Here is a 57,671-nt window from a genome sequence, read left to right on the forward strand (position 1 = left end):
CCTGCGACGGCGAGGTGCTGCGCATCGAGGTCTCCGACCGGGGTGCGGGGCAGCCCGCGCCGCGCACGCCGCACCGCGCGGGACGGCCCGGCGGGCACGGCATGTTCATCGTCCAGCGGCTCTGTCTGGACTGGGGGGTCGTCCGCACCCCCGGGGGCACGGGCAAGACGGTCTGGGCGGAGCTGGGCGCGCCGCCCGCCTAGCGCGGGCCCCGGCTGTCACCTGCGGTTCGCACACGCGCCGGATCACCACGATCCGGCGCGTCTTTTGTCTTCCCTCGGCAAGGTCCCGGGCGTACCTTGAGCGCCCAATCTGATGTGCCGTCAGTAATTCAACGTTACTCCGCACCGCGGCACGCCACGACGACCGGCATGAGGGGATCACGAGGTGTCGTACAAGAAATCGGCCGCGCTCGCGCTTGCCACCGCCCTGGCCGGCGGCTCAGCGGTGCTGATGGCCGCCCCTGCCGCGCAGGCCACCGTCCAGGACGTCGACTACCAGTGCAAGACGCCGATCGGGAACAAGAGCGCCGTCTCGCCGATCGACATCAAGAGCGTCAAGAGCGGCAGCGGCTACAAGCTCACGATGTCCTTCCAGAAAGGCGTCTCGTCCAGCCCCGTGGAGCTCGGCAAGGGCGCGATGAAGCCAAGCGCGGTGATCAAGCTGGGCGGCGCGGAGAGCGGCACCGTGCCCGTCTCCGGTGCGACGAACGCCGAGGCGGTCCCCGCCAACACTCCCATCAAGATCAGTGACTTGTCGGGCACGTACACGCCCAAGAAGAGCGGCAAGGTCACCTTCACCGCCGGGGTCCTCACGATCAAGGCGCTCGGTACGACGACCACGTGCACACCGTCCAACAACCCGAAGCCGTCGCTCGAACTGGACGTCAAGGGCTCCGGCGGCTCCGATTCAGGTTCCGGTTCCGGTTCGGGATCCGGTTCCGATTCGGGCTCGGACTCCGGGTCTGACGGTACGTCGGGCAGCACGTCCGGCGGCGAAGAACTCCCGCAGACCGGTCCCGCGGACTCCGCGATCGCGCTCGGCACCCTCGGCGGCACCGTGCTGCTCACGGGCGCGGCCGGCGCGCTCTGGCTGACCCGCAGGAACCAGGCGGCGCGCTCGCGGTAGCCCCGCCCGACAGCCCGGCCCACCGAACGAAGAGCCAGGAGCCGCCGATGCCGCCGAAGCCGTCCTCAGCGCGAGCCGCCACAGCACGCGCCGCCGCGCTGTGCGCCGCCGCCCTGCTGCTGGCGGCACCGGCACCCGCGTACGCGGACGGCGCCGACTCCGGCTCTGGCTCTGGCTCCACGGCCTGGTCCGTCACGCCCTCCGCCGGGGAAGGCACGCGCCCCGCGAAGGACGGGCGGCCCTACTTCTACGCCGAGGGCGCCCCCGGCACGGTGCTCCACGACACGGTGTCGGTCACCAACCCCGGACCGAAGCCCCGCATGGTGTCGCTGCGCGGCGCGGACGCGGACAACACCGGTTCCGGCGCCTTCTCGGTCACCCCGGCCAAGGGAAAGCCGAAGGACACGGGGGCGTGGATCAGCTTCGCGGAACGGCGGGTGAAGGTGCCGCCGATGACGCGCGCCGAGGTGCCGTTCACCGTGACGGTCCCCGCGGGCGCGGTCCCCGGCGACCACCCCGGGGCGATCGTCGCGAGCGGTGGCGGACGCACGGTGGGCGTGCGGCTGCACCTGCGGGTCGGCGGCCCGACGCTCTCGGCGCTCACCGTCGAGCGCGTCAAGGTCGACGCGGACGGCAAGCGCATTACGTACGACCTGGTCAACCGCGGCAACACCGTGCTGACCCCGAAGCTCGCCGTCCACGCCGACGGCGTCTTCGGCACCCTCGTCGACCGCCCCGCCCGCACGCTGGCCGTCGAACTCCTGCCCGGTCGCCGGGTCTCCCTGACCGAGCCGTGGCCGGAGATGCCCGCCCTCGACGCGGCGGACGTACGGCTGACGGCGACGGCCTCGGGCGGCGCGCGCGACACCGCCACGGTGTCGGCACGTTTCGTGCCGTGGAGGGTGGTGGGGGGCGGGGGCGCGGTGCTGCTCGCCGTCGCGGGCGGCGGCTTTCACTTCGTACGCAGACGTAGAGGTGACTCCGGGGTGTCGGAACCGGGGCGGGAGCTGGAGCCGTGCCGGGCAAGGGAGTTGGCCGGAGCGGGGCCGGGGCCGGGGTCAGGGACGGGGACGGGAGAGGAACTGTGAACGGCAAGTGGAACAGGCCCGGCCTGTGGGCCTGCGTAATCCTCGCGCTGCTCGGCTTCGTGCTGCTGCCGCAGGGGGTGTCACACGGCCTGTCGCAGGCGTCCGCGTCGGCGGCGGACAAGCCGACCGTGAAACTCTCCAAGTCCCAGGCGGGGAAGGGCGGTTCCATCACCGTCAAAGGTGAGGGGTGGCGGCCCGACGCCCTGCTCATGATGCTCATCTGCGGCCAGTCCGAACCCGGCAAGGGCGTGCTCGGCGGCACCAACTCCTGCGCCAACTCCGAGGGCCGCGCCGTCACCACCGACAAGGACGGCGCCTTCAGCAAGAAGCTCCCCGTCGCCGAGCCGCCCGAGCCCTGCCCCTGCGTCGTACACGTCGCCACGGTGACGGGCGAGAAGGCGCGGGCCGACACGGCGTTCAAGGTCGCGGGCCACCCCGTGAAGCCGCTGCCCGAGCAGGCCGGCGGCGGCAAGCTCTCCGTCCTCACCGACACCGGTCTGGAGGGCTCCAGCGGGCTCCTGACCTGGTTCGGCGCACCGCCGCAGCGCACCTTCGTCTTCACGGTGGGCAACGTCGGCCCGGCGCCCGTCAAGGACCCCGTCTTCCAGGTCGGAACCTCCCACGGCGTGTTCGCGCCGCAGTGGGAGGAGCAGCAGTGGCGCGGCACCATCGCGCCCGGCAAGAAGGCGCGGATCGAGTTGCCGGTGGAGCTGTCGGCGGGCGCGCACGGCGACTATCTGGTCTCGCTGAAGTTCGGCGGGAAGGTCCTCGCCGAGCAGCCGTGGGGCGTGGGCCGCCCCTGGGGCGTCACCGTCTTCTGGCTCATGCTCTGCCTCGTGGTGCCCGCCGCGGTCTTCCGCGTCGGCATGGTCGTCGTCGACCGCCTCCGCCCGAACCGGCGCGGTGCCTCCCGTGCTTCCCGTGCTTCCCGTGCCTCCCGTACCGGACGCCATCGCACCGGGCGGCTCACCACGGGACTCGCTGAGCGGCTGCCGAAGTTGAGGCTGCCGCAGGGGGCGGTCGCGGCCGACGAGAAGGCCCGCGAGGCGCATCGCGTACCGCGTACGAAACGGACGGGGGGACCCGGCGAGCACGGTCCTGGCGCGCACGGATCGGGCACGCACGGATCCGGCACGCACGGATCCGGTGCGCACGGCCGTGGCGCGCACGGCCGTGGCACGGCGGAGTCGGCGACCGGCCTTCCGTGGTTCACCCCCGACACAGACCCCGGCGCACCCGCAGGCCGGCTCTCCGCACCGTCCGACAACAGTCCGACGAAGGGAAACACGTGATCACGCATCGACGGAGAGCGGGCGCGGCCTCGGTCGCGCTCCTGCTCGGCGGAGCGGGCGTCATGCTCACCGCGGGCCCGGCGAGGGCCGCCGAAGTCGCGTACAAGACGGAGTGCGTTCCTCCGTCGATCTCCGGTCTGCCGCCCGTGCAGGGCACCACCAAGGTGGAGATCACGGCGCCGGCGACGGCGAAGGTGGGCGACGAGGTCGACGTCGTATGGAAGACGACGCAGGCCGCGTCCAAGAACCCGGACATCCTCGACCTCGACGAGAACACCGTGAAGCCGACCGGCACGGTCAAGCTGGCCGGGGGCCAGAGCGGGGACCTGAAGGTGGAGGGCGAGCGCAAGAACCCGCCCATCAAGAAGAACAGCCCGATGGTCCTGTCCGACATGAAGGGCAAGCTGAAGCTGACGGCGGCGGGTGAGGTGACGCTGACGCCGGACGCGTACGACATCAATGTCAGCAAGCCGATGTCCACCGACACCAAGTGCAAGCCCGAGGAGCCGGTGAAGGCGGGCGCGACGATCAAGGTGACGGAGGGGGGCGGCGGTACTTCGGGCGGCGGCACCTCGGTTGGGGGCACGGCCGGTGGCGGTAACTCCGGTGGCGGTACCTCCGGCGGGGGCGGCGGGGAGACCGACTTCCCCGGCAAGGAAGTCCAGACGCCCTACAAGTGCAAGACGCCGATCGGCGACAAGGAAGCGACCTCGCCGGTCCAGATCAACGCCAAGAAGGCCGCGGGCGGCTACGGCCTGACCGTGCAGTTCAAGAAGTCCGTGATGGACAGCCCGGCCGACATCCCCGCGGACTCCGTGAAGCCGTCCATGGAGGTGAAGCTCGGCGGCGCCGACAAGGGCACGGTGCATGTCGAGGGCGCGACCAACAAGGAGCCCATCAAATCCGGGTCGCCCATCAGCGTCCCTGACCTGACCGGCACCTACAAACCCGGAGCGGACGGCAAATCGACGCTCTCGCCGGGCGTCCTGACCGTCAAGGCACTGGGTACGACGACGACGTGTACGCCCGCCAAGAGCGAGGTCTCTCTGGAACTCGACACGGAGGCCCAGCCGGGCGGGGCGTCCGGAGGGGCGTCCAGCGGGGGCTCCACGGGCGGTTCCGCGGGGGGCTCCGACTCCGGGGGCGGCGACCTCGCGGAGACCGGCGCGGAGGGCGACGGGTCGCTGCGCGCGCTGGGGCTGGTCGCCGGGACGGTGATCCTCCTGGGCGGCGCGGTCTTCACGTTCTTGCCGAAGCGGAGGCGCGTCCCGTAACGCGTCTGCGGAGCTCGGACCGTTGGCCCCTGCGGCCCATCCGTGGCTGGCCGCGCCGTTCCCCGCGCCCCTTGCGGGGCGCTGTCCTGAGGGGCGTCAGGTGTGGGCCCCTCAGGGGCGCGGGGAACGGCGCGAGCAACCGCAGACGGCCTGCACTCGCCGTCCGACCGCCGTGGGCAGACGCGTCTGCGGGGTTTGGGCCGTTTGGCTGCCGCCGGGCCGTCGACGGCTGGTCGCGCCGTTCCCCGCGCCCCTTGCGGGGCGCTGTTCTGAGGGGCGTTAGGTGTGGTGCCCTCAGGGGCGCGGGGAACTGCGCGAGCGACCGCAGACGGCGGCCTGCACTCGCCGTCGGAGCGCCGTGGGCAGACGCGTCTGCGGGGTTTGGGCCGGTTGGCTGCCGCCGGGCCGTCGACGGCTGGTCGCGCCGTTCCCCGCGCCCCTTACGGGGGCGTGCCCCTGAGCGGCGTTAGGTGTGGTGCCCCTAGGGGCACGGGGAACTGCGCGAGCGACCCAAGAACGACCCGCACCGCCATAGAGGGCCCCGGCAGGCGGACGAGGGTGCTAAGCGTGGGCCCGTAGCCAGCGGAGTACCGAGTGGGGGGTGCCCGGGGTTTTGAGGAGGCGGCCCCCGTGCGCGGAGCCGGAGAGCGTCCGGACCGTTACGTCCGCCAGACCGAACCCCCGCTCCTCCGCCGCCAGCTCCGTCGAATGCGCAGGCGGCACGAAGTCACCGGCGGAGTGGAGAAGAAGCAGCGGCGCGTCATCCGCACCGGAGGCATGCGTCTTGGCGGCCAGGTCGTCCCACCGCTCCCAGCACCGCATCCCGCCGAGATCCGGCGCGCACCCCGCGAGCCGCTCGGCGGCCCTTCGCAGCGACCGCCGCTCGGCGCGGGCACCGGGCGCCCCACCGTCCGCCCACGCGCGGTACGGCGAGGCCACGGGGGACAGGGCCACGACACCCCGCACCCGTGAGCGCCCCGCCCCATAGGCACCCGCCTGCACGGCCAGGTGCCCGCCCGCCGACGAGCCGAGCACCAGCGGCCGCTCCCTGCCCTCCCGCTGCCGGACCCACCGCACCGCGGCGAGGACGTCGTCGCGCTGGGCGGGCCAGGCCGCGTCCGACGTCAGCCGGTAGTCCGTGTCGTACACGGTGAAGCCCCGCGCCGCGAACCACCGCGCCCAGCCGCTCCAGTCGGTGTCCCTGGCCCAGGAGCCCCCGTGCACGATCATCAGGGCGGGTCGGTGCGCGGACCGGCTCCCGTACACGGTGATGTTCTGGCGCGCGTGGGGTCCATAGGAGAAGACCCGCTCGGACGGCGGGCGGGGAGCCGCCTCGGCTGCGGCACTGGACGACAGCAGTGCCCCGCAGAGGACCAGGGCCGGAAAGGTACGGCGCATCATGGAGCAGATGTTCCACGCAGAGGCCGCCCGCCACGCCTGAAAACGCCGAGGGCCACCGCACCGGGTGGTGCGGCGGCCCTCAGTTCGGTTCGGACGAGGCCCGACCGGGCGGATCAGCGGTCACTGGTCACTGATCCCTGTTCACAGGTCACAGTGGCCGACAGTGGTGTGGTCAGTTCACCGAGCCCATCAAGCCCTTGACCTTCTTGCGGGACGTCCAAATTCCGAAGCCCGCGATGACCGCGATGACCGCCTCGATGGCGACCGCGCCCGAATTGTTCAGGTCGATGCCGAGCTGCGGGGACGTCAGGAGGCCCGTCACGGAGTCGCCCGCGGTGACCGCGAGGAACCAGACACCCATCATCTGGGCGCTGTACTTCTCCGGGGCCATCTTCGTGGTGAGCGACAGGCCGACCGGGGAGAGGCAGAGCTCGCCGACGGTCTGGATGAAGTAGATCGCCACGAGCCACATCGGGCTGACGCGGCCACCGTTGTTGGCGGTGTCGATCAGCGGGATCAGGAAGACGGCGAAGGAGATGCCGATCAGCGTGAGGCTGGACGCGAACTTGACGGCCGTACTCGGCTCCTTGCCCCGCTTGTTCAGCCACAGCCACGCCGAGGCGACCACGGGGGCGAGCGCCATGATGAAGATCGGGTTCAGCGACTGGTACCAGGACGTCGGGAAGTCGAAGCCGAGGAGGTTGTTCGTCGTCGCGGTCTTGCCGAAGATCGAGAGGGTCGAGCCGTTCTGGTCGTAGATCATCCAGAAGACGGCGGCGACCACGAAGAACCAGATGTAACCCGACAGCTTGGACTGCTCGAGGGCGCTGAGCTCCTTGTCGCGCTTCATGCGGCCCAGGACGACGATCGGGATGACCAGGCCGGCGATGATGAGGGGCATCAGGGCCCAGTCGGCGAAGTTCCCGGTCACGCCCATCAGCGTGTAGAGCGCGGCGGCGACGATCAGCCAGATCAGGCCGGTGCGCAGGGCGGAGGAGCGCTGCTCGGCCGTCGCGGGCTGGGAGATCACGCTGCTCTGCGCGCTCAGGTGGCGTGAGCCGAGCATGAACTGGGCGAGGCCGAGCGCCATGCCGGCCGCGGCGAGCGCGAAGCCGAGGTGCCAGTTGACGCTCTCGCCGACCGTGCCGATGGAGAGCGGGGCGAGGAAGGCGCCGAGGTTGATGCCGATGTAGAAGAGCGTGAAGCCACCGTCGCGACGCGGGTCCTTCGGACCGTCGTAGAGGTGGCCGACCATCACGGAGATGTTCGCCTTCAGCAGGCCGGAGCCGAGCGCGACGAGCGCGAGGCCGGCGAAGAAGGACGCCGAGTTCGGCAGCGCGAGGGTGATGTGGCCGAGGATGACGACGCAGGCACCGATGACGACCGTCTTGCGCGGACCCCAGAAGCGGTCCGCCATCCAGCCGCCGGGCAGGGCGAGCAGATAGACCATCGACATGTAGACGGAGTAGATCGCCGTCGCCGTGGTGGCACTCATGCTCATGCCGCCGGGGGCGATCAGATAAAGCGGGAGAAGTGCCTTCATGCCGTAGAAGCTGTAGCGCTCCCACATCTCGGTCATGAAGAGTGTGGCCAGTCCGCGGGGGTGGCCGAAGAAGGTCTTCTCGGAGCCAGGGGTACTGGCGGAGTCCTTCGTCAGGCTGGACGCCATGGGTCGATCCTCGTGGGTTCGGGACGCGCGGCAGGAGCGTGAGCGCGCCCGGTGGGGGGCGGTCGGCACCGGTGCCGCACCGTCCAACCCCACGCCCAGGGGAGATTCACCCCGGTCAAGGGGTGAGGGACGGCGACTCCGGGATCCACACCCTGGCGCATCCTCGCGCGCAGGGCCCGACCACAGGTCATTCCTTTCAAGGCTGGCCGAAGCCGGCCCGCACATAAAAGAGACCTAAGGCGCGCACAGCGGGCCAAAGGTCCTTGAGTAGTGCATCAGGCGTTGGGTCACCATACGACACCACAGGGATGCATATGGAAGGACTTGAGATATGGATCACAGGTTTCGCTGCAACCAACAGCGCACATTCAAAGGTGTTTCCCAGAATCGCATCCCATAGCCGCAGGGGCTGACCTTCACTGTGCGATCAACGCACGACGCTTGTCCACTGCGGACTACCATCACCCCATGACCCGTGTACTGCTCGCCGAGGACGACGCGTCCATCTCGGAGCCGCTGGCCCGCGCCCTGCGCAGGGAGGGTTACGAGGTCGAAGTGCGTGAGGACGGCCCGACCGCCCTCGACGCAGGACTGCAGGGCGGTGGCGTCGATCTTGTCGTGCTGGACCTGGGGCTGCCCGGCATGGACGGCTTGGAGGTCGCCCGCCGGCTGCGCGCCGACGGGCTCACGGTGCCGATCCTCATCCTGACCGCGCGCGCCGACGAGGTGGACACCGTCGTCGGCCTGGACGCGGGCGCCGACGACTACGTGACCAAGCCCTTCCGCCTCGCCGAGCTGCTCGCCCGGGTCAGGGCCCTGCTTCGGCGGGGCGCCACCGAGCACAAGGAGGCGCCCGCGACGCACGGCGTACGGATCGACGTCGAGTCGCACCGGGCCTGGATGGGCGACGACGAACTCCAGCTCACCGCCAAGGAGTTCGACCTGCTCCGCGTCCTGGTGCGCGACGCGGGCCGGGTCGTCACGCGCGACCAGCTGATGCGGGAGGTCTGGGACACGACGTGGTGGTCGTCCACCAAGACGCTGGACATGCACATCTCCTGGCTGCGCAAGAAGCTGGGCGACGACGCGGCGAATCCTCGGTACATCGCGACGGTGCGGGGCGTGGGTTTCCGCTTCGAGAAGAGCTGAGGAGCGCCCCGCCAGGGGCGCGGGGAACGGCGCGAGCAACCACGACGACTGCCGCACTCGCCGTCGCACTCGCCGTCGAACGCGCCGTAGGCGGACGCGCGTCTGCGGGGCTCGGACCGTTTGGCTGCCGCCGGGCCGTCGACGGCTGGCCGCGCAGTTCCCCGCGCCCCTGACGGGGCGCTGCCCTGAGGGGCGTCAGGGGTGACGTCCTCAGGGGCGCGGGGAACGGCGCGAGCAACCCAGGACGGCCCGCACCCACATCCGCGACACTGAGTAAATGCGCCGCCGACTGATCAGCTCCACCCTCGCCGTCGTCCTCGTCGTGATCGCCGTGTTCGGGGTGAGCCTCGTCATCGTCGAGACGAGGACCATCAGCAGCAGCGCCCAGGAGCGCGTGGAATCCGAGGCGTTGCGTCTCGCCAGCATCGTCGACAGCCGGCTCATCAGCGATGAGCGGATCAGCGGCGGCATCCTGCGCGACCAGGTCGCCACCGACCGGTACGCGCGCATCGAGATCCCGGGGCGCAAGCCCATCGAGATCGGCAAGCGCCCCTCCGGTGACGTGATCAGCGCCACCCGCCCCGGCGAGCAGGGCGAGGAGGTCACCGTCCAGGAGCCCCGCGCCGCGGTCACCCGGGAGGTCGGCCGCACGCTGATGATCATCGCCGCCGTGGCACTGCTCGCGATCGTCGCGGCGGTGCTGCTCGCGGTGCGCCAGGCCAACCGCCTCGCGTCGCCGCTCACCGACCTCGCCGAGACCGCGGAGCGCCTCGGCTCGGGCGACTCCCGGCCCCGCCACAAGCGGTACGGCGTGCCGGAGCTGGACCGCGTCGCCGACGTCCTGGACGCGTCGGCCGAGCGCATCGGCCGCATGCTGACCGCCGAACGGCGCCTCGCCGCCGACGCCTCCCACCAGCTGCGCACACCGTTGACCGCGCTGTCGATGCGCCTGGAGGAGATCACCGTCACCGATGAGCTGGACACGGTGAAGGAGGAGGCGACGATCGCGCTGGCGCAGGTGGAGCGGCTGACCGACGTCGTGGAGCGGCTGCTCACCAACTCCCGCGACCCCCGCACCGGCTCCGCCGTCACCTTCGACCTGGAGGAGGTCATCAAGCAGCAGCTGGAGGAGTGGCGCCCCGCCTACCGCAGCGTGGGCCGCGCCATCGTCAGCTCGGGCAAGCGGCACCTGGAGGCGGTCGGCACGCCGGGCGCGGTGGCGCAGGTCCTCGCCGCGCTGATCGAGAACTCCCTGATGCACGGTGGCGGCACGGTCGCCCTGCGTACCCGCGTCACCGGCAACCAGGCGGTCATCGAGGTCACCGACGAGGGCCCCGGCGTGCCGCCGGACCTCGGGGCGCGGATCTTCGAGCGGACCATCAGCGGCCGCAACTCGACGGGAATCGGCCTCGCGGTGGCCCGGGATCTGGCCGAGGCCGACGGTGGCCGCCTGGAGATGCTGCAGACGAAGCCGCCGATCTTCGGCCTCTTCCTGTCGCGTACGCCGGTGTCCAGGACGGACGCCGAGACCGAGACGGTCAGGTGACGGTCAGGAGACGGTCAGGCAAGGCGGCCGCCCCAGGACGAATGGACCCGCGTCAGCTCGCGCGCCGCGCCACCGGCCGCCCGCCCGCCCCCTCCGGGTCCGACCCCTCCGCACCCGGCTTCTCCGCACCCGGCTTCTCCAGGAACGATTCCGCATGCGCGACGGCCTCCCGCACGGGCAGCGCCTTGAACACCCACGTGCGGTACGACCAGAAGCGGAAGAGCGTGGCGATGCCCATGCCGAGGAACTTGAAGAAGTTGGCCTGCAGCCTGCCGTCCCAGCCGAACCAGTACGTCGCCGCGTAGAGCACGCCGTTCTCGATCACCAGGCCCACCGCGCTGAACAGCAGGAAGAGGCTGAGCTCCTTGGTGCGCCCGCCCTTGTCACGGTCCTTGTACGTGAAGTAGCGGAACCCCACGTAGTTGAAGACGATGGCGACGACCGTGGCGATCACACTCGCGCGCACCACGTGCAGATCCGTGACATGTCGTACGAGGTTGAAGACCCCGAAGTTGACCAGGGTCCCGACCGCCCCCACGGCCCCGAATTTGGCGACCTCACGCGCCAGCTGGTCCAGTCGCACCCGTAGTGCGCCCCGTTCCGTCATGGTGTCGCCCCAGCCCCCGTCGATTCGTACCGGTCGAGCGTTTCGTACCGGTCATGTACGTGTCGACGGATTGGTGTTTCGGTCGTGTCGACCCAGCCATGCTAACCAGCGGGCATCCCCGGCGCGCGGGGGCGCCCGGACACCGTGCCGCCGCTGTGACGGCAGGGGCCGGGAGACAGCAAGAACCGGCCGTTCCCGGGTGGCCGGGACCGGCCGATACCCTGGGGGCGTGACGTTCCCGGTAGTCGGCATGGTCGGCGGCGGTCAGCTCGCCCGCATGACCCACGAGGCGGGCATCCCCCTCGGCCTCAAGTTCAAGCTCCTCAGTGACACCCCGCAGGATTCCGCCGCGCAGGTCGTGAGCGAAGTCGTCATCGGCGACTATCGCGACCTCGACACGCTGCGTGACTTCGCGCGGGGCTGCGACGTGATCACCTTCGATCACGAACACGTACCCACCGAGCACCTCAGGGCCCTGGAGGCGGACGGCATCCCCGTGCGCCCGGGGCCCGACGCGTTGGTGCACGCCCAGGACAAGGGCGTGATGCGCGAGAGGCTCATGGAGATCGGCGTGCCGTGCCCGCGCCACCGGATCGTGAGGGACCCGGCCGACGTGGCCGCCTTCGCGGCCGAGGGCGCGACGGACGGCGGCGACGGCTTCCCCGTGATCCTCAAGACGGTGCGGGGCGGCTATGACGGGAAGGGGGTGTGGTTCGTGCGCCGCGTCGAGGACGCCGAAGAGCCCTTCCGGGCCGGCGTCCCGGTGCTCGCCGAGGAGAAGGTCGACTTCGTACGCGAACTGGCGGCGAACGTCGTCCGCTCGCCGCACGGCCAGGCCGTCGCCTACCCCGTCGTGGAGTCCCAGCAGGTCGACGGCGTCTGCGACACGGTGATCGCCCCGGCACCCGGCCTCTCCCAGGACCTCGCGGGCCGGGCGCAGGAGCTGGCGCTGCGCGTCGCCAAGGAGCTGGGCGTGGTCGGCCACCTCGCGGTCGAACTCTTCGAGACGACAGGACCCGACGGGAAGCCCGGCATCCTCGTCAACGAACTGGCGATGCGCCCGCACAACTCCGGCCACTGGACGCAGGACGGCGCGATCACCTCCCAGTTCGCCAACCACGTCCGCGCGGTGCTCGACCTGCCGCTCGGCGACCCCCGCCCGCGCGCCACGTGGACCGTGATGGCCAATGTGCTCGGCGGTGACTACCCCGACATGTACGCCGCGTATCTGCACTGCATGGCCCGCGATCCGCAGCTCAAGATCCACATGTACGGCAAGGACGTGAAGCCCGGCCGCAAGGTGGGCCACGTCAACACCTACGGCGACGATCTGGACGAGGTCCTCGACCGCGCCCGCCACGCAGCCGGCTACCTCAGAGGAACGATCACCGAATGAGCTCCCCCCTGATCGGCATCGCCATGGGTTCCGACTCCGACTGGACCGTCATGGAGGGCGCCGCCAAGGCTCTCGACGAGTTCGAGATCCCCTACGAGGTCGACGTCCTCTCCGCACACCGCATGCCGCACGAGATGATCGCGTACGGCGAGCAGGCGGCGGACCGCGGTCTGAAGGCGCTCATCGCGGGCGCGGGCGGCGCCGCCCACCTGCCCGGCATGCTCGCCTCGGTGACCCCGCTGCCGGTGATCGGCGTGCCGGTCCCGCTGAAGTACCTGGACGGCATGGACAGCCTCCTGTCCATCGTGCAGATGCCGGCGGGCGTCCCGGTGGCGACGGTCTCCGTCGGCGGCGCGCGCAACGCGGGCCTGCTCGCGGCCCGCATGCTGGCGGCGCACGACGCCGACATCCTCTCCCGCATGCGGGAGTTCCAGCAGGAGCTGAACGACCAGGCGACGGAGAAGGGCAAGCGGCTGCGGGCGAAGGTCGAGGGGGCGGGTTCCGGATTCGGCTTCGGTTCGGGAAAGTGATCGCATGACACCCCCCGATGAAGTACGTGCCCTCGCCCTCGACGAAGCCCGCGCCCTCCTCGCCGACTTCCCCGTCGTCGACGGCCACAACGACCTGCCGTGGGCCCTGCGCGAGAAGGCGGGCTACGACCTCGACCGCCTGGACATCGCGGCGGACCAGACGGGCAGTCTGCACACGGACATCGCCCGGCTGCGCGCCGGCGGTGTCGGCGCGCAGTTCTGGTCGGTGTACGTCCGTACGGACCTGACCGGCGACGCGGCGGTCAGCGCCACGCTCGAACAGGTCGACTGCGTCGAGCAGTTGCTGGCCCGCCACCCGGCGGACCTGGCCCGCGCGCGCACGGCGGCGGACATGGAGAAGGCCCGCGCCGAGGGCCGCGTCGCGTCCCTCATGGGTGCCGAGGGCGGCCACTCCATCAACAACTCCCTCGCCACGCTGCGGGCGCTGCACACACTCGGCGTCCGCTACATGACGCTCACGCACAACGACAACGTCGCGTGGGCGGACTCGGCGACGGACGAGCCCCGGGTCGGCGGCCTGTCGCCGTTCGGCCACGAGGTGGTCCGCGAGATGAACCGCGTCGGCATGCTGGTCGACCTCTCCCACGTGGCGGCGGAGACGATGCGGGCGGCCCTGGACACCACGGTGGCCCCGGTGATCTTCTCGCACTCCTCGGCACGGGCCGTCTGCGACCACCCGCGCAACATCCCCGACGACGTCCTGGAGCGGCTGCCCGCCAACGGCGGCGTGGCGATGGTGACCTTCGTACCGAAGTTCGTGCTCCAGGCGGCGGTCGACTGGACCCTGGCCGCCGACGAGAACATGCGCGCCCACGGCTTCCACCACCTCGACACGACACCGGAGGCCATGCGGGTCCACGCGGCGTTCGAGGAGTCGACGCCCCGCCCCGTCGCGACGACGGCCACGGTCGCCGACCACCTCGACCACATGCGCGAGGTGGCGGGCATCGACCACATCGGCATCGGCGGCGACTACGACGGCACGGCGTTCACCCCCGACGGCCTGGACGACGTGGCGGGCTACCCGAACCTCATCGCGGAACTGATCACCCGAGGCTGGTCGAAGCCCGACCTGTCCAAGCTGACGTGGCAGAACGCGGTGCGGGTCCTTGGAGCGGCGGAGGACGTGGCCCGCGACGAGCAGATGCGCAGGGGCCCGTCCATCGCGACGCTGGAACAGCTGGACGGCTGACCGTCCCCGGACACGTCGATGGGGTGCCACCCGGCCGGGCGGCACCCCATCGACGTATCCGGACTCCGTAGGACTACGGCAGGTTCCGCGCCATCACGATGCGCTGAACCTGATTCGTACCCTCATAAATCTGCGTGATCTTCGCGTCGCGCATCATCCGCTCGACGGGGTAGTCACGGGTGTAGCCGTAGCCGCCGAGGAGCTGGACGGCGTCCGTGGTGACCTCCATCGCGACGTCCGAGGCGAAGCACTTGGCGGCGGCGCCCTGGAAGGTGAGGTCCCTCTCTCCACCTCCGGCGGCGACGCGCTCCGACTTGGCCGCGGCCGCGTACGTGAGCTGGCGCGCGGCCTCGATCTTCATCGCCATGTCGGCGAGCATGAACTGGACGCCCTGGAAGTCGGCGATCGGCTTGCCGAACTGCTTGCGCTCCTGGACATAGCCCTTGGCGTAGTCGAGGGCGCCCTGCGCGATGCCGAGGGCCTGCGCCGCGATGGTGATGCGGGTGTGGTCCAGGGTCTTCATGGCCGTCGCGAAGCCCGTGCCCTCCTCGCCGATCATGCGGTCGGCGGGGATGCGGACGTTGTCGAGGTAGACCTCGCGGGTGGGGGAGCCCTTGATGCCGAGCTTCCGCTCCGGGGCGCCGAAGGAGACGCCCTCGTCCGACTTCTCGACGACGAACGCGGAGATGCCCTTCGAGCGCTTGGTCGGGTCGGTGACGGCCATGACCGTGTAGTACTCGGAGACGCCGGCGTTGGTGATCCAGCGCTTCACGCCGTTGAGGACGTACGAGTCGCCGTCGCGGACCGCCTTCGTCTTCATCCCGGCGGCGTCCGAACCCGCGTCGGGCTCGGACAGGCAGTACGAGAACATGCCCTCGCCCTTGGCGAGCGGCGTCATGTACTTCTTCTTCAGCTCCTCGGAGCCGGAGAGGAGGACGGGCAGCGAGCCGAGCTTGTTCACGGCGGGGATGAGGGAGGACGAGGCGCAGACGCGCGCCACCTCCTCGATGACGATGACGGTCGCCAGGGCGTCGGCGCCCGAGCCGCCGAAGCTCTCCGGCACGTGCACGGCGTGCAGGTCGCCCGCGACCAGCGCGTCGAGGGCCTCCTGCGGGAAGCGGGCCTCCTCGTCCACCGCGGCGGCGAACGGCGCGATCTTCGCCTCGGCCAGCGAGCGGATCGCGTCCCGGAGCATGTCGTGCTCCTCGGACGGGCGGTACAGGTCGAAATCAGCCGATCCGGCCAAGGTCTCTCACGCTCCAAGGATGCTAATTACCGTTAAGTAACCCAAATTTTAGTGCTGCCACCCGTACGACGGATACGTGAGCTTGGCGACAGCGGCAAACGTGCCCGGTGAGCGGCTCGAATACGCCCGACTATGCTCGGCAGCGCACCGCAGCCGTAAGCCCCGCAGACCCTCTGGAGCACCGCATGGCCCTCAAGATCACCGTGATCGGCACCGGCTATCTCGGCGCCACGCACGCCGCGGCCATGGCCGAACTCGGCTTCGAGGTCCTCGGTCTCGACGTCGTGCCCGAGAAGGTCGACATGCTCCAGCGGGGCGAGGTCCCCATGTACGAGCCCGGCCTCGAGGAGCTGCTGCGCAAGCACGTCGCGGGCATCGAGGGCTCCAGTGGGCGGCTGCGCTTCACCATGGACTGGGCGGAGGTCGCCGACTTCGGCGACGTCCACTTCATCTGCGTGAACACCCCGCAGAAGCACGGTGAGTACGCGTGCGACATGTCGTACGTCGATTCGGCGGTGGAGTCGCTGGCCAAGCACCTGCACAAGGCGGCTCTCGTCGTCGGCAAGTCCACCGTCCCGGTCGGCAGCGCGGACCGCCTCGCGGCCCGCATCCTGGAGCTCGCCCCCGCGGGCGGCGAGGTCGAGCTGGCGTGGAACCCGGAGTTCCTGCGGGAGGGCTTCGCCGTCCAGGACACGCTGCGCCCCGACCGGATCGTGGTCGGCGTACGCAGCGAGCGCGCCGAGAAGCTGCTGCGCGAGGTGTACGCGACGCCGGTCGGGGAGGGCTCGCCCTTCGTCGTCACCGACTTCCCGACGGCCGAACTGGTGAAGACCTCCGCCAACTCCTTCCTCGCCACGAAGATCTCCTTCATCAACGCCATGGCGGAGGTCTGCGAGGCCGCGGGCGGCGACGTCGTGAAGCTCGCGGAGGCGCTCGGGCACGACGACCGGATCGGCAAGAAGTTCCTGCGGGCCGGGATCGGCTTCGGCGGGGGCTGCCTGCCCAAGGACATCCGCGCGTTCATGGCGCGCGCCGGTGAACTCGGCGCGGACCAGGCCCTGACCTTCCTCCGCGAGATCGACTCCATCAACATGCGGCGGCGCGGCCAGATGGTCGAGATGGCGCGCGAGGCGCTGGGCGGCGGCTCCTTCCTCGGCAAGCGGGTCGCGGTGCTCGGCGCCACGTTCAAGCCGGACTCCGACGACGTCCGGGACTCCCCGGCGCTCAATGTCGCCGGGCAGATCCACCTCCAGGGCGGGCAGGTCACGGTCTACGACCCCAAGGGCATGGTGAACGCCCGTCGCCTCTTCCCCACCCTCGGGTACGCGGACACGGCGGTGGACGCGGTCCGCGGCGCGGACGTCGTCCTGCACCTCACGGAGTGGCGCGAGTTCCGCGAGCTGGATCCGGCGGCGCTCGCCTCCGTGACGGAGACCCCGGTCATCCTGGACGGCCGCAACGCGCTCGACCCCGAGGTCTGGCGGGCGGCGGGCTGGACCTACCGGGCGATGGGCAGGCCGTCGGCCTGACGGGGCCCTGTCCCGGCGCTTCGCGCCGGATCTCCGGTCATCGCAGGGTCAGCGGGGTGCGCGTCGCGACGCGCGCCAGCTTCTCCGGGTTGCGGACGTAGTAGAGGCCGGTGATGCGCTCGTCCTCGACGCGGACCGCCATGACGCCGTCCAGCTCGCCGTCGAGGCGTGCGAGGAGTGCCGGGCCGCCGTTGACCACGGTGGCCTCGCAGCTGACCGTGACCCCGGCCCGCGCGGAGCCGCCGAGGTGGAAGCGGGCCACCTTCTCGGCGCCGATGACCGGCCGCAGCGCGGCCCGCTTGACGCCGCCGCCGTCGCTCACGAGGACGACCTCCGGTGCGAGCACGCCGAGGAGATCCTGGAAGTCCCTGGTTTCGAGCGCGCGCTGGAACGCCTCAAGGGCCACCCGCCCCCTGCTCGGGGACACCGCCTGGCGCGGACGGCGGGCGTCCACGTGCCGGCGGGCGCGGTGGGCGATCTGGCGGACGGCTGCGGGGCTCTTGTCGACGGCGGCCGCGATCTCCTCGTACTCCACGTCGAAGACCTCGCGCGGCACGAAGACGGCGCGCTCGGTCGGCGACAGCGTTTCGAGGAGGCGAACTCGGCCGCGCCGGGCACGCGCGGATCGGCGCTGCCGCTGCCCACCGCGTAGATCAGACAGTCGTAGCCGACCGTGCCGCCGCCCGCCGGCGTCACGCCGCGGTCCGCCGCGTCGATCCGTGCGACGGTGTCGACCACCAGCCGGACGCCCTCGCCCAGGACCTCGGCGTAGTCGACGACCGCGTCGTCGGACCCGCCCACCATCTGGTGCAGGCGGATGCGGTGGACGAAGCTCGGGTGCGGGTTGATCAGCGTCACCGGCACGTCGCCGTGCCGGGTCAGACGGTTGGCCGCCATCACTCCGGCGTAACCGCCGCCGACCACGACCACATCGGTGTTCTCGCTCATGGTGTCTCCTCCGCTTCGAGGGGTTCGGCCACAAGACACCGGAGGATCGACCACTGTGACAGCTTGTGAGGCAGGCCACTTCGCGCCAGGCGCGATGAGGTCAGTTCGGCGGAGACGCCGCGGACATACGCGCGCGGTACGCCCGCATCTTGGCGCGCGCCCCGCACACCCCCATGTCGCACCACCGGCTCCGCCCGGCCGGGCTGCGGTCGTAATAGGCCCAGTGGCAGGTCGCCGCCTCGCACGCCTTGAGGCGGAGCCAGGTGCCGGACGTGAGCGCCTCGGCAATCGCCGAGGCCACCCGCGCGGTGAGCGCCGACGCGTCGGCGGGGGCGAGCGACGCCGCACCGGACGCGCCGTCCACCCGTACCAACAACGGCCCGGCCGCGAGGAGTTCGCTCAGATCCCGCACCGGCGCATGCGCCGGATGCCCGGCGTGGGCGAGGCACGCCGCCCGCAGGGACTCGCGGAGTTCACGCGCCGCGGCCACGTCCTTCGGGGCGAGCCCGAATACGTCCCGCCCCGCCTCGGTGTCCAGGCGGTCCGCGCCCGTCGCCAGATCGAGGGTGTTCACCAGCTCCTGGACCAGCGTGAGCCCTCCCGGCGCGGGCGCTCTGTCATTCATGGTTGCGACGTTACCCCTTCTACGGGAGTATGCAGTAACCGTTACTGGATGGGGCCGACCATCCGGTAATCAGCGTTGGAGGAACCATGGCTCTCGCCGAGCTCCGTGCCGTCGCCCTCGACTGCCGGGACCCGTTCGCCCTCGCGGAGTTCTACGCCGCGGTCATCGGCGGCACCCCCGTCCAGAGCGAGGACGACTGGGTCGTCCTCGAAGGCGACGCCGGCACGCCCCTGGCCTTCCAGAGGGCTCCCGGTCACGTACCGCCGAAGTGGCCCTCGTCCGACGGGTCGCAGCAGCTCCACCTGGACCTCACGGTGGAGGACATGGACGCCGTCGAGAAGGAGATCCTCGCGCTCGGCGCCACGGTCCTCGACGCCGCCGACCGCGACCGCAGCTGGCGGGTTTACGCCGATCCGGCCGGGCACCCGTTCTGCCTGTGTGTCGACTGAGCCCCGAGAAGGAGGAGTCATGACCGACCAGCACGACGCCGCCCCCATCGCCCGCCTGCACAACGTCGTCCTCGACTGCCCGCAACCCCGCGAACTCGCCGAGTTCTACGCCCGGATCATCGGCGGCACCATCGAGGACGACGGCGACTGGGTGGACCTCGTGGCCCCCGGCCGCGTCAAGGTCTCCTTCCAGCGGGTGACCGGACTGCGCCCGCCGGAGTGGCCGCGCTCGGACGTCAACGCCCAGCAGATCCACCTGGACCTCGACGCGGGCAGCACCGACGAGGAGATGGACGCCGCCCAGGCGAAGGTGCTCGCCCTCGGGGCGCGCCCCCTCGACCTGGACGACGACGGCGGCAAGCGCGACTTCCGTGTGTACGCCGATCCCGCCGGGCACCCGTTCTGCCTCTGCAAGATCCCCTGACGGAGCTCAGCCGTCCAGACGCTCTATCGTCGCCGTGGAAGGCGTCCTGCGCTCCCGCGCCGCCCGGGCCGTGAAGTCCGCGAGGCGCAGGATGCGCTGGACGTTGCCCCAGGTCAGCGCCGCCACATCGGCTTCCGGCCAGTCGCGTTCGAGGAGTTCGGTGATCAGCCGGGGATAGCTCGACGTGTCGGCGAGGCCCTCCGGGTGCGCCTCCGGAGTGTCGTACGTCCCCGAGAGGGCGACGCACTCCGGCCCCGCGACGCGGCGCACGTGCTCTAGGTGGTCCGCCACATCGCGGACGGAAGAACCGCTCCGCTCGGCGGTCAGCGGCACCATGCACAGGCCCTTGGCGGCGCCCACTTCGGCGAGCAGGTCGTCCGGGAGGTTGTCGGGGTGGTCGTGCGCGGCGAGGGCCCCGGAGCGCGTGAACACGACGGGCGCCTTGGAGATGGAGAGCACCCGCCGCACCGTCGCCTCGGACGCGCCGGACAGGTCCGCGATGACCCCGAGCCGGTTCATCTCCCGCACGACCTCCTCACCGAACGAGGTCAGCCCGCCGGGGCCCGCCCACGTCGTACCGCAGAGGGAGACCGCGCACAGGCCCAGGCTGCGCAGCGCGCGCAACGTGGCCAGGGAGTCGCCGAGCGCGGCGCCGCGGGCGGGGCCGATCAGCGTGGCGATGCGGCCGCAGTTGCGGGCGTCGGTGACCTCCGAGGCGTCGCGGGCGAGCCGCAGCGCCTGGGGGTGGGCGCCGACGACGTGCTTCACCAGGTCGATCTGTTCCAGCGTCGCCCGCATGATCCGGTCGGCGCTCAGCCACTCGGGCACGTACACCGACCAGAACTGCGCCCCGACCCCTCCGGCGCGCAGCCGCGGCAGGTCGCTCTCCAGGCCGCTGTCGCCCGTCTCGAAGTCGTACCAGGGCAGATCTTGCAGCGCTTCCGGCAGACCGCTGTACCCGTCGGCGACGGGATGCTCGGTGAGCATGGCGCGGGCCCGGGCGAAGGGGTCCTCGGCCCACGGGGGGCCGGTATCGGAGCCGGGCGCGGGACGCGGCTCGGCATGGGGGTCGTCCGGGCCGGGTGACTGGTCGAGCTTCCCGGCCTCGGCGGTCGTGTTGATCTCGTCCTGCAGGTCTGCCATGGCAGGGCCTCCGGACATCGGGGGTGGCAGCAGTTCGGACCACCGTGACATGCCGGAGCCGGAGGGTCGCGACGAGCGGGCCGTTCGGGGTACGAGGAGGACGTACGACGGACCGCTCGGGGCAGTGTCAGTTGCCGGAGACCGTGACCTTCTCGTCGTTGTTCAGCTCATTGACCAGCTGCTTGACCTTGGTCTTGTCCCAGAGGAGGTTGCTGCCCGTCGTACCGGCGAGCGGCATGTTCATGGACTTGCCGTCGCCGCCGGTGACGCCCTTCATCGCCCAGAACATGGACGCCACGTCCATCAGGCCCATGTCCTTGTCGACGATCAGCGTGTCCAGGCCGGCGCCCATCGTGGGGTAGAGCTTGAACGGATTCATGACCGTGCCGGGCGTCGCCGCCTGGTTGGCGAGGGCCGCGAGGAACTTCTGCTGGTTCTTCGTACGGTCCAGGTCGCTGCCCGGCAGCGCGTACCGCGTACGGACGAAGGCGAGCGCCTGTTCGCCGTTCAGGGTCTGCTTGCCCTCCTCGAAGTCGGCGCCGGACTTCTTGTCCTTGAAGCCCTTGGGGATGTCCATCTCCACGCCGCCGACCGCGTCCACGATCTCGGCGAAGCCGCCGAAGCCGATCTCGGCGTAGTGGTCGATGCGCAGGCCGGTGTTGTACTCGACGGTCCGTACGAGAAGCTCGGGGCCGTCCTCCGCGTACGCGGCGTTCAGCTTCACCTGGCGGCCCTGGTTCGGGTAGAGCTTGCCGGACTCCGCGCCCTTGAAGGAGGGGATCGTGACGTTCGAGTCGCGGGGCAGCGAGATCATCGTGTTCCCGCCGTCGTCCGCGACGTGCAGGATCATCATCGAGTCCGTGCGCTTGCCGTCGGCCGAGCCCGTGTGGAGCTTCTTCTTCTCCTCGTCGGACATGCCCTCGCGGCTGTCGGAGCCCACGATCAGGTAGTTCGTGCCCGCGCCGCCCTCGGGCCGCTCGATGACCTTGGAGAGGTCGACCTCGCGCTTGAGCTTGCCGTCCGCCCAGAAGTACGTCGCCACGGACGTCACGAGCAGCACGGATACGAGGGTGATCGAGCCGATCTTGATGCGGCGCCGCCAGTTCGGCGCGGGGCGCGCGGCGCGCGGCGGCTGTCCGTCGCCGCCCCGGCCGGCGTCGCCGCCGGCGGCCGCGGGCTGGCCGTAGACCTGGCCGGTGTTGTAGCCGCTGTCGTAGCCCTGCCCGTACGCGGCCTGGCGCGGGGTGCGCGGCTCGAAGACCTGGTCGCGGGCGTCGCCGTACGGCTGCCCGTCGCCGTACTGGTCGTCGTAACCGTCGCCGTACGCGGGCTGCTGCGGGACACCGCCCGGCGGCGGTCCCGCGGGGGCGCCGCGCTGGACGTGGCGCATCACGCGGGCGCCGTCGGGCTGGGGGTTCCCGCTGCCGCCGCCGTAACCACGGCCGCCCGCCTGATCGTCTCGCCAATCGCTCATGTGGCCCAGTGTGCAGTGCCGGACGGCGCCGCATACAGGGAGGTCGAGAATTCGGGCCAGGGCTGTTGCAGAGCTGATGCAAAGCGGCCGGGGAAGGCTCGCTCATACGTCCGGCATAGGGTGGAGGGCATGACAGATCAGGCCCCCAGTTCCGAATCGGAGATTCGGGGCAAGCCGACCTCGGCGTCCCGCACCACGCTCAGCCACATCATGACCCACAACGACACCAACCTCCTCGGCACGGTGCACGGCGGCGTGATCATGAAACTGGTCGACGACGCGGCGGGGGCGGTCGCCGGGCGCCACTCGGGCGGGCCCGCGGTCACCGCGTCCATGGACGAGATGGTCTTCCTGGAGCCGGTCCGCGTCGGAGACCTCGTACATGTGAAGGCCCAGGTGAACTGGACCGGCCGCAGCTCCATGGAGGTCGGCGTCCGCGTCCTTGCCGAGCGCTGGAACGAGTCGACGCCCGCACAGCAGGTCGGCTCCGCCTACCTCGTCTTCGCCGCGGTGGACGCGGACGGCAAGCCCCGCACGGTCCCGCCGGTCCTCCCGGAGACGGACCGCGACCGCCGCCGCCACCAGGAGGCGCAGATCCGCCGCACACACCGGCTCGCCCGCCGCCGGGCGATCAAGGAGCTGCGCGAGGCGCGGGCGGCAGAGGGCTTCGACGACTGAAGCCCCTCAAGACGGGCCCACGGAGGCTACGCGGCTACGGACACACCACCTGGTCCCCCGTCACCGCTCCGAACTCCCCTTGGAGCTCGTCCTCCGCCCGCACCGTCCGCACCCCCTTGAAGTCCGTCCCCGCGATCACCTTCAGCGTCGCCCCCTGCCCGTTGACCATGCGCAGCTCGCAGCCCGGCAGAGCCGTCGCGAGGGTCCTCGCGGAGCGGTCCCAGCGGGGGTCGTAGGTGACGACGGTCCGCTTGGCGGGCGCCGTCAGCGAGTTCGGCGCGTTCCCCGGCACCCCCGTCGTGTTGAACCCGGTGGCCCGCAGCTCCGTGTCGACGCGCTTCCCGAGCCCCGGCACCCCCGTCCCGTTGTCCACCTGCACCTGGATCTGCTGGGGCGAGACGTCGACCAGCGCGGCCTTGGACTTGCCCTTGTGCGAGGCGAGGGGCCGGTCCTCGCGCAGCGTCTTGAACAGCTTCACCGACTTCGTCGGATGCCACTTCAGCGTCGAGCCGATGCCCGGCAGGTTCTGCGCCTCGGTGCTCAGCGGCACGGTCGTGAACTCCGACGACGACGGTGAGAAGCCCCGCATCGCCTGCCCGAGGCCCAGCATGTCGCTCGTACCGAAGCCGTTGTCCGCCCGGACCGAGCCGAGCAGCGTGTGCGTCACGTCACGGAACTTGACCGGGTTCAGCAGGACGCCGGTGCTGGTCGCCTTCGCGATGAGCGCCGCGAGGAACCGCTGCTGGCGCTGCATGCGGCCGAGGTCGGAGGCCCCGTCGACGTACCGCGAACGCACGTACTGGAGCGCCTCGCCGCCGTTCATCGCGTGTGTGCCGATCGCCAGGTTCAGGCCGGTGTGCGAGTCCATCAGGGGCCTGGCCGTGCAGATCTCCACTCCGCCGACCACGTCCACGGTCTTGATGAAGCTGGTGAAGTCGACCTCCAGATAGTGGTCGATCTTGACCTTCGTCATGTGCTCGACGGTCCGCACCGTGAGGTTCGGCCCGCCCTCCGCGTACGCCGCGTTGATCTTGTTGGGGTGCGCGCTGTGCTTCTCGCCGGTGGCCTGGTCGGTGTGCGCGGGCAGCACCGCGTACGAGTCGCGGGGCAGGCTCACGACGCTGGCGCGGTCCCTCGCCTCCGAGATGTGCACGATCATGATCGTGTCGGTGCAGTGGCAGGGCGCGCCGCCGAGGCGGTACTTCTGCTTCTCCTCGGGGGTGATCTTGTCGCGGCCGTCGGTGCCGACGAGCAGGACGTTCATGCCGTTGCCCGAAGCGGGCCGGTTCTTCATGTCCTTGAAGGCGTCGACCCGCCTGATCTCGGTGTCGAGGCTGGTGACCACGGAGTGCCCGATGCCGGCCGCGGCGAGCACCGCGACGGAGCACGCGATCGCGGCCCGCATGGCCCAGCCCGTCCGCCGCTCGCCCTGCTCGCCCGGCGTGGGTGCGGGCGGTCTCTGACCCTGCGGAGGCGGCGGGGGGAGCGGCGGGGGAGTGGGGAGGCGGGGCGGTGTGGGCACGTGGGGGACACCTCCGCGGAGACGGACGTTGGCTGTGGGCGGGCGCGGGCGTGGGGGCTTCCGAGAAACGTAAGCCCATACGAAATGCGGCCCGGGGTAGCGACCCGGACGGCGCGCGCCCGTGTCCCCCATTCGCGGTAACGTGACGCGTGATGAACGCGAAGTCTGAGGTGCACCCTCCCGCCGTGTCCGTGATCATGCCCGTCCTCAACGAGGAACGGCATCTGCGTGAGGCCGTCCACGCGATCCTGCGCCAGGAGTACGCGGGTGAGATGGAGGTCGTCGTCGCGCTCGGCCCCTCCACCGACCGCACGGACGAGATCGCCGCGGAGCTGGTCAGGGAAGACCCCAGGGTGCGCACGGTCCCCAACCCCACGGGGCGTACGCCGGCGGCGCTGAACGCCGCGATCAAGGCGTCCCGTCACCCGATCGTGGTACGCGTGGACGGCCACGCCGCGCTCTCGCCGGGCTACATCACGACCGCCGTCCGCCTCCTGGAGGAGACCGGCGCGATGAACGTCGGCGGCATCATGCACGCCGAGGGCCAGAACGACTGGGAGTACGCGGTCGCCGCCGCCATGACGTCGAAGATCGGCGTGGGCAACGCCGCCTTCCACACCGGCGGCGACGCCCAGCAGGCCGAGACGGTCTACCTCGGCGTCTTCCGGCGCGAGGCCCTGGAGCAACAGGGCGGCTACAACGAAGAGTTCATCCGCGCCCAGGACTGGGAGCTGAACTTCCGCATCCGCGAGGCCGGCGGCATGATCTGGTTCTCGCCCGAGCTGAAGGTCTCCTACCGCCCGCGGCCCAGCGTGAAGGCGCTCGCCAAGCAGTACAAGGACTACGGCCGCTGGCGCCACGTCGTCGCCCGCTACCACGAGGGCTCCATCAACCTCCGCTACCTCGCGCCGCCGACCGCGGTCTGCGCGATAGCGGCGGGCATCGTGGTCGGCGCGGTGCTCACACCGTGGGGCTTCGTGATCCCCGGCGGCTACCTCGCGGCGATCGTCGCGGGCTCCCTGCCCGCGGGCAGGGGCCTGCCGCTGAAGGCACGGCTCCGGATCCCGGTGGCGCTCGCGACCATGCACATGTCGTGGGGCTGGGGCTTCCTCACCAGCCCGCGCTCGCTGGCCAGGAAGGTCATCGCCTCGCGCCGCCCGGCCGTCCTGGGGGAGACCCAGGAGGCCTGACGGCCCGCGAGGCGGCTACCAGGAGAAGTCAGGGTCCACCTTCATGCACGCCTTCTTGTCGGACCCGCTGAGCGCGTCCGCCGAATCCGGCGTCCTGTCGTCCTTCTTCTTCGCCTTGGGCGGGGCGGCGCCCTCGCGCCAGTCGGCGCCGACGACCAGGGTGACCCCGGAGACGTCCGTCGACTTCTTCGCCGAACTCAGCGGAAGGCCCAGCGACTTGGCGACCCGCTGGGCATCGCCCTCCAGTTCGACGCTGGGATAGCGGATGACCGTCTTCCCCTCGGTAAGGACCGTCGTCGTGTCCGGCGTCGCCTTCTTGAAGCCCTTGCCCGCGAGGAGTTGCGCCACCGTGTTCGCCCGGCCGGAGATCGGGGGCTCCGTGGCGGTCCGGGTGCCGTTCTGGACCTGGATCGCGATCTGGTCGTCAGCGGCCGCCGGATCGTCCGAAGGCTTCTCCTTGGCGGGCTTCTTCTTGCCCTTTCCGTCCAGCGCGATGTCGTCGCGTACGAGGCGGAAGAGCTGCTCGGCGTCGCCGGGCTTGGGGATGACGCGGGCGCCGACGTACTCGAAGGGCATGGTCGTCATCGTCGTACGGGACGGGGAGACCTTCTTCAGCTCGTTGCCGAGGTCGTACAGCTTCTTGATGCTGCCGAGGCCGTCGTCGACCTTCAGCGCGCTCGTGGCCTCCTCGGCGAGCTTGCGCAGCTGGTTGGGGCTGGTCAGGCCGGTGTTCTCGCGGAGCTTGCGGACCAGCGCGTTCATGTACATGTGCTGGGCCTTGGCGCGGCTGATGTCGGTGCCGCCCTCGAAGCCGTAGCGGGTGCGCAGCCACTGCAGGGCCTGCTCGCCCTTGACCTCCGTGGTGCCCTTCTTCAGCTTCAGGCCGGAGCCGTGGCCCTGGCTGTCGCGCGAGTGGATGTTCTTGTCCACGCAGACCGGTACGCCGCCGATGGCGTCGGCCATGGAGACCACACCCGCGAAGTCGACCATCATGAAGTGGTCGATGTGGATGTTGGTGAGCTTCTCCCAGGTCGCGACCGTGCAGCCGGGGCCGCCGCGGCCGAGGGACTCGTTCGTCATGTTCCGCGGGCCGGTCTCCTCGTAGACCTTGCCGTCGTCCGGGTCCGTGCACTTGGGGATCTGGAGAAGGGTGTCGCGCGGCATGCTGACCACCGACATGTTGGTGCGGTCGGCCGAGAGGTGCAGCAGCATCTGGACGTCCGCGAGCGGCGGGGAGCCGAAGGTGTCCTTGGCGCCGCCGAGCTTCTGGTTCGCCTTGGAGTCCCGCGCGTCCGAGCCGATGAGCAGGATGTTCAGCGGGGTCTGTCCGGCGGCGTTGGGCGTGGGCTCGGGGGCCCGGTGCTCGCCGAGGTTCAGGTCGTCCGTCTCGAGGTTGCCGTTGAGGTGCTGGTAGTAGAGGTAACCGGCGCCGGCCGTGCCGAGTATCAGTACGGACAGGAGCGTCGCCGACCAGCGCAGGACGCGGCGCTTGCGGCGCGGCGGGCGCCCGCCGCGGCCCGAGCCCGGCCGGCGCCGGTGGCCGGGGGGCCGTCCGCTGCCTCTGGAGGGCGCGGCGGTGCCTGCCGACGGCTTCCCGGGGCGCGCCTCGTCCTGGTGCGGGCCGTCGTCCCAGCCGTGATCACTGGCGTGCGGAGCGCGTTGTCGCGCCCCCTCCTTACGCACGCTGTTCTGCCTCATCCCCAGCCCCTCCCCGCCCCGTTCCCGAACTGCGGCCGCTCCGCGACGCCTTGGTGCACTCCTCGGCGCATGTCCTCGGCGCATGTCCTTGGCGCATTGTTAGACGCGAAACGACCGCTTCAGGTCACTTGGCACACACAGTCTTGTCGGCTTCGACTTTCTGGATCCCGTCCGGCGCCTTCGACGGCGGGGCGATGGGCACCCCCGCGCCCTCGAAGTCGCCGCCGAGCGTCAGCTTCATGGTCGGGAGCCCCTGTGCGTTCTTCGCGCTCTTGCCCGGCTTCAGGGCGGAGGCGGGCAGACCCATGATGTCGGCGAGCCGACGGGCCTGGTCCGCCTGGCTCGGGCCGTACTCCAGCGACGTCTTCTTGATGCCGCCGGGCGCGTTCCCCAGTTGGCTGGACTTGAGTACGCCCTCAGTGTTCTGCAGCCAGGTGAGAGTTTTCTGAGCGGCGCCGGTCTTGCCGCTGCCGTTGTAGATGTCGACCCGTACGTCGGAGGGGTCGGCCTTGGGGCCCTTGAGGCGGGCGGCCACCGCGGCCTTCTCCTTCTTCGCCTTCTTCTTCACCTCGGTCAGCGACTTGTCGGCCCGCAACATCGCGAAGAGCGGGTCGGCCTTGGCCGGGTCGGGCACGACCGTGATGGGGACCTTCTCGGCGGGGTTGTCCTTGACCGGCAGCGTGGCGAAGGTCAGGTTCTTCATGTCGAGCTTGCCGAGCTCCATGCCGAGGTCACGGAGCCTCATGATGTCCGCGATGTTGGAGTCGACGGTGAGGGCCTTGGTGCCGGCCTCCGCCAGGTCGATCATCTTCTTCGGGTTGGTGAGCGTGTCGTTCGACTTCAGCTTGCGCATCAGCGCGCTGAGGAACTGCTGCTGGAGCTCGATGCGGCTCAGGTCGCCGCCGTTGCCCACGGCATGGCGCGTACGCACGTAAGCGAGCGCCTTCTCGCCCTCGATCGTGTGCTTGCCCTTGGACAGCTTCAGATGCGACTTGGGGTCGTCGATGTCCTTGGCGAGACAGACGTCCACGCCGCCGACCGCGCTGGAGAGCGTCTTGACCGCGTTGAAGTCGGCCACCATGAAGTGGTCGGGCGTGATCCCGGTGATCGCCTTGACCGTACGCATCGTGCAGCTCGGCGTGCGGTCGCTCTGGCCGAGGCTCTCGTTGAAGCGGACGTTCTCCGTTCCCGGGATGTTCTTCTTGCTGCCGTCCTCCATCGTGGTGGGGCAGTCCGGGATGTCCGTGATCATGTCGCGCGGGATGCTCAGCGCGGTCGCGTTCGTACGGTCCTTGGAGACGTGCAGCAGGATCGTGGTGTCCGCGTGGCCGAGGCTGCCCTCGTCACCGTAGCCCTTGTTGCCGTCGCCGCTGCGCTTGTCGGTGCCGACCACCAGGATGTTGATGGCCCGGTCCTTGCTGAAGCCGCCGGTGCCCGCGCCGTCGTCGTCGATCGACGTGATGTTGTCGTTGAGGTGCTGGTAGTAGAGATAACCGCCGACACAGCCCGTGACCAGCAGGAACGCCAGCGTGCCGCCGGTCCACACCAGGACCTTCTTGCCCGCCGACTTCTTCGGCTTCTGCTTGCGCCTGCCGCCTGTCGCCGCCTCCGGCTCCTTGCCCCGGCGCCTGCGCTGCCCCGGCACCTCGCGGCGCTCGTCGCGCTCACCCTGGCGCGGGCGGTCGCGGTCGCCCTGACGGGGGCGCTCACGGTCGCGGCCCGGCGCGGAACGGCCGCGGCCCGACTGGCGTCCCGCGCCTCTACGCGGTCCGGGAACCGTCGACGGTCCTTGCCCTGCGGAAGGGCTCAGTCGCAGTTCGTAGTCGCCGGTGTCCGGGTTGAGCACCCACTGGTCCGCGGGGTCAATGTTCTCCGCCCGCCCGTCTCCCGCCACCGCCCTTTCAGAGAAGTCGCTTCGCTCTCCCCTGTTGGGCCCACGGCCTTGCGCGTCCACGGTTGTCTGCGTCCTCCGTCGGGGCCACGCGGCGCCTTACCCCCTCAAGAAGGCGCTCGGTCAGTCGTTCCAACGGTGCGTGGCCGAAAGGGCCCGGCGCACCGGATCGCTCACACTATCCGCCCAGTTCAGCGCCGGACGACGCCGGTGACAAATTCCACTCCCCTACAACTGGGCAATCCGCCCCATTTCTTAGTCGAAGGCGGTCTTCCCTTGGGGATCGTTTTACTCGCAGGCGGTCTCCGCGGCGGTGTTGCCCCGGAATGTCGGCGCGGGTGACGGCGTATGTGAAGGATCATCCGGCTTCCCGTCACTGCCGTACTCGCCCGACTCGCCCGACTCGCCAGATTCCTCCCCGACCTTTTCCCCGGCCTCCTCCCCGGCCTCCTCCCCGGGCTTCTCCGGGATGACCGCGACCGGGCTGTCGGCGCGCAGGTGCGTGAAGAGCTGCTCCGCCGCCGGTTCGACCAGTTCGTCGCGGTTCGTGTCGTAGACGTACGACTGTCGGGGAACCGTGAGGAACTGCACGCGTTCCGTGGGGATATTGCGCATGCCGCGCACCAGTTCGTACAGACCGCGCAGACTGGCAAGCGCGGGGTCGGTCGTCAGCGAGGAAGTCGCCGCGTCCAGCACGGGGTAGAGCTTCGCCGGATTGAGCAGGACGTCATTGCTCTGCACCTTGTTGACGAGCGCGCCGAGAAACTCCTGCTGGCGGTCCATCCGCTCGGTGTCGCTGCCATTGCCGAGGCTCTTGCGGGCGCGTACGTAACCCAGTGCCTGTTCGCCGTCCAGAGTCCGCACACCGGGGGCGAGCCGCACATGGGCGTCGTCGTCGTCGATCGGGGCCTTGAGACAGACCTGTACGCCGTCGACCGCGTCGACCATGTCCCTGAACCCCGCGAAGTCCACGACCATGTGGTGGTCGACGCGGATTCCGGTGAGCTTCTCGACGGTACGAATCGTGCAGGCCGTCCCGCCGACTTCGTACGCCCAATTGAACTGGGCGAATTGTGCCCGCGTGCGCGACCCGTCCGGTCTGCGGCACCCGGGAATGTCCACCATCAGATCGCGCGGGATGGACACGGCGGTCGCGCTCTGCCGGTCGGCGGCCAGATGCAGCAGGATGGTGGTGTCGGAGCGCTGGGTCCCAGGATCTCGGCCGTACTTCCTGTTCTCCGGGCCGGCACGGGTGTCGGAGCCGATGAGCAGAATATTCTGGGCATCGTGCACCAGCGGGGTCGGCCGCTCCTCCTCATAGCGCTCAAGCTCGGCGGCGGCGCCGGTGTCCTTGGTGATGTTGCCGTTGAGCTTCTGGTACGCCGCCCATCCCACGCCGCCCGCGGCGAGCACCACCACGGCGACCGTGAGGGCGATGCCACGCAGCCACCGGTGCCTGCGCCGCACGGCGCCCACCCCGGTGGGGCTGGCTCCCGTCCCGGGCCCGTACGCCCCCTTCAGCCCGGACGCGCCCCCTTCAGCCCCCGTCGTCTCATCCGCCCCGAAAGGCGCACCCGCGGTGTCGGTCACGTGTACGTCCACCCCTCACGGCTGCGTCGGTGCATGGCGTCATCCCTTACGACCATGGACCGCCCCGCCGCCGGGGGCCTCTGGACCAGCTCCCCGCATAGCCCAAACGGGCGACACCCGACAGCGGCACCGATGCCTCGGACGAGACACCCACTGGCGATGCGGGGAGAGCCTGTGGGGGTGCGGGGACACTCAGTGGGCGGTGCGGGGGGCTCCGCTGGGGGCGCGGGGAACGGCGCGATCAGCCACGATGGTCCCGCGGGGGAAGGGCCGGGACGGCACTCCCCGGGCGGTGCGGAGGTGCCGGTAGGGGCGCGGGGAACTGCGCGACCAGCCACGATGGTCCCGCGGGGGAAGACCGGGGACGGCACTCCGGTGGGGCACTGACTGGGCGGTGCGGGAGGTTCCGTCAGGGGCGCGGGGAACGGCGCGATCAGCCACGATGGTCCCGCGGGGGAAGACCGGGGACGGCACTCCGGTGGGGCACTGACTGGGCGGTGCGGGAGGCTCCGCTGGGGGCGCGGGGAACTGCGCGATCAGCCACGACGGACCCGCGGGGGAAGAGCCGGGACGGCACTCCGGTGGGGCACTGACTGGGCGGTGCGGGAGGCTCCACTGGGGGCGCGGGGAACTGCGCGACCAGCCACGACGGACCCGCAGGGAAAGAGCCGGGACGGCACTCCGGTGAGGGGACACTGGGCGGCGCGGGAAAGCACCGCCAGGCCCGCGGGGAACGGCAGACCAGCCCCACCGCCCCCCGCCCAAGGACACAGGCAGCGCCCCCGCCCCCTCACCGCACCGTGACAGACACCCGCTCATCCTCGACCCGCTTCTCCAAACCACCCTCCGCAAGCCGCCGGCAAAGCACCACAGAGCCTCCCACCGCGAGCGCCGCGTACAGCCCGGCACTCAGCCCCTCCCAGGTGCCGTACGAAAGCCCGGACAGAACCCGCGACCCGGCCCCGACCCCGAGCCGCGCGGCGTCGGCACGGGCCCGCTCCACGATCCCGGCACCCGTCAGCTCCTCGCCACCGACCACAAGGGCGGGCTCGTCCGGGTCCACCGGCGCATACGGGGCGAACTGGTCCCCCTGGCCAGGAACCTCAACCGCGTAATCCGCAAAGCCGCCCGGCGGCTGAGGGAAGCGCCCACCAAGCGGCCGCAACGCGAGCGCGACCCGCTCCCCGGAGCAGGCGCGCGCCGCGTCCAGCGAGTCCGGCCCGCTGACGACGAGGTCGGCCGACGCCGGGTCACCGCCCACGTCCGCGACCACGCCCACCGACGAACAGGCGAGCAGCCACACAGCCGTCTGCCAGTGCGCGGGGAGTAGCAGCACGGCCCGGTCACCGGGTTCGGCGGCGAGGTCGCCCTGGAGCAGATTGGCGGTCTTGGCCACCCAATTGGCGAAGGTGGCGACGGACAATTCCACGCGCTCGCCCGTGGCGTCGTCGTAGAAAGTGACCAGGGGGCGTCCGGGATCCGCGGCGAGCGCGGATCGCAGCAGGTCGGCGGGGGTGCGGTCGTTGGCGTTCACGGGCGCAAGGGTACGCGGGCAGCGGCGAGCCGCCCGGCGTGGCGGGGGAGCGCGGGCCACCGGATCTACCACTCTGGGCCGACGGTCCGTCAATTCCCCAATGGACAGATAGGTTCAGGTATGCCGACGATCAGACGTATGCGTGGATTTCTTGCTTCCTCGATCGGCGTCACCTGCGCAGCCGCCCTGGCGCTGCCCCTCACCCTGCCGTCGTCCGACGCCCGGGCCGCGACCCCCGGCGCACCACCACCCGCCGGACCCGCCACCGAGGCGACCGCCGCCGAGACGGTGCCCGGCACTCGGACGACATCCGACACTCAGACGGGCTTCGCCGCTCGGACGGCCTCCGGCACCCAGACGGCCCCCGCCGCTCGGACGCCCACCGGCACCCAGACGCCCCCCGCCGCCCGGACACCCCCCGCCGCCGAGGCGATCCCCGGCAGCACCCAGTCCCTGCCGCTGGGCCCACTCGACTCCGACCGCTCGGCCGCCCCCGCGGAGCGCGAACAGGGCCTGACCCGGCGCGACGTCCGCCTCTTCTCCCTGGTGGGCGTCGTCTGGGACGACCCGGCCGACGAACTGCACGGCACCGTCCAGGTCCGCACCCGCGCCAGCGCCACCGCCACCTGGTCCGGCTGGCAGGGCGTCGAGACGCACAACAGCGAACACGGGGCCGACCCGGACACCGTGGAGCGCGCCACCGGCAGGGTCCGCGGCTCCACGGCCCCCCTCTGGGTCGGCGACTCCGACGGCGTGGAGATCCGCGTACGGGCGGAGCCCGACCGGCACGTGGACCGCGCCCCCACCGACGCCCTGCTCCCCAAGGGCCTGCGCCTCGAACTGGTCGACCCCGGCGACGAGCCCCCACCACGCGGCGGCCAGGTCGACGTGCCGCGCGCCCCCGCCATGACGGCCGAGGCCGCCGCGGCTGCGGCCGTCAACGCGGACCTCGCCCCCTTCGGCGCCACCGCGATCCCGGAGCTGACCAAGCAGCAGACGGAGGACGACCTGATCGCCGCCTACGGCGGCACTGAAGCGGCCAGCACTGAAGCGGCCAGCACTGAAGCGGCCAGCACTGAAGCGGCCAGCAAGGCGCGCCCCTACATCGGCCCGCGCCCGCGCATCATCACGCGCAAGGGCTGGGGCGCGGACGAGCGCATCCGCGAGCGGGGCTTCGCGTATTCAAAGACCGTCAAGGCCGCCTTCGTGCACCACAGCGCGTCCGGCAACAACTACCGCTGCTCACAGGCGGCATCCGTGCTGCGCAGCATCTACCGCTACCACGTCAAGAGCAGCGGCTGGCGTGACCTCGGCTACAACTTCGCGATCGACAAGTGCGGAAACATTTACGAAGGACGTGCCGGAGGTGTGGCCAAGCCGGTCCTCGGGGCCCACACTCGCGGTTTCAACGTGAACAGCACGGGCATCGCCGTCCTCGGCTCGTACAGCAGCGCCAACCCACCGAAGGCGGCCGTGGACGCCATCGCCCGGCTGACCGCGTGGAAGCTCGGCCTGTACGGCGCCGACCCGAGCGGTACCACCCATCTGACATCCGGCGGTGGAAACCTGTACAAGAAAGGGACGAACGTCAGACTCCAGGTGATCTCGGGGCACCGTGACGGATTCGCCACCGACTGCCCCGGCAGTCGCCTGTACGGCAAGCTCGACACGATCCGGACCGCCTCGGCCCGCTTGCAGGGCCGCTGAGGCCGGTCGCACCGTACGAGTCGCACCGTACGAGTCGCCGTACGAGTCGCACTGCACTGTACGAACTGCACGATCTGCAAACCCGTCTGCATACACTGGCCGGCCGAAACCCTAAGTTCGGCCGGCCCCAGCAGGAAGCAGAGACGACAGGTGACAGAAGCGATCCTCCTGGTCGGCGGCAAAGGAACCCGGCTGCGACCGCTCACGGTCCACACCCCCAAGCCGATGGTCCCGGCGGCAGGCGTCCCGTTCCTCACCCATCAGCTCGCGCGGGCCCGCGCCGCGGGCGTGGAACACATCGTCCTCGCCACCTCCTACCTCGCCGAGGTCTTCGAGCCGCACTTCGGCGACGGCTCGGCGCTCGGCCTCCACATCGAGTACGTCACGGAGACCGAGCCCCTGGGCACGGGCGGCGCCATCCGCAATGTGGCGTCGCACCTGCGTTCGGGCCCCGACGACCCCGTCCTCATCTTCAACGGCGACATCCTCACGGGCCTGGACATCCGCGCCCTCGTGGATACGCACGAGATGTCCGGCGCCGACGTCTCCCTGCATCTGACCCGGGTCGAGGACCCGAGGGCGTACGGCCTGGTCCCCACGGACGCGACCGGCCGGGTCACGGCCTTCCTGGAGAAGCCGCAGACCCCCGAGGAGATCGTCACCGACCAGATCAACGCGGGCGCCTACGTCTTCCGCCGCTCGGTCATCGACACGATCCCCGAGGGCCGCCCGGTCTCCGTCGAACGAGAGACGTTCCCCGGCCTCCTCTCCTCCGGCGCCCACCTCCAGGGCATGGTCGACTCGACGTACTGGCTGGACCTGGGCACGCCCCAGGCCTTCGTACGCGGCTCCGCGGACCTCGTCCTCGGCCGCGCCCCCTCCCCGGCGGTCCCGGGCCGCCGCGGCGACAGCCTGGTCCTGCCCACCGCCTCCGTCGCCCCCGGCGCGAAGCTCACCGGCGGCACGGTCATCGGCGAGAACGCCCGTATCGGGGAGGGCGCGCGGATCTGTGGCAGCGCGGTCCTGGCCGGCGCCGTCGTCGAACCGGGCGCGGTGATCACGGACTCCCTCATCGGCGCGGACGCCCGCGTCGGGGCGCGCGCGGCGCTCACGGGGGCGGTGATCGGCGACGGAGCGGATGTCGGCGCCGACAACGAGCTGCGCCAAGGCGTACGTGTCTGGTGCGGGGCCACGCTTCCGCCGGGCGCCGTCCGCTTCTCCTCCGACCAGTAGCCTCCGGCGAGGGCGGGCGTCGCCTACCCTCGTACAGATGTCGTCCCGTTTCGCCCCGCGCCCCCCTCGCACCCCGGTGCGCGGCGGCGAAACAGCCGTACCGGTGGGCGTCCCCCGCCAGATCGCGGCCCCGCGGACCCGCACCTGGAAGCCGCCCTTCCCTCTCGACCTCGGCCCGACCCTCGGCCCGCTGCGGCGCGGCCCCGCGGACCCCGCCTTCCGGATGACCCCCGACGGCTCGGCCTGGCGCGCCAGCCGTACGCCCGAGGGCCCCGGCACGCTCCGTGTGGCGCTGCGCTCCGGCACGGTGGAAGCGGAGGCCTGGGGTCCGGGAGCCCTGTGGCTGCTGGACGGCCTCCCCACCCTCCTGGGTGAATCGGACGACCCCTCGGCCTTCGAACCCCGCCACCGCCTGGTCGCCGCGACGGCACGGCGCCGCCCGGGGCTGCGGCTGGTGCGCACGGGCCTGGTCCTGGAGTCCCTGATCCCGTCGATCCTGGAACAGAAGGTCACGGCGGACGAGGCCTACCGCGCCTGGCGCCTCCTGCTCCGCGCCCACGGCGAGCCGGCGCCGGGCCCCACCCCCCGCCACATGTACGTGATGCCGGACCCCCGCACCTGGGCCCTGATCCCGTCCTGGGAGTGGCACAAGGCGGGCGTCGACAACAAGCGGGCCTCGACGATCCTGCGCGCGGTGCGGGCGGCCCGCCGCCTGGAAGAAGCGGCGACGATGCCCCCGCTCCAGGCCCAGGCCCGCCTGGAACTGATCCCCGGCATCGGCCCCTGGACCTCGACGGAGACCATCCAGCGCAGCAACGGCGCCCCCGACGCGGTGACGGTCGGCGACCTCCACCTCCCCGGCATCATCGGCCACGCCCTGGCGAACAACCGCGAAGCGGACGACGAGACAATGCTGACCCTCCTCACCCCCTACACAGGCCAACGCCACCGAGCGACCCGCCTGATCCTCCTAAGCGGCCACACCCCACCCCGCAGAGCCCCCCGCATGAGAAAAACGGACATCGCCCTACTCTGACCAGGGACCGCAGCCGAGCCTCAAAAGGAACGACACAAGCACCACCGGCGAAGGGGCGCGGGGAACGGCGCGAGCAACCCCACCAAACCCGCAGCGAGCAACGGCGCGAGACTGCCCAGGGGCGCGGGGAACTGCGCGCCCAGCCACAGCGAACCCGCAGCAAGGAACGACGAGCAGCCCCCACCAAGGGGCGCGGGGAACTGCGCAACCAACCCCCACGCACCCGCAGCGAAGCACGACGCGAAGGCCGCTCAAGGGGCGCGGGGAACTGCGCGCCCAGCCCCCACACACCCGCACCAGAAGCCGCCCCCCAACCCCCAGAGGGCCACCTCACCTACCGAACAGCGACAAATCCCCCCACATCCCGCGGACCCCGAGCCGGAGGCTCCCCCGCCGGGCGCCCCACAGCCACCGCCCCCATGGGATCCCAGGACTCCGGCAACCCAAGAACCCCCCGCACGACATCCCGACAGAACATCGTCGAGGAAACCCACGCGGAACCAAGCCGCTCCCCGGCCAGGGCGACAAGGAAGTTCTGCACACCGGCCCCCGCCGAGACCACGAACATCTCCCGCTCGGCCCCATCCCGCCGCGCGTCCCCATACGTATGGGAGCCGTCCATCACCAGACAAGGCACCACCAGATAGGGCGCGTTACGCAGCACGTCCCCTCGCCGCACCCGCCTGGCGACCGCCTCCTCCGACTTCCCGTCCCGCCGCAGATCCGCGATCCACGCGTCCCGCATCGCGTCCAGCAGCTCGACCCGCGCGGCAGCGGACTCCACCAGGACGAACCGCCACGGAGTGGTGTGATGCGGCGCCGGCGCGGTGAGCGCCGCGGCGACGGCGCGCCGCACGGCCCCGGGATCGACCTCGTCGTCGGTGAACTCCCGCACGGTCCGCCGCAGCGTCACCGCTTCCCGCACCGCTTCGGACGTCCCGAGCCGGAACATGTCATCACCCGCACTACGCACCAAAGCCCGGGCCCCCACATCCACGAAGCCCTCAGAGCCATCAGAAGAACCCTCAGAACCCTCAGAACCCTCGGAACCCTCAGAGCCCACAAAGCCCTCAGAGCCCCCCAAACCCTGCCCAGCCCCCCCACCCACCACAACATGGCGAAGCCCCCGCACCACCGCCACAGGCAACCCCGCAGCCTTCCCCTTGACGAGATCCCCCGCGGCAGCCAACTCATCGGCGGTCGCGACGACAGTCGCACTCAGCGGATTGCCGTACGCGTCAAACCCGCCCCGCAAATCGTCGAGCACCCGCACGCCCGCCGCCCCGATGGCGACATCGGTGAGCCCGGACCGCCAGGGCCGCCCGAACGTGTCGGTGACGACGACACCCACCTCGACCCCCAGCACCTCCCGCACCCCGTCCCGCACGGCGCGAGCCGAGGCATCGGGGTCGGAAGGCAGCAACAGCACCGTCCCCGCAGGGGTGTTCGACGCGTCGACCCCGGCCGCGGCCATCACGAGCCCCTGCCGGTTCTCGACGATCCGCAGCGTCCCGCGCCGCGCGACGACCCGTACGGTCTCCGCGTCGATGGCCGCCTCACGGTCGCTCGCCTCGACGATCCGCCCCTCGGCCTTGCTGACGATCTTCGACGTGACGATCAGGACGTCCCCGTCGGTGAGCCCCGGCTCGGCGGCCGCGATCAGCTTGGCGAGGTCGTCGCCCTCCCGCACCTCGGGCAGCCCGGGCACGGCCCACACCCGGTACGCGGGCCCGGCGCCGGAGCCGGAGGCGGCGCTCACGCCCGTACCTCCGAGGCGAGCACGAGAGCCTGGCGGGCCATCTCCGCCGCCGTGTCGACGTCGGTCATCATCAGCGGAATGGCCCGGCACCGGATCCCGGCGCTCTCCACCCGCTCCACCACGCCCGCGTCGACACTGTCGACGAGCCATCCGTCGAGCAGCCCGCTGCCGTAGTGCTCGGCGACGGCGGCGGCACTGGTCTCCACGCCGACGGCGGCGAGCACCTTGTCGGCCATGCCCCGCACGGGCGAGTCGCCGACGATGGGGGAGAGGCCGATCACGGGCACGCCCGCCTCGGCGATGGCCTCGCGAATGCCGGGCACGGCGAGGATGGTCCCGACGCTGACCACGGGGTTGGACGGCGGGAAGAGGACGATGTCGGCCTCGGCGATGGCTTCGAGGACGCCGGGCGCGGGCTTGGCCTGCTCGGCTCCGACGGGCACGACGGCGTGCGCGTCCACGGAGGCGCGCAGCCGCACCCAGTACTCCTGGAAGTGCACGGCCTTCTGCTCGCCGTCGATGGTGACGGCCACGTGCGTCTCGACGCGGTCGTCGGACATGGGGATGAGCCGCACCCCGGGCCGCCACCGCTCGCAGAGCGCCTGTGTGACGGCGCTGAGTGGATATCCGGCGCCCAGCATCTGCGTCCGCACGATGTGCGTGGCGAAGTCCCGGTCGCCGAGCCCGAACCACTCGGGCCCGACGCCGTAGGACGCGAGCTCTTCCTTGACCTTGAACGTCTCGTCCGTACGCCCCCAGCCCTGCTCCTCGTTGATGCCACCGCCGAGCGTGTACATCACGGTGTCCAGGTCGGGGCAGACCTTCAGCCCGAACAGGTGGATGTCGTCACCGGTGTTGCCGATGACCGTGATGTCCGCGTCGGGCGCGGCCTTCTTGAGCCCGCGGAGGAAGCGGGCGCCGCCGATACCGCCGGCCAGAACCACAATGCGCATGTGCTCCAGCATGTCAGGCGGGTACGACAGTTGGTCAGGCGGTTACGACATCCTCCGCGACGCCGCCCGCCACTGAGGCGGCGCACTGGGCGGCGTGCATCGGCATCTCGGTCAGGCCGGGGTAGTAGACGTGCAGGCTGACGGCCGGTTCGAGGGAGTCGTTGACGACCTCGTGGACATACCCCGGCGCGAAGACGCGCTGCGCGCCCGCCCCGAGCGTCCGCGCGCCCCGCTGGGTGCGCTCGGTCAACTCACCCTCCAGGAGGGTGAGTACGCCGGATGAGCGCCCGTGGTCATGCAGCCCGCTGCCCTGTCCGGGCACCCAGGAGAGCAGCCAGACCTCGTAGCCGGGGCCTGTGCGCAGGCGGTGGTACCAGCGGCTGGTGGCGTCGTACTGGACGAGGGGCTCCCACTGGGAGCGGTCGGCCGCGATGGTCCGCGCGAGGCCGACGAACTCGGCCACGGTCGCGGGATGCTCGCGGGCGGGCTGCAGCAGGTGCGGGACTTCGAGGATGTCGCCGGCGATCTGGAGGTCACTGTCGCTGTTCATCGTGCGGTGGTTCCTCAACGTAAGAGTGCTGGGGTGTCGCGAAGGATGGGTGGAGCGCGGGGAAGGCAGAGAAGCGGGGAAGGCAGAAAGGATGGTGCGGAGAAGCGGCTCGACAGCTGGATGGACTCAACAGCTGGAGCAGGAACAGCAACAGCGCGCGTGGGCAGCACCGATGGACCCGCTGGTGCGGGTCATCGAAAGAGCCAGGTTCGCGAGCATGCCCACCAGGACACCTGCTCACACCTTCTACTGTCAACTCATTGTCCGCTATGTGGGATATGTTTCACCTCATCCGGTTGTTCGGTCAGGTGAAAGGTTTGTGCACCGGGCACACGGGACACATGGCGCACAGCAACCGGCACTCAAACATTGACGTCCACCCCTGTAGGACCTCCCCCCGAGGTCCTCGTGGAGGGCGGTTTTGGGGGCCGCCGACGGGCTTCGTGGTTTATGCCGATTTGAACACTTTCTGCATAGCCTTGGTTCCGCAGAGTGAATAAGGGGCCCAATAGCAGATCTCGGCTTGACTGGCCCTGATCGGCGCACTTGTAATTTCACTCGTGTCGTTCAGCCGGAACCGGTAACGGCAGCACCACGGGGACGCACAGACAGACGAGGGGCGCACATGACCGAGCTGGTTCAGGAACTGCTGGTCGAGGACGCGGACGAGGAACTCGGCTGGCAGGAGCGCGCGCTGTGCGCCCAGACCGACCCCGAGTCCTTCTTCCCCGAGAAGGGCGGCTCCACGCGCGAGGCCAAGAAGGTCTGTCTCGCCTGCGAGGTCCGCTCCGAATGCCTCGAATACGCACTCGCGAACGACGAACGCTTCGGCATCTGGGGCGGCCTGTCGGAGCGTGAACGCCGCCGACTGAAAAAGGCAGCGGTGTGATCGGAAGAGCATCCGCGCAGATGCCGCCCCGTCAATTCGGCATACATCTCCCAATCAGCGCGCAACGAAGCGCAACGAACGGCCCGTCGCCCCTGGGTTATCCACAGGCGGCGGGCCGTCCTGGTGTCAGCCGTTAGTGTGGGGCCCCGTCCGAGACGCCCCGGCGCCCCCGCAGGGCGCAGGCGTCCACCGCAGTCCATCGAACCGGGGCCCGTACCTCGATGTCCGTGCACAGCCATTCGGCAGCCCATCACGACGCTGCCGCCCCTGAGTTCCCGCGGCACGTCGTGACCGCCGTCCTCGTCTCCCACGACGGCGCCCGCTGGCTGCCCGACGCCCTGGCAGGGCTGCTCGGCCAGGAGCGGCCCGTGCAGGACGCCGTGGCCGCGGACACCGGCAGCGCGGACGACTCCGCCCGCCTCGTCACCGAGGCCCTCGGCCCCGACCGCGTGCTGCACCTCGCCCGCCGCTCCGGCTTCGGCACCGCCGTCGACGAGGCGGTCCGCGGCGCCGGGGTGCTCACCCCCGAAGAACTGCCGTATCTGAAGCGCCCCAGCGGCTGGGACCCGGTGAGCCGCTCCTGGCGCGACGACACGTACGACCTGCCGGACCTGCCGCACGGCGAACCCGTGCAGTGGCTCTGGCTGCTCCACGACGACTGCGCGCCCGAGCCCGACGCCCTCGCCGAACTGCTGCGCGCCGTCGAGAACGAACACGAGCTGGGCAAGGACGTCGCCGTCGTCGGCCCCAAGCTCCGCGGCTGGTACGACCGCAGGCAGCTCCTGGAGGTCGGCGTCTCCATCGCCAACAGCGGCCGCCGCTGGACCGGCCTGGACCGGCGCGAGCAGGACCAGGGCCAGCACGACCACGTACGGCCCGTGCTCTCCGTGTCCACCGCGGGCATGCTCATCCGCCGCGACGTGTATGAACAGCTCGGCGGCTTCGACCGCCGTCTGCCGCTGATGCGCGACGACGTCGACCTGTGCTGGCGCGCGCACGCCGCGGGGCACCGCGTCCTCGTCGCCCCCGAAGCCGTCGTCCGGCACGCCGAGGCGTCCTCGCGCGAGCGCCGCACCGTCGACTGCGTCGGCCGTACGGCGACGTCACCACACCGCGTGGACAAGGCGGGCGCCGCCTACACCCTGCTCGTCAACGCCCGCTCGGCCGTGCTGCCCTGGGTGCTCTTCCGGCTCGTCTTCGGCACGCTCCTGCGCACCGTCACCTACCTCGTCGGCAAGGCGCCCGGACAGGCCCTCGACGAAATCGCCGGCCTCCTGGTGACGCTGCTGCGGCCCGGGAGGATCCTCGGCGCCCGCAAGCAGCGCGGCAAGCCGGTGCTCGACGCGGGGGAGATGCGGGCCCTGTTCCCGCCGCCGGGCGCCACCGTGCGGGCCACCGTCGAACAGGCCGCGGGCGGCCTCGTCGGAGGCTCCGACCCCGAGGCCCCCGGGGGAGCGGGACGGCACGGCGCCGTCGAGTCCGGGCCCGGCGGCGACGACGCCGACTTCCTGGAGGTCGAGCAGTTCGCCCGCCTCAAGCGCATCGCCCGCAAGCCGGGACCGGTGCTCTTCGTAGTACTCCTCTTCGTCTCGCTCATCGCCTGCCGCGCCCTGCTCGGCAGCGGGGCGCTCGCGGGCGGCGCGCTGCTGCCCGCGCCCGCCGACTCCTCGGGCCTGTGGGCGCGCTACCTGGACGGCTGGCACGCGGTCGGCACGGGCGGCACCCAGGCCGCCCCGCCGTATCTCGCGCTCGTCGCGGGCCTGTCCACGCTGCTGTTCGGCTCCACCGGGCTCGCGGTCACCGTGCTGCTCGTCGGCTCCGTGCCGCTGGCCGGCTTCGCCGCGTACTTCGCCTCGCGCCCGCTCGTCACCTCGCGCCTGCTGCGCGCCTGGGCCTCCGTCGCGTACGCCTTCCTGCCCGCCGCCACCGGCGCGCTCGCGGGCGGCCGCATCGGCACCGCCGTCCTCGCGGTCCTGCTGCCGCTCATCGCGCGCGCGGGCATCGCGGCCGCCGGTCTGACGGCCTCCGGGGGCGCCCGCGGCACCTGGCGCGCCACCTGGGCGTACGCGCTGCTGCTGACCCTCGCCACGGCCTTCACGCCGATCGTCTGGCCGATCGCCCTGGTGCTCGGCCTCGCCCTCCTCGTGCTGCGGGTGCGTGACATCGCGGCCTACGGCCTGCGCTTCCTCGCCGCACTCGGCACACCGCTGCTCATCCTTGCCCCCTGGTCGCTCACGCTGCTGCCCTTCGGCTTCTTCAAGGAAGCGGGCCTGGAGTTCGGCAGCGGCTCCGCGACGGCCCTCGATCTGCTCGGCATCAGTCCCGGCGGTCCCGGCACCGTGGACGGGCTGATGCTCGCCGGCATCGTGCTCGCCGCCCTCGGCGCCCTGCTGCGCGCCGAACGGCAGCTGGCGGTCCGCACCGCCTGGACGGCCGCCCTGGTCTCGCTGGTCTTCGCCGTCCTGTCGAACGGCTCGGCGTGGGCCGGACCCGCCACTCTCGGCTACGGCATCGCGCTCCTCGCCGCCGCCGCGCTCGGCGCCGACGGTGCACGCGCGCGTGTCGCCGAGCAGAGCTTCGGCTGGCGCCAGCCGGTCGCCGCGCTCATCGCGTTCGCCGCGGCGGCCGGGCCGCTGCTCGTCGCCGCCGGGTGGATGATCCGGGGCGCCGACGGCCCCCTGGAGCGGCGCGACCCGGTGCAGGTGCCCGCGTTCGTCGCGGAGGAGAGCGGCACGCAGGACCAGGCCCGCACCCTCGTCCTCGACAGCGAGTCGGCGGCCGAGGTCACCTACACGCTCGTACGGGGATCGGGCGCCCGGCTCGGCGACGCCGAACTCGTCGCGGCCGCCGGCCCCGACGCCCGACTCGACAAGATCGTCGCCCGGCTGGTCGCGGGCTCCGGCGCCGACCAGGCCGACCACCTCGGCGGCTACGCGGTCCGCTACGTCCTCGTACGCCAGGGCGCTCCCCGCCAGATGAGCCGCACCCTGGACGCGACCCCCGGCCTGACCCGGCTCAGCCAGGAGGACGGCAGCGCCCTGTGGCGCGTGGACCGGCAGGTCTCCCGCGCCGCCATCGTCCCGAGGACCGGCGACCCGGAGCCCGTCGCCGCGGGCCCCGTCGAGCTGCACACGAAGATCACCTCGGGCGACGAGGGCCGCGTGCTGCGGCTCGCCGACTCCGCCGCCCCCGGCTGGACGGCGACCCTCGACGGCCGCCCCCTGCCCCGTACCACGCTGGACGGCTGGGCGCAGGGCTTCGAACTGCCCACCTCGGGCGGCCGCCTGGACGTCACCTACGACGCGCCGGTGAGCCACACCGCCTGGCTGTGGGCGCAGGGCGCGCTCGCCGTCGTCCTCGTGGTGCTCGCGCTGCCCGGCAGGCGCCGCGACGTCGACGACGACCTCCCCGAAGAGCCGGTCATCCCGGCCCAGGCCGTCGAGGGCGAGGGACGCAAGGCGCGCCGACTGCGGGCCCAGAGCGAACAGACCGCGCAGGAGGCGGGCCAGGGGGCGGGCCAGGACGTACCGCCTCCTCCTTCGGAGGAGGCCCTTGCCGCCGTTCCGCAGCAGCAGTCGTACGGCGAATGGGAGACGCCCGCCCCGTCCTACCAGGCACAGGACTACGGGGCGCAGGACTACCAAGTGCAGGACTACCAAGCGCAGGACTACCGGGCACAGGACTACCAGGAGCAGCCCTACCAGAGCGGCCAGTACGACCCGTACGCCTCCTACGGCGGGGCGGGCGGTGCCTACGGAGGCGACCAGCAGTACGGCCAGTCCTACGGAGACGCCCCGTACGACCAGCGGCCCCCGATGTCACCGCCGCCCCCGCGGCCGCCGCACGGCACCGACAGTGAGCGCCCCGACGGGAGCCAGCAGTGAACCGCACCACCCAGTCCCTGATCGCCGTGGTCGTCGCCCTCGGCGCCGTCACCGGGTACGCCGCGTTCAGCGGCCCCGACGGCACGGGCGACGACAAGGCGAAGGTCGCCGCGCGGCGGCTGCCCGTCGAGCGCACCAGCCTGCTCTGCCCGGTCCCCAGCGCCTCCGACCTCGCCGAGACCTCGTACACCGCGTTCACCCCGAAGTCGAGCGGCACCGAGGGCACGGGCAAGGCGGAACTGCTCCCTGTCACCAAGCAGTTGACGGACGCTCCGCAAGAGGGCGCCAAGGGCAAGCGGGCCAAGCCCTTCCTGACCCAGAAGAAGCCGGGCGAGGCGGTCGGCGGCGAGGAGTCGGGCGCCGAGGCACCGGCGCTCATCGGCACCGCCGACGGCGCGCTCGCCCCCGGCTGGACCGTGCAGCAGACCACGACCTACTCCGCGGGCAGCGGCCGCGGCGCGCAGGGCACCAACTGCACCGCGCCCGACACGGACTTCTGGTTCCCCGGCGCGAGCACCGCCAAGGGCCGCAGCGACTACATCCACCTGACGAACCCGGACGACTCCGCGGCCGTCGTCGACGTGGAGCTGTTCGGCCCGGGCGGCGAGGTGACCTCCCCGGTGGGCGAGGCGATCCAGGTCCAGCCGCACTCCAGCGTCCCGGTGCTGCTGTCCACGCTCGCCGACAAGCAGTACGCCGACCTCACGATGCACGTGACCGTCCGCAGCGGCCGGGTCGCGGCCGCCGTGCAGTCCTCCGACGACAAGCTCGGCGGCGACTGGCTGCCCCCCTCCGCCGCCCCCGCGGCCGACGCCGTCCTGCCCGGCATCCCCAAGGACGCCACCTCGGTGCGCCTGGTCGCCTACGCACCCGGCTCCGACGACGCGGACGTCAAGATCCAGCTGGCCTCGCCGACCGGCACGATCACCCCGGCCGGAAACGAGAACCTCCACGTGAAGGCGGGCATGACGGCCGCCGTCGACCTCGGCGCCCTCACCAAGGGGGAGGCCGGTTCGCTGCTCCTGTCGCCGGCCGACAAGCCGGTGCCCGTCGTGGCGGCGCTGCGCGTCACCCGCGGCAAGGGCAGCGACCAGGAGACGGCGTTCATCCCGGCGACGAACGCGGTGGGCACGCGCGCGACGGTCGCCGACAACCGCGCCAAGGGCTCCACGCTCTCCCTGGTGGCCCCGGGCAAGTCGGCGAAGGTGAAGGTCACGGCGTCACCCGGCACCGAGGGCGGCTCACCGGCCACGAAGACGTACACGGTCAAGGGCGGCACGACCCTGCTGATCGACCAGCCGCCGGTGCCGGACGGCCTCAAGGGCTCGTACGCCCTCACGGTGGAGCCGGTGTCCGGCGGCGAGGTCCACGGCTCGCGGATGCTGGCACTGCCCGAGGACGGCATCCCCATGTTCACCGTCCAGACGCTGCCGGACGACCAGGGGACGGTCCTGGTGCCGGAGGCGGAGCGGGATCTGAGAGTGCTGCAGAAGTAGGGGGTGCTGCGGAAGTGGGGAAGTGGACCGGAAGTAAGCGGGCCGGTCCGGCCGGTCCGGTTCCGACTCCGTCAGTCCTCGTCGCCGTAGCGCGGATCGACCGACTCCGGAGACAGCCCGAGCAGGTCGGCCACCTGCTCGACGACCACTTCGTGCACCAGGGCGGCGCGCTCGTCGCGCCCCTTGGTGCGGATCTCCACCGGGCGGCGGTAGATGATCACGCGCGCGGGCCGCCCCTCGGACGCCGCGATGGAACCGCCCAGCGGCACCACCTCGTCGGGCCACTCCCCGTCCGAATCACCGGAACCACCCAGCGGCGGCACCTCGAGGACCAGGAACTCGACCTCGGTGAGCTGCGGCCAGCGCCGCTCAAGACGTTCCACGGAGTCCTGCACGAGGTCCGTGAAGGCCTCGGCGCGGCTCGCGGAGAGCGGCACCTGGGGCGGCGCCACGGGACCGCGCATGCCCCTGCCGTGGCGATCGCGGCGACGGGGCCTCGGGTCTACGGAGCGGGGCTGTACGGGGTCGTCCATCACTGATGAAGCGTAGTCCTCGAGATCGCCCTTTCCTCGCGGTGCGTGGCATGTCGCTTCCTGACCGTTCCGGTCGGGCTTGGACTCGATTCCGTATCTCTCAAGACCATCGATGTCGCGCCAAGTGACGTGATTCGCACCATGTGGTGACCGGATCCAACACCACACGCCTCTGCGGTCACTGACGTCTGCGCAGGTCAACGCGGTGCGCGCGCGGGGCGCCCGATCCGGGACCACGGCACGACACGGTGGGGTGACCTCATGGAGAGTCGTCGCGGCCCGCTCAAGAGTGCGGTACCGTCCAACATCGTGAGCCCTGTACGTCGCTGTTCGCGCACCGCTTGCGGCCGTCCCGCCGTCGCGACGCTGACGTACGTCTACGCCGACTCGACCGCGGTCCTCGGCCCCCTCGCCACTTACGCCGAACCCCACTGCTACGACCTGTGCGCCGAGCACTCCGAGCGCCTGACCGCGCCCCGCGGCTGGGACGTCGTCCGGCTCGCCGACGCCTCGGGCCCGGCCCGCCCCTCGGGCGACGACCTCGAAGCGCTCGCCAACGCCGTGCGCGAGGCGGCCCGCCCGCAGGAGCGCGCGGCCGAGGCGGGCGGCGGCGCCCGCAGGGCGGACCCGATGGAGGTCGCGCGGCGCGGCCACCTCCGGGTGCTGCGATCGCCCGAGTCCTGAAAGAGCCGGTTCCCGCAGGCGACTGACGGCACGTTTCCGCGGACGACTGACGGCCCGTTTCCGCGAGCGACTCTCGGCCCTTCACTGGATCTTCTCCGTCCCGCACGTTGACGCCCGTTCTCCGAGGCCACGACGATTTCGCCACCCCACAGCCCGGGAGGCGTTCCGTGTTCGTGCAGCAACTGGAGCCCGTGGCCGACTCGCTCGGCCTGTCCGCACTCGTCGCGACCCTGCCCCTCCTGACCGTCCTCGTCCTCCTCGGCGCCGTCCGCATGAAGGCCCACAGGGCGGGGCTGATCGGCCTCGCGGTCGCCGTGCTGGTCGCCTGGCTCGCGTACGGCATGCCACTCGGCCAGACCGCCGCCGGCGCCGCGCAAGGAGCCCTCTTCGGGCTCTTCCCCATCCTGTGGATCGTCGTCAACGCCCTGTGGGTGTACCGCATGACGGTCCGCACCCGGCACTTCGACATCCTGCGCCGCTCCTTCGGGCGGCTCTCCGACGATCCCCGCATCCAGGCGCTCGTCGTGGCCTTCTGCTTCGGGGCGCTCCTGGAGGCGCTCGCCGGCTTCGGGGCGCCCGTCGCGATCTGCTCGGTGATGCTCGTCGCCCTCGGTTTCGACCCGGTGCGCGCCGCGGTCGTCGCCCTCGTCGCCAACACCGCACCCGTCGCCTTCGGGGCCATGGGCACACCCGTGGTGACGCTGGCCCAGGTGACGGGCCTTCCGCTGGACACCGTCGCCACGGTCGTCGGCCGCCAGACCCCGCTGCTCGCCCTCGTCGTGCCGCTGCTCCTGGTGGGCCTGGTCGACGGGCGGCGCGGGCTGCGCGAGACGTGGGTGCCCGCCATGGCGTGCGGATTCGCCTTCGCCGCCGCCCAGTTCGCGGCCTCCAACTACGTCTCCGCGCAGCTCGCCGACATCGGGGCGGCCCTGGCGGGCGCGGCCGCGCTGGTGGCGGTGCCGCACGCGCGCAGACCGGCCGCCGAGCCCGTCCGCGCCGCGGTCCTCACCGGCGTACGCAGCGAGGACCTCGCCCACGACGACCCGCGCCCCGAGGTGCTGCGCGCCTACGCCCCCTACGCCCTCATCGTCGCCGTCTTCTCCCTCGCCCAGATCCCGGCCGTCAAGGACGCCCTCGCGAAGGCGACGCGCACCTTCGACTGGCCCTTCCTGAACGTCGGCGACCCTTCCGGGGACCCGGTCGGCGGCAACGTCTTCTCGCTCCCGCTGCTCGGCACCGGCGGCACGCTCGTGCTGCTCGCCGGGGTCGGCACGGCGGCGGTCATCGGGGTGCACGCGCGCGTGGCGGTACGGGAGTGGGCCGCCACCGTCCACGAACTGCGCTTCGCCATCCTCACCGTGACGTCCGTCCTGGCCCTCGCGTACGTCATGAACCTCTCCGGCCAGGCCGCCACGATCGGGCACTACGTAGCGGGCGCGGGCGCGGGCCTCGCCTTCCTGTCACCGGTCCTCGGCTGGTTCGGCGTCGCGGTGACCGGCTCCGACACCTCCGCCAACGCCCTGTTCGGCGCGCTCCAGGTGACGGCGGCCCAGCAGTCCGGGCTCTCCCCGGAACTCCTCGCGGCCGCCAACAGCTCCGGCGGCGTCCTCGGCAAGATGATCTCCCCGCAGAACCTGACGATCGCCTGCGCCGCCGTCGGACTCGCCGGCAAGGAGGGCGATCTGCTGCGCAAGGTGCTGCCGTGGAGCCTCGGGCTGCTCCTCGTGATGTGCCTGATCGTGGTGGGGCAGAGCACGGCGGTGCTCGGCTGGATGCTTCCGTGACGAGAGCCTGACCGTGGCTTGACGCTGCTCACAGCCCTTGTCGGTCGTTGCGGGTAGTTTGGGACGGCCGACGTGGGGTGACCGAGGTGGGTGGGGTGACCCATGCCGGGTGACCCCTGTCGGGCGATCGACGCCGGGTGACCGACGCCGGATCGACCGACGTACTTCCGATACCGCTGAACTCGCAGAGCTTGCAGAGAGGGTTGGCCGTGACTGCTGATCTGTCCCAGATCGTGAAGGCGTACGACGTTCGTGGGGTGGTCCCGGATCAGTGGGACGAGTCGCTGGCCGAGTTGTTCGGAGCGGCTTTCGCCCAGGTCACCGAGGCCACCGCGATCGTCGTCGGCCACGACATGCGCCCCTCGTCGCCGGGCCTGTCGCGGGCCTTCGCGCGTGGTGCGGCGGCGTGCGGAGTGGACGTCACCGAGATCGGGCTCTGCTCGACGGACCAGCTGTACTACGCCTCGGGCGCGCTGAACCTGCCGGGTGCGATGTTCACGGCCTCGCACAACCCCGCCCAGTACAACGGCATCAAGATGTGCCGCGCGGGCGCCGCCCCCGTCGGCCAGGACACCGGCCTCGCGGACATCCGCGCCCTGGTGGAGGGCTGGACCGCGACCGGCGCCCCCGAGCCCGCCGCGCGCCCGGGCACCCTCACGCAGCGCGACACCCTCACCGACTACGCGGCGCACCTGCGCGGCCTGGTCGACCTCACGTCGAGCCGGCCCCTCAAGGTCGTCGTCGACGCGGGCAACGGCATGGGCGGGCACACGGTCCCCACCGTTTTCGAGGGCCTGCCCCTGGAGCTCGTACCGATGTACTTCGAGCTGGACGGCACCTTCCCCAACCACGAGGCGAACCCCCTGGACCCGGCGAACATCGTGGACCTCCAGGCGCGCGTGCGCGCGGAGGGCGCCGACCTGGGCATCGCCTTCGACGGTGACGCCGACCGCTGCTTCGTCGTCGACGAGAACGGCGCGCCGGTCTCCCCCTCCGCCATCACCGCCCTGGTCGCCTCCCGCGAGCTGGCCAAGCACGGCGGCAAGGGCACGGTCATCCACAACCTGATCACCTCCTGGTCGGTCCCGGAGGTCGTCAAGGAGAACGGCGGCACGCCCGTGCGCACGCGCGTGGGCCACTCCTTCATCAAGGCCGAGATGGCCAGGACCGGCGCGATCTTCGGTGGCGAACACTCCGCGCACTACTACTTCAAGGACTTCTGGAACGCGGACACGGGCATGCTCGCCGCCCTCCACGTCCTGGCGGCCCTGGGCGAGCAGGACGGCCCGCTCTCCGCGCTCGTCGCCCAGTACGACCGTTATGCCGGCTCCGGCGAGATCAACTCCACGGTCGACGACCAGACCGCCCGCCTGGCCGCGATCAAGGAGGCGTACGCGGGACAGGACGGAGTGACCCTGGACGAGTTGGACGGCCTGACGGTGACCGCCGCCGACTGGTGGTTCAACGTCCGCGCCTCCAACACCGAGCCCCTGCTGCGGCTGAACGTCGAGGCGCGGGACGAGGCCACCATGGCCAAGGCCCGCGACGAGGCCCTGGCGATCATCCGCGGCTGAGCGGCTGAGGAGCGGCTGACGCCCCACGCGCGCGTGCGGCACCGGGGGTGCGGGGCGGGCCGCAGACCTCTCCACACCCCCCACGTCCCGCCTTTTGCGGAGGTAGGCTGACCGGGTCGCATCCTGTGCGGCGGCAAGGTCGTATTCTGTGCGGCCGCACTGCGAAAACCTCACCACATCAGCTCGAAGGGACCCACCCCATGGCGCTCGAAGCCGGCCTCCTGGAGATCCTCGCCTGCCCGGCCTGCCACGCCCCGCTCAAGGAGACGGACACCGAGCTGATCTGCACGGCCGACGCCAAGGAGTGCGGCCTGGCCTACCCCGTCCGCGACGGCATCCCCGTACTCCTGGTCGACGAGGCCCGCCGCCCCGCGTAACGGCATCCGCCCCGGCACGACCCAGCAGCGCGCGGGAAGCCGCGCAGGCGATTCGGAGGCCGTACCCCATGCTCGACGAGTCATTGCTCGATGCCCCCGAGGCGCTGGCGCGCGCCGACCGCCGGGGACTGCTGCGCGGCGCGGCCGAAGCGGGCGCCCGCGTCCGCACCGCGGTCCGCCACGCCGCCGAGGCCGGGCTGACGGAGCTCAAGCCCGACGGCCGCCCCCGCGCCATCCTGATCGCGGGCCCGGGCACCGCGGCAACCTGCGTCGCCAACCTGCTCGACGGCCTCGCCGGCGCCGGCTGCCCCGTCATCCGCCTGGCCCCGACCGGCGTCGCCCCCGCCGCGGGCGCCCTGCGCTGGGCGCTGCCCGGCTGGGTGGGCCCCGTGGACCTCCTCCTCATCGCCACCCCGGACGGCTCCGAACCGGGCCTGACCCTCCTCGCCGAACAGGCGTACCGCCGCGGCTGCACGGTCGTCGCCGTCGCCCCCGCGCGCACGCCGATCGCCGAGAGCGTCGAGGGCAGCCACGGCCTCACCGTCCCCCTGGCGACCTCGCCCTACGGCGCGTACGAGGGCGCGCACGACGAGAGCACCCGGGACTCCGGTTCGTACGAGGCACGCCGCGTCGAGGACGAATCCGCGCCCGGCGCCCCCTGCACCCTGTGGGCCCTGCTCGTCCCGCTCCTCGTGCTGCTGGACCGCACCGGCCTGATCGCCGCCCCGGTCGACGCCCTGCAGAAGGTCGCCGACCGCCTCGACCGCGTCGCGGAACGCTGCGGTCCGGCCATCGCGACGTACAGCAACCCCGCCAAGACACTCGCCGCCGAGCTCGCCGACGCGCTCCCGCTGATCTGGACCGAGGGCCGGTCCGCGGGCGCCCTGGGCCGCCGCTTCGCCACCACCCTCGCCGAGCTGGCCGGGCACGCCGCGCTCGCCGCGGAGCTGCCCGAGGCCCTGCCCGCCCACGGCGCGCTCCTCGCGGGCAACCCCGCGGGCGGCGACGACACCGACGACTTCTTCCGCGACCGCGTCGACGACCCGGCGTGCCTTCGCGCGCGCGTGGTGCTGCTCCGCGACCGCCCGGTGGATGCCGGGGGCCTCACGGCCGCCCCCGCCGCCCGCGAGCTCGCGCACGGCCACGACGTGGCGCTCAGCGAGCTGGAGCCGGAGGGCGGCGACGAACTGGAAGCGCTCGCCGAGCTGATCGCCGTCACGGATTTCGCCGCCGTTTACCTGGCGCTCGCTTCCGGCCACCGATCATGACAACGCGACCGCACAGACAGCGACCACAGTTCAGCACTCGCGTACGCAGTAGCCAGCAGCACTAAGGGAGAGCCCCTCCGTGGACCGCCTCACCAACACCATCCGCCCCTACGCCTGGGGATCCACCACCGCCATCGCGCGGCTCCTGGGCGCCGAGCCGAGCGGCGAGCCGCAGGCCGAGATGTGGATGGGCGCCCACCCGGGAGCGCCCTCGCGCACCGAGCGCGGCGCGCTGAACGAGGTCATCGAGGCGGACCCGGAGCGCGAGCTCGGCACGGAGGCGGTCGCCAAGTTCGGCCCGCGCCTGCCCTTCCTCTTCAAGATCCTCGCCGCGGGCGCCCCGCTCTCCCTCCAGGTGCATCCCGACCTCGCGCAGGCGAAGGAGGGTTACGCGGACGAGGAGCGCCGCGGCGTCCCCATCGACGCCCCGAACCGCAACTACAAGGACGCCAACCACAAGCCCGAACTGATCTGCGCCCTCACGCCGTTCGACGGCCTGTGCGGCTTCCGAGCCCCGGCCCGGACCGCGGACCTCCTGGAGGCCCTGGGCGTCGACTCCCTCAAGCCGTACGTCGATCTGCTGCGCGCCCACCCCGAAGAGGCCGCCCTGCGCGAGGTCCTCACGGCCGTGCTGAGCGCCGACCCCGAACAGATGGCCGAGACGGTCACCGAGTTCACGACCGCCGCCCAGCGCCTCGGCGGCGTCTACGCCCCGTACGCCGACCTCGCGCACCACTACCCCGGCGACCCCGGCGTCATCGCGGCGATGCTGCTCAACCACGTACGACTCCAGCCCGGCGAGGCCCTGTTCCTCGGCGCCGGCGTCCCACACGCCTACCTCGACGGCCTCGGCGTCGAGATCATGGCCAACTCCGACAACGTCCTGCGCTGCGGCCTGACCCCCAAGCACGTCGACGTCCCCGAACTCCTGCGCATCGTCCGCTTCGAGGCGACCGACCCCGGCGTCCTGCGCCCCGAGGCGTCGCCCGCCGGCGAAGAGGTCTACGAAACCCCGATCGACGAGTTCCGCCTCTCCCGCTTCGTCCTGCCCGAGGGCGCGGCCCCGCACGACCTCACCGCCGCCACCCCGCAGATCCTGCTCTGCACCGCGGGCACCGTCCGCGCGGGCGACCTGCCCCTGACACCCGGCCGGTCCGCATTCGTCCCCGCGGGAGAAAAGGCTGAAGTGTCCGGAGTGGGCACGGTTTTCCGGGCCACAGTGGTGGCCTGACGCACCAACACGCTCCCGTGCTGCAACAATGACCCACCGCAAAGGACGGGCAAAGCACCGCCCGCCGGCGTAGGCCGAGCACACAAGAGCACACACGAAGGCGAAGGGACCCCCGGCACTATGAGCGCGTCAGGCGGAACAAAGGCGATCGTCGCGGCACTCGCCGCGAATCTCGCGATCGCGGTGGCGAAATTCGTCGCGTTCATCTTCAGCGGCTCGTCGTCGATGCTCGCCGAGAGCGTCCACTCGCTCGCCGACTCCGGCAACCAAGGGCTGCTGCTCCTCGGCGGCAAGAAGGCCCAGCGCGAGGCGACCCCGCAACACCCCTTCGGCTACGGCCGCGAGCGTTACATCTACGCCTTCCTCGTCTCGATCGTCCTCTTCTCGGTCGGCGGCATGTTCGCGATCTACGAGGGCTACGAGAAGATCAAGAGCCCGCACGACATCGAGCACTGGTACTGGCCCGTCGGGGTCCTGGTGTTCGCGATCATCGCGGAGAGCTTCTCCTTCCGGACGGCCATCAAGGAGTCCAACGAGACGCGCGGTAACCTCACCTGGACCCAGTTCGTCCGCCGCGCCAAGGCCCCCGAGCTGCCGGTCGTCCTCCTTGAAGACCTCGGCGCGCTCGTCGGCCTGATCCTCGCCCTCGGCGGCGTCAGCCTGGCGCTCGCCACCGGTGACGGCGTGTGGGACGGCATCGGCACGCTCTGCATCGGCGTCCTGCTCATCGTGATCGCCATCGTCCTCGCCGCCGAGACCAAGTCCCTCCTGCTCGGCGAGGCCGCCGGCACCGAAGAGGTCGCGAAGATCGAGAAGGCCCTGGTCGACGGCGACACGGTCACCAAGGTCATCCACATGCGCACGCTCCACCTCGGCCCCGAGGAGCTGCTCGTCGCCGCCAAGGTCGCCGTCCGGCACGACGACACCGCCACGGAGGTCGCCGCCGCGATCAACGCGGCCGAGGAGCGCATCCGCGCCGCGGTCCCGATCGCCCGCGTGATCTACCTCGAACCGGACATCTACAGCGAGTCCGCGGCAGCCGAGGGCACCAACCCGGCGAAGTCGCCCGGCAACCACTGACTTTCCTCTCGTACGTACGTGGAGGGGGCCCCGCACCGAACAAGGTGCGGGGCCCCCTCCACGTATCCGCATCTACGGGCCTGCCGAAGATCCTGCCTACTGGACCTCACGCAGCACATCGAGGATCGCGGCGTCGTCCAGCGCCGCCCCGAGCCGCTCCCGGAAGCCCGTGTCCATGAGCTTGCGCGACAGCAACGCGAGAATCCGCAGATGCTCGTCCCCGGCGGCCGCCTCCGGCACGGAGATCATGAAGACCAGCTTGGCCTTCGTCCCGTCGAGCGAACCCCACTCGATGCCCTCCGCGGACCGGGCGAACCCCACGACCGCCGCGTCCACGGCATCGGTCTTGGCATGCGGAATGGCGATCTCCTCGCCGAGTCCGGTGGTCCCCTGCGCCTCGCGCCGCAGCGCGGTACGCACCAGCTCCTCCACGTCGTTGACCTTGCCCGTGGTGGCGAGGAGCACGGCCATCTCCCGGATCGCCGCGTCCTTGTCCGCGGCAGCGAGCCGGCCCTTCACGGTCTGCTGGGTGAGATAACCGGACAGAACCTCACCGACGGGAGCCTCCGTTGCCTCGGGCGCCTTGCCCGTGGGAGAGGCGGTCCGCGCGGACTGCTCCTTGTGCGGCGACCCGGCGACCCCGGCGACCCCGTCGACCCCGTCGCCCAGGGAGGCCCCGCGCCGCTTCCGCTCGCTGAGGTCGATGAGCGTGACCGTGGAGAGCGCGGTGACGACCGTGCCGATCGCGACGGCCACGAAGAACATCGGTACGCCACCGATGGCGCCGAGCACCGCCACGATCGGCCCGCCGTGCGGCACCGCGTCCTTGACGCTCGCCATACCGGCGACGGCACCGGCGACGGCGCCGCCGAGCATGTTGGCGGGGATGACCTGAGCGGGCCGCGCGGCCGCGAACGGAATCGCACCCTCCGAGATCCCGAACATCCCCATGAACAGCGAAGCCATTCCGGTCTCGCGCTCCTGCTCCGAGTAGAGCCGCCGCCGGACCAGCGTGGCGAGGCCCTGCCCGAGCGGCATCACGGGAATGGCGGCGGCACACATGCCCATCACGGTCTGGTTGCCGGTCGCGATGAGCCCCGTACCGAACAAGAACGCGGTCTTGTTGACCGGACCGCCCATGTCGAACGCGATCATGAGCCCGAGAATCGCGCCGAGCAGGATCGCGCTGGTGCCGGTCATGCCGCTGAGCCAGTCGGTCAGGTGCTCGAAGACCCACGAGATCGGCTTGCCGATGACGTAGATGAAGAACAACCCGAGCGCCGTGGTCGCCACGATCGGGATCACGATGATCGGCATGATCGGCCGGACGAACTTCGGGACCTCGACCTTCTTGATCCACACCACCAGATAACCGGCCAGGAACCCGGTCACGATGGCGCCGATGAAGCCCGCCCCCGCCTTGGAGTCGTACAGCTCACCGGTGTTGGCGATCCACCCGCCGATCATGCCCGGCACCAGCGCCGGCCGGTCCCCGATGGCGTACGCGATGTACCCCGACAGGATCGGCACCATCAGCGTGAAGCCGATGACCCCGATGGCGTTGACGTGCGCCCAGAGGGTCCCTTCCGGGATCACATAGCCCTTGGACGTGGCGTCACCGCCGAGCGCCAGCGAGACCGCGATCAGCAGACCGCCGACCACCACGAACGGAATCATGTACGAGACGCCGTTCATCAGCGCTTTGTACGCGACGCTCCGCTCCCGGCCGCCCCTGCCGCCGCCCCCGCCGCGGGAGACAGGCTCCGTGGAATCACCGCCGCCGCCGTGCACGGGCGCGCTCCGCACCCGCTCGATCAGCCGCTCTGGATGACTGATGCCCTCGGACACCCCGACGGACAGCACCCGCTTGCCCACGAAACGGCTGCGGTCCACGTCCTTGTCCGCCGCGATGATGACGCCGTCGGCCTCTCTGACATCGTTGTCAGAGAGGACGTTCTCGGCTCCGATGGAGCCCTGCGTCTCCACCTTCATGTCGATCCCGAGGCTCTCCGCCGCCTGCGAGAGCTTCTCCGCCGCCATATACGTATGGGCGATGCCGGTCGGGCACGCGGTCACCGCGAGCAACTTCAACCTCTTCTGCCCGCTGCTGTCCCCGCCTATGAGCGGCGGGTCGGCCGGACTGGTCACCTGGATCTCCTCACGCCATTGCCGAACGAGATCGCGCAAACGTTCCCGGTCCCGTTCTCGATCCCGTTCCGGATCTCAGGGCATCCTGCAACACGTAAGCGCAGGATCAAAAGCGCAAAGGTCCCATAACATCCAGGTCTGCCGCCCTATCCGCCAGAGATCCGTGCCCGGAGGCGGGCTGGGGCTTGCTGCGCCGATCGGTGTAGCTTTGTGACTGAGCCAGACGTCGCTGCTGATGGCGGTCGGGCGGTCCGCACACGGACCGGCCGAGGGAGAGAGGGCCTCCGACGGACTGCGCTGCGCGCGCCGGTGCGCCCTTGTACCCGACGCCGCAGGTCAGCCATGCCCCACCCCTCGACCAACCCCACGAGGAGCAGCTCACTCATGACCACTGCCACCAACGGCCAGGACTTCAAGGTCGCCGACCTCTCGCTCGCCGAGTTCGGCCGCAAGGAGATCACTCTCGCCGAGCACGAGATGCCCGGCCTGATGTCGATCCGCAAGGAGTACGCCGCGACGCAGCCGCTCGCCGGCGCCCGCATCATGGGCTCGCTGCACATGACCGTGCAGACCGCCGTGCTCATCGAGACCCTGGTCGCCCTCGGCGCCGATGTCCGCTGGGCCTCCTGCAACATCTTCTCCACCCAGGACCACGCCGCCGCGGCCATCGCCGTCGGCCCGAACGGCACCCCGGACAACCCTCAGGGCATCCCGGTCTTCGCCTGGAAGGGCGAGACCCTGGAGGAGTACTGGTGGTGCACGGAGCAGGCCCTGACCTGGCCGAACACCCCCACCGGCGGCCCGAACATGATCCTGGACGACGGCGGCGACGCCACGCTCCTGGTCCACAAGGGCGTCGAGTACGAGAAGGACGGCAAGGTCCCCTCGCCCGACACCGCCGACTCCGACGAGCACCGCGTCGTCCTGGAGCTCCTCAACCGCACCATCACCGAGGGCTCGCAGAAGTGGACCCAGCTCGCCTCGGAGATCCGCGGCGTGACGGAGGAGACCACGACGGGCGTCCACCGCCTGTACGAGATGCACCGCGACGGCACCCTCCTCTTCCCGGCGATCAACGTGAACGACGCCGTGACGAAGTCGAAGTTCGACAACAAGTACGGCTGCCGCCACTCGCTGATCGACGGCATCAACCGCGCCACCGACGTCCTGATCGGCGGCAAGACCGCCGTCGTCTGCGGCTACGGCGACGTGGGCAAGGGCTGCGCGGAGTCCCTGCGCGGCCAGGGCGCC

Annotated in this window: 46 protein-coding genes and 2 pseudogenes (2 of these 48 only partly in view); 29 read left to right on the top strand and 19 right to left on the bottom strand. The window is 71.3% G+C overall.

Features of this window, described 5'->3' with window-relative positions:
- From ACWDVB_RS07110 to ACWDVB_RS07130, 5 genes are all read left to right on the top strand, one after another.
- A protein-coding gene (locus ACWDVB_RS07110; RefSeq protein ID WP_451518788.1) for an ATP-binding protein crosses the window boundary here: on the top strand, positions 1-203 show its 3' end. It extends 310 nt beyond the left edge of the window; the window shows 203 of its 513 coding nt (coding positions 311-513); its start codon lies off the left edge, out of view; the stop codon is at positions 201-203.
- A 184-nt stretch (positions 204-387) separates the two neighbouring features.
- On the top strand, positions 388-1,128 hold the full coding sequence (locus tag ACWDVB_RS07115) for an LPXTG cell wall anchor domain-containing protein (RefSeq protein WP_451518789.1): 741 nt from the start codon (positions 388-390) through the stop codon (positions 1,126-1,128).
- A gap of 47 nt (positions 1,129-1,175) precedes the next feature.
- Complete coding sequence (locus ACWDVB_RS07120) at positions 1,176-2,216, top strand: COG1470 family protein (RefSeq protein ID WP_451518790.1); 1,041 nt, start codon at positions 1,176-1,178, stop codon at positions 2,214-2,216.
- A gap of 59 nt (positions 2,217-2,275) precedes the next feature.
- Positions 2,276-3,508 carry a hypothetical protein gene (locus tag ACWDVB_RS07125; RefSeq protein WP_451611951.1) on the top strand — a complete coding sequence of 411 codons (1,233 nt, stop codon included), beginning with the start codon at positions 2,276-2,278 and terminating at the stop codon, positions 3,506-3,508.
- A gap of 41 nt (positions 3,509-3,549) precedes the next feature.
- On the top strand, positions 3,550-4,782 hold the full coding sequence (locus tag ACWDVB_RS07130) for a hypothetical protein (protein ID WP_451518798.1): 1,233 nt from the start codon (positions 3,550-3,552) through the stop codon (positions 4,780-4,782).
- 561 nt (positions 4,783-5,343) lie between these two features.
- On the opposite strand, the gene ACWDVB_RS07135 is transcribed toward ACWDVB_RS07130, so the two are convergent.
- A complete protein-coding gene (locus ACWDVB_RS07135; RefSeq protein WP_451518792.1) occupies positions 5,344-6,183 on the bottom strand; it encodes an alpha/beta hydrolase family protein in 840 nt (279 codons plus the stop codon).
- A 172-nt stretch (positions 6,184-6,355) separates the two neighbouring features.
- Complete coding sequence (locus tag ACWDVB_RS07140) at positions 6,356-7,852, bottom strand: peptide MFS transporter (RefSeq protein WP_451518793.1); 1,497 nt, start codon at positions 7,850-7,852, stop codon at positions 6,356-6,358.
- Positions 7,853-8,320: 468 nt separating this feature from the next.
- Between ACWDVB_RS07140 and ACWDVB_RS07145 the strand changes: the two genes are divergently transcribed.
- On the top strand, positions 8,321-9,001 hold the full coding sequence (locus ACWDVB_RS07145; protein ID WP_451518794.1) for a response regulator transcription factor: 681 nt from the start codon (positions 8,321-8,323) through the stop codon (positions 8,999-9,001).
- Positions 9,002-9,278: 277 nt separating this feature from the next.
- Positions 9,279-10,547, top strand: coding sequence for an ATP-binding protein (locus ACWDVB_RS07150; RefSeq protein ID WP_451518925.1), 1,269 nt, complete (start codon positions 9,279-9,281; stop codon positions 10,545-10,547).
- A gap of 52 nt (positions 10,548-10,599) precedes the next feature.
- Here ACWDVB_RS07150 and ACWDVB_RS07155 read toward each other — a convergent pair whose 3' ends face one another.
- The gene (locus ACWDVB_RS07155; protein ID WP_451518924.1) at positions 10,600-11,154 is read right to left on the bottom strand and encodes a GtrA family protein; all 555 of its coding nucleotides are present in this window, start codon (positions 11,152-11,154) and stop codon (positions 10,600-10,602) included.
- A gap of 229 nt (positions 11,155-11,383) precedes the next feature.
- On the opposite strand from ACWDVB_RS07155, the gene ACWDVB_RS07160 reads away from it, so the two are divergent.
- Genes ACWDVB_RS07160 through ACWDVB_RS07170 form a run of 3 tightly spaced genes read left to right on the top strand, consistent with a single transcriptional unit; the run spans position 11,384 to position 14,293 of the window.
- On the top strand, positions 11,384-12,550 hold the full coding sequence (locus ACWDVB_RS07160) for a 5-(carboxyamino)imidazole ribonucleotide synthase (protein WP_451518923.1): 1,167 nt from the start codon (positions 11,384-11,386) through the stop codon (positions 12,548-12,550).
- Positions 12,547-13,080 (top strand): 5-(carboxyamino)imidazole ribonucleotide mutase, encoded by a 534-nt coding sequence (gene purE, locus ACWDVB_RS07165; RefSeq protein WP_451518922.1) that lies wholly within the window; start codon positions 12,547-12,549, stop codon positions 13,078-13,080. Before ACWDVB_RS07160 ends, purE begins: the two co-directional genes overlap by 4 nt.
- Positions 13,081-13,084: 4 nt before the next feature.
- A complete protein-coding gene (locus ACWDVB_RS07170; RefSeq protein ID WP_451518921.1) occupies positions 13,085-14,293 on the top strand; it encodes a dipeptidase in 1,209 nt (402 codons plus the stop codon).
- A gap of 73 nt (positions 14,294-14,366) precedes the next feature.
- Here the strand turns inward: ACWDVB_RS07170 and ACWDVB_RS07175 are convergent, their stop codons facing one another.
- Positions 14,367-15,539: an acyl-CoA dehydrogenase family protein gene (locus ACWDVB_RS07175; RefSeq protein WP_451518920.1), complete on the bottom strand. Its 1,173-nt coding sequence runs from the start codon at positions 15,537-15,539 to the stop codon at positions 14,367-14,369.
- A 185-nt stretch (positions 15,540-15,724) separates the two neighbouring features.
- Between ACWDVB_RS07175 and ACWDVB_RS07180 the strand changes: the two genes are divergently transcribed.
- Positions 15,725-17,068, top strand: a complete 1,344-nt coding sequence (locus ACWDVB_RS07180) for a UDP-glucose dehydrogenase family protein (protein ID WP_451518919.1) — start codon at positions 15,725-15,727, stop codon at positions 17,066-17,068.
- 37 nt (positions 17,069-17,105) lie between these two features.
- Here ACWDVB_RS07180 and ACWDVB_RS07185 read toward each other — a convergent pair.
- The 3 genes and pseudogenes from ACWDVB_RS07185 to ACWDVB_RS07195 all read right to left on the bottom strand — a co-directional run.
- A pseudogene (locus tag ACWDVB_RS07185) lies at positions 17,106-17,663 on the bottom strand (sigma factor-like helix-turn-helix DNA-binding protein); the annotation flags it as partial.
- Positions 17,663-18,016, bottom strand: a pseudogene (locus ACWDVB_RS07190) (FAD-dependent oxidoreductase); the annotation flags it as partial. The pseudogenes ACWDVB_RS07190 and ACWDVB_RS07185, both read right to left, overlap by 1 nt.
- Before the next feature lie 100 nt (positions 18,017-18,116).
- The gene (locus ACWDVB_RS07195) at positions 18,117-18,641 is read right to left on the bottom strand and encodes a CGNR zinc finger domain-containing protein (protein WP_451518918.1); all 525 of its coding nucleotides are present in this window, start codon (positions 18,639-18,641) and stop codon (positions 18,117-18,119) included.
- 86 nt (positions 18,642-18,727) lie between these two features.
- On the opposite strand from ACWDVB_RS07195, the gene ACWDVB_RS07200 reads away from it, so the two are divergent.
- Together ACWDVB_RS07200 and ACWDVB_RS07205 are read left to right on the top strand one after the other, a co-directional pair.
- Positions 18,728-19,090 (top strand): VOC family protein, encoded by a 363-nt coding sequence (locus ACWDVB_RS07200; RefSeq protein ID WP_451518917.1) that lies wholly within the window; start codon positions 18,728-18,730, stop codon positions 19,088-19,090.
- Positions 19,091-19,109: 19 nt separating this feature from the next.
- Positions 19,110-19,514, top strand: coding sequence for a VOC family protein (locus ACWDVB_RS07205; RefSeq protein ID WP_451518916.1), 405 nt, complete (start codon positions 19,110-19,112; stop codon positions 19,512-19,514).
- Between the two features lie 6 nt (positions 19,515-19,520).
- On the opposite strand, the gene ACWDVB_RS07210 is transcribed toward ACWDVB_RS07205, so the two are convergent.
- Together ACWDVB_RS07210 and ACWDVB_RS07215 are read right to left on the bottom strand one after the other, a co-directional pair.
- Positions 19,521-20,657 (bottom strand): dipeptidase, encoded by a 1,137-nt coding sequence (locus ACWDVB_RS07210; protein ID WP_451518915.1) that lies wholly within the window; start codon positions 20,655-20,657, stop codon positions 19,521-19,523.
- A gap of 127 nt (positions 20,658-20,784) precedes the next feature.
- A complete protein-coding gene (locus tag ACWDVB_RS07215) occupies positions 20,785-22,131 on the bottom strand; it encodes an LCP family protein (protein ID WP_451518914.1) in 1,347 nt (448 codons plus the stop codon).
- Positions 22,132-22,260: 129 nt separating this feature from the next.
- Here ACWDVB_RS07215 and ACWDVB_RS07220 point away from each other — a divergent pair, with 129 nt between their 5' ends.
- Positions 22,261-22,809 (top strand): acyl-CoA thioesterase, encoded by a 549-nt coding sequence (locus ACWDVB_RS07220; protein WP_451518913.1) that lies wholly within the window; start codon positions 22,261-22,263, stop codon positions 22,807-22,809.
- Between the two features lie 34 nt (positions 22,810-22,843).
- Here the strand turns inward: ACWDVB_RS07220 and ACWDVB_RS07225 are convergent, their stop codons facing one another.
- A complete protein-coding gene (locus ACWDVB_RS07225) occupies positions 22,844-24,331 on the bottom strand; it encodes an LCP family protein (RefSeq protein ID WP_451518912.1) in 1,488 nt (495 codons plus the stop codon).
- Positions 24,332-24,483: 152 nt separating this feature from the next.
- Here ACWDVB_RS07225 and ACWDVB_RS07230 point away from each other — a divergent pair, with 152 nt between their 5' ends.
- The gene (locus ACWDVB_RS07230) at positions 24,484-25,521 is read left to right on the top strand and encodes a glycosyltransferase family 2 protein (protein ID WP_451518911.1); all 1,038 of its coding nucleotides are present in this window, start codon (positions 24,484-24,486) and stop codon (positions 25,519-25,521) included.
- A 15-nt stretch (positions 25,522-25,536) separates the two neighbouring features.
- Here ACWDVB_RS07230 and ACWDVB_RS07235 read toward each other — a convergent pair whose 3' ends face one another.
- From ACWDVB_RS07235 to ACWDVB_RS07250, 4 genes are all read right to left on the bottom strand, one after another.
- Complete coding sequence (locus ACWDVB_RS07235) at positions 25,537-27,219, bottom strand: LCP family protein (RefSeq protein WP_451518910.1); 1,683 nt, start codon at positions 27,217-27,219, stop codon at positions 25,537-25,539.
- A gap of 124 nt (positions 27,220-27,343) precedes the next feature.
- The gene (locus ACWDVB_RS07240; protein ID WP_451518909.1) at positions 27,344-29,113 is read right to left on the bottom strand and encodes an LCP family glycopolymer transferase; all 1,770 of its coding nucleotides are present in this window, start codon (positions 29,111-29,113) and stop codon (positions 27,344-27,346) included.
- 285 nt (positions 29,114-29,398) lie between these two features.
- A complete protein-coding gene (locus tag ACWDVB_RS07245; protein WP_451518908.1) occupies positions 29,399-30,700 on the bottom strand; it encodes an LCP family glycopolymer transferase in 1,302 nt (433 codons plus the stop codon).
- A gap of 790 nt (positions 30,701-31,490) precedes the next feature.
- Entirely contained in the window at positions 31,491-32,234 is a 744-nt protein-coding gene (locus ACWDVB_RS07250; protein ID WP_451518907.1) for a TIGR03089 family protein, read from the bottom strand.
- 138 nt (positions 32,235-32,372) lie between these two features.
- Between ACWDVB_RS07250 and ACWDVB_RS07255 the strand changes: the two genes are divergently transcribed.
- The 3 genes from ACWDVB_RS07255 (at position 32,373) to ACWDVB_RS07265 (ending at position 36,210) form a co-directional block, all read left to right on the top strand.
- Positions 32,373-33,941: a peptidoglycan recognition protein family protein gene (locus ACWDVB_RS07255; protein WP_451518906.1), complete on the top strand. Its 1,569-nt coding sequence runs from the start codon at positions 32,373-32,375 to the stop codon at positions 33,939-33,941.
- Positions 33,942-34,091: 150 nt separating this feature from the next.
- Positions 34,092-35,174 carry a sugar phosphate nucleotidyltransferase gene (locus tag ACWDVB_RS07260; RefSeq protein WP_451518905.1) on the top strand — a complete coding sequence of 361 codons (1,083 nt, stop codon included), beginning with the start codon at positions 34,092-34,094 and terminating at the stop codon, positions 35,172-35,174.
- A 37-nt stretch (positions 35,175-35,211) separates the two neighbouring features.
- The gene (locus ACWDVB_RS07265) at positions 35,212-36,210 is read left to right on the top strand and encodes a DNA-3-methyladenine glycosylase family protein (protein ID WP_451518904.1); all 999 of its coding nucleotides are present in this window, start codon (positions 35,212-35,214) and stop codon (positions 36,208-36,210) included.
- A gap of 334 nt (positions 36,211-36,544) precedes the next feature.
- Here the strand turns inward: ACWDVB_RS07265 and ACWDVB_RS07270 are convergent, their stop codons facing one another.
- From ACWDVB_RS07270 to ACWDVB_RS07280, 3 genes are read right to left on the bottom strand one after another with little or no spacing between them, the layout of a single operon-like run.
- Positions 36,545-38,059 carry a coenzyme F420-0:L-glutamate ligase gene (locus tag ACWDVB_RS07270; protein WP_451611949.1) on the bottom strand — a complete coding sequence of 505 codons (1,515 nt, stop codon included), beginning with the start codon at positions 38,057-38,059 and terminating at the stop codon, positions 36,545-36,547.
- On the bottom strand, positions 37,966-38,922 hold the full coding sequence (cofD, locus tag ACWDVB_RS07275) for a 2-phospho-L-lactate transferase (RefSeq protein ID WP_451518903.1): 957 nt from the start codon (positions 38,920-38,922) through the stop codon (positions 37,966-37,968). The genes ACWDVB_RS07270 and cofD overlap by 94 nt, the downstream gene beginning before the upstream one ends.
- A 34-nt stretch (positions 38,923-38,956) precedes the next feature.
- On the bottom strand, positions 38,957-39,472 hold the full coding sequence (locus ACWDVB_RS07280; RefSeq protein ID WP_451518902.1) for a cysteine dioxygenase: 516 nt from the start codon (positions 39,470-39,472) through the stop codon (positions 38,957-38,959).
- Between the two features lie 625 nt (positions 39,473-40,097).
- Here ACWDVB_RS07280 and ACWDVB_RS07285 point away from each other — a divergent pair.
- The 3 genes from ACWDVB_RS07285 (at position 40,098) to ACWDVB_RS07295 (ending at position 45,741) form a co-directional block, all read left to right on the top strand.
- Entirely contained in the window at positions 40,098-40,361 is a 264-nt protein-coding gene (locus ACWDVB_RS07285; RefSeq protein ID WP_016642094.1) for a WhiB family transcriptional regulator, read from the top strand.
- A gap of 221 nt (positions 40,362-40,582) precedes the next feature.
- Positions 40,583-44,245, top strand: a complete 3,663-nt coding sequence (locus ACWDVB_RS07290) for a glycosyltransferase family 2 protein (protein ID WP_451518901.1) — start codon at positions 40,583-40,585, stop codon at positions 44,243-44,245.
- On the top strand, positions 44,242-45,741 hold the full coding sequence (locus tag ACWDVB_RS07295; RefSeq protein ID WP_451518900.1) for a DUF5719 family protein: 1,500 nt from the start codon (positions 44,242-44,244) through the stop codon (positions 45,739-45,741). Before ACWDVB_RS07290 ends, ACWDVB_RS07295 begins: the two co-directional genes overlap by 4 nt.
- A gap of 71 nt (positions 45,742-45,812) precedes the next feature.
- Here the strand turns inward: ACWDVB_RS07295 and ACWDVB_RS07300 are convergent, their stop codons facing one another.
- Positions 45,813-46,274: a metallopeptidase family protein gene (locus tag ACWDVB_RS07300; protein WP_451518899.1), complete on the bottom strand. Its 462-nt coding sequence runs from the start codon at positions 46,272-46,274 to the stop codon at positions 45,813-45,815.
- Positions 46,275-46,535: 261 nt separating this feature from the next.
- Between ACWDVB_RS07300 and ACWDVB_RS07305 the strand changes: the two genes are divergently transcribed.
- The 7 genes from ACWDVB_RS07305 (at position 46,536) to ACWDVB_RS07335 (ending at position 54,272) form a co-directional block, all read left to right on the top strand.
- Complete coding sequence (locus tag ACWDVB_RS07305; RefSeq protein WP_451518898.1) at positions 46,536-46,958, top strand: DUF3499 domain-containing protein; 423 nt, start codon at positions 46,536-46,538, stop codon at positions 46,956-46,958.
- A gap of 167 nt (positions 46,959-47,125) precedes the next feature.
- Positions 47,126-48,742, top strand: coding sequence for an L-lactate permease (locus ACWDVB_RS07310; RefSeq protein ID WP_451518897.1), 1,617 nt, complete (start codon positions 47,126-47,128; stop codon positions 48,740-48,742).
- Between the two features lie 209 nt (positions 48,743-48,951).
- A complete protein-coding gene (locus ACWDVB_RS07315; protein ID WP_451518896.1) occupies positions 48,952-50,316 on the top strand; it encodes a phosphomannomutase/phosphoglucomutase in 1,365 nt (454 codons plus the stop codon).
- A gap of 200 nt (positions 50,317-50,516) precedes the next feature.
- Positions 50,517-50,693, top strand: coding sequence for a Trm112 family protein (locus ACWDVB_RS07320; protein ID WP_358588566.1), 177 nt, complete (start codon positions 50,517-50,519; stop codon positions 50,691-50,693).
- 68 nt (positions 50,694-50,761) lie between these two features.
- A complete protein-coding gene (locus tag ACWDVB_RS07325) occupies positions 50,762-51,961 on the top strand; it encodes an SIS domain-containing protein (protein ID WP_451518895.1) in 1,200 nt (399 codons plus the stop codon).
- 79 nt (positions 51,962-52,040) lie between these two features.
- On the top strand, positions 52,041-53,192 hold the full coding sequence (gene manA / locus ACWDVB_RS07330) for a mannose-6-phosphate isomerase, class I (protein WP_451518894.1): 1,152 nt from the start codon (positions 52,041-52,043) through the stop codon (positions 53,190-53,192).
- 120 nt (positions 53,193-53,312) lie between these two features.
- Positions 53,313-54,272, top strand: coding sequence for a cation diffusion facilitator family transporter (locus ACWDVB_RS07335; RefSeq protein WP_451518893.1), 960 nt, complete (start codon positions 53,313-53,315; stop codon positions 54,270-54,272).
- A 96-nt stretch (positions 54,273-54,368) separates the two neighbouring features.
- Here ACWDVB_RS07335 and ACWDVB_RS07340 read toward each other — a convergent pair whose 3' ends face one another.
- The gene (locus ACWDVB_RS07340) at positions 54,369-56,420 is read right to left on the bottom strand and encodes a fructose-specific PTS transporter subunit EIIC (protein WP_451519980.1); all 2,052 of its coding nucleotides are present in this window, start codon (positions 56,418-56,420) and stop codon (positions 54,369-54,371) included.
- Positions 56,421-56,804: 384 nt separating this feature from the next.
- On the opposite strand from ACWDVB_RS07340, the gene ahcY reads away from it, so the two are divergent.
- On the top strand, positions 56,805-57,671 hold the 5' portion of the coding sequence (ahcY, locus tag ACWDVB_RS07345) for an adenosylhomocysteinase (protein WP_451519979.1). It continues 591 nt past the right edge of the window; only the first 867 of its 1,458 coding nucleotides appear in the window; the start codon lies at positions 56,805-56,807; the stop codon falls past the right edge of the window.

This window comes from Streptomyces sp. NPDC003379 (assembly GCF_053589195.1).

Coding starts and splice junctions, on each gene's coding strand:
- ACWDVB_RS07120 (WP_451518790.1), top strand. CDS start 1,176: ATGCCGCCGAAGCCGTCCTCAGCGCGAGCCGCCACAGCACGCGCCGCC.
- ACWDVB_RS07135 (WP_451518792.1), bottom strand. CDS start 6,183: ATGATGCGCCGTACCTTTCCGGCCCTGGTCCTCTGCGGGGCACTGCTG.
- ACWDVB_RS07140 (WP_451518793.1), bottom strand. CDS start 7,852: ATGGCGTCCAGCCTGACGAAGGACTCCGCCAGTACCCCTGGCTCCGAG.
- ACWDVB_RS07145 (WP_451518794.1), top strand. CDS start 8,321: ATGACCCGTGTACTGCTCGCCGAGGACGACGCGTCCATCTCGGAGCCG.
- ACWDVB_RS07150 (WP_451518925.1), top strand. CDS start 9,279: ATGCGCCGCCGACTGATCAGCTCCACCCTCGCCGTCGTCCTCGTCGTG.
- ACWDVB_RS07155 (WP_451518924.1), bottom strand. CDS start 11,154: ATGACGGAACGGGGCGCACTACGGGTGCGACTGGACCAGCTGGCGCGT.
- purE (WP_451518922.1), top strand. CDS start 12,547: ATGAGCTCCCCCCTGATCGGCATCGCCATGGGTTCCGACTCCGACTGG.
- ACWDVB_RS07170 (WP_451518921.1), top strand. CDS start 13,085: ATGACACCCCCCGATGAAGTACGTGCCCTCGCCCTCGACGAAGCCCGC.
- ACWDVB_RS07180 (WP_451518919.1), top strand. CDS start 15,725: ATGGCCCTCAAGATCACCGTGATCGGCACCGGCTATCTCGGCGCCACG.
- ACWDVB_RS07195 (WP_451518918.1), bottom strand. CDS start 18,641: ATGAATGACAGAGCGCCCGCGCCGGGAGGGCTCACGCTGGTCCAGGAG.
- ACWDVB_RS07200 (WP_451518917.1), top strand. CDS start 18,728: ATGGCTCTCGCCGAGCTCCGTGCCGTCGCCCTCGACTGCCGGGACCCG.
- ACWDVB_RS07205 (WP_451518916.1), top strand. CDS start 19,110: ATGACCGACCAGCACGACGCCGCCCCCATCGCCCGCCTGCACAACGTC.
- ACWDVB_RS07210 (WP_451518915.1), bottom strand. CDS start 20,657: ATGGCAGACCTGCAGGACGAGATCAACACGACCGCCGAGGCCGGGAAG.
- ACWDVB_RS07215 (WP_451518914.1), bottom strand. CDS start 22,131: ATGAGCGATTGGCGAGACGATCAGGCGGGCGGCCGTGGTTACGGCGGC.
- ACWDVB_RS07220 (WP_451518913.1), top strand. CDS start 22,261: ATGACAGATCAGGCCCCCAGTTCCGAATCGGAGATTCGGGGCAAGCCG.
- ACWDVB_RS07230 (WP_451518911.1), top strand. CDS start 24,484: ATGAACGCGAAGTCTGAGGTGCACCCTCCCGCCGTGTCCGTGATCATG.
- ACWDVB_RS07235 (WP_451518910.1), bottom strand. CDS start 27,219: ATGAGGCAGAACAGCGTGCGTAAGGAGGGGGCGCGACAACGCGCTCCG.
- ACWDVB_RS07255 (WP_451518906.1), top strand. CDS start 32,373: ATGCGTGGATTTCTTGCTTCCTCGATCGGCGTCACCTGCGCAGCCGCC.
- ACWDVB_RS07265 (WP_451518904.1), top strand. CDS start 35,212: ATGTCGTCCCGTTTCGCCCCGCGCCCCCCTCGCACCCCGGTGCGCGGC.
- cofD (WP_451518903.1), bottom strand. CDS start 38,922: ATGCGCATTGTGGTTCTGGCCGGCGGTATCGGCGGCGCCCGCTTCCTC.
- ACWDVB_RS07280 (WP_451518902.1), bottom strand. CDS start 39,472: ATGAACAGCGACAGTGACCTCCAGATCGCCGGCGACATCCTCGAAGTC.
- ACWDVB_RS07285 (WP_016642094.1), top strand. CDS start 40,098: ATGACCGAGCTGGTTCAGGAACTGCTGGTCGAGGACGCGGACGAGGAA.
- ACWDVB_RS07290 (WP_451518901.1), top strand. CDS start 40,583: ATGTCCGTGCACAGCCATTCGGCAGCCCATCACGACGCTGCCGCCCCT.
- ACWDVB_RS07300 (WP_451518899.1), bottom strand. CDS start 46,274: ATGGACGACCCCGTACAGCCCCGCTCCGTAGACCCGAGGCCCCGTCGC.
- ACWDVB_RS07305 (WP_451518898.1), top strand. CDS start 46,536: ATGGAGAGTCGTCGCGGCCCGCTCAAGAGTGCGGTACCGTCCAACATC.
- ACWDVB_RS07320 (WP_358588566.1), top strand. CDS start 50,517: ATGGCGCTCGAAGCCGGCCTCCTGGAGATCCTCGCCTGCCCGGCCTGC.
- ACWDVB_RS07325 (WP_451518895.1), top strand. CDS start 50,762: ATGCTCGACGAGTCATTGCTCGATGCCCCCGAGGCGCTGGCGCGCGCC.
- ACWDVB_RS07335 (WP_451518893.1), top strand. CDS start 53,313: ATGAGCGCGTCAGGCGGAACAAAGGCGATCGTCGCGGCACTCGCCGCG.